The organism is Bradyrhizobium sp. AZCC 1719 (assembly GCF_036924525.1).
Lineage (GTDB): Bacteria > Pseudomonadota > Alphaproteobacteria > Rhizobiales > Xanthobacteraceae > Bradyrhizobium.
The window spans coordinates 1915094-1972165 of record NZ_JAZHRU010000001.1; the positions used below are offsets into that span (position 1 = coordinate 1915094).

Consider the following 57072-nt stretch of genomic DNA (forward strand, 5'->3'; position numbering starts at 1 on the left):
CTTGGCCACGATCAGGGCCACTACGAGGTCATCAACTCGCTGCTGTCCGAAGAGGCGGTGCTCGGCTTCGAGTACGGTTATTCGCTGGCCGAGCCGAAGGCGCTGGCGATGTGGGAAGCCCAGTTCGGCGACTTCGCCAACGGTGCGCAGGTGCTGTTCGACCAGTTCATCTCATCTGGCGAACGCAAATGGCTGCGCATGTCCGGTCTCGTCTGCCTGCTGCCACATGGCTATGAAGGGCAGGGACCGGAGCACTCCTCGGCGCGGCTCGAGCGTTTCCTGCAGATGTGCGCCGAAGACAACATGCAGGTGGTGTATCCGACCACGCCGGCGAATTACTTCCACGTGCTACGGCGCCAGTTACATCGCGAGATCCGCAAGCCGCTGATCGTGATGACGCCGAAGTCGCTGTTGCGCCACAAGCGCGCGGTTTCGCGGCTCGACGAACTCGGCAAGGACACGACCTTCCATCGCATTCTCTACGATGACGCGCAGATGCTGTCCGACGAGAAGATCAAGCTGGTGCCGGACGACAAGATCCGCCGCGTCGTGCTGTGCTCGGGCAAGGTCTATTACGATCTCTACGAGGAGCGCGAGAAGCGCGGCATCGACGACATCTACCTCCTGCGCGTCGAGCAGCTTTATCCGGTGCCGCTGAAGGCGTTGGTGCACGAGCTCGGCCGCTTCAAGAATGCCGAAGTGATCTGGTGCCAGGAAGAGCCGCGCAACATGGGTTCATGGCACTTCATCGAGCCCTATCTGGAATGGGTGCTGAACCAGATCCACGCGCCGAACCGGCGTCCGCGTTACGCCGGCCGTGCCGCCTCGGCGGCAACCGCCACCGGTTTGATGTCGAAGCATCTGGCGCAGCTCAAGGCCATGCTGGATGAGGCGCTGAACTAGCCTTCTTATCCTGTGTCATGCCCCGCGAAGGCGGGGCATCCAGTACCCGATGGCGCTCGAATTCGACTACGACCGTCCCGGCGTACTGGATCGCCCGCCTGCGCGGGCGATGACCACTTTGGAATTACATGACGCTTAAGGTTACTGAGGAAACCATACCATGACTGAAATTCGTGTTCCGACGCTCGGCGAGTCCGTGACGGAAGCCACCATCGGCCGCTGGTTCAAGAAGGCCGGTGACGCGGTGGCGGTGGATGAGCCGTTGGTCGAGCTCGAGACCGACAAGGTCACCATCGAAGTGCCGGCGCCATCCGCCGGCGTGCTCGGCGAGATCGCGGCCAAGGACGGCGAGACCGTCGCCGTCGGCGCGCTGCTCGGACAGATCAATGAAGGTGCCGCCGGCGCCGCCAAGCCGGCCGCGCCCGCCAAGGCCGCTGCCCCGGCTGCAGCGGCTGCAGCGCCCGCCGCCGCGCCTGCTGCGGCTCCGAAGGCTGCGGCAGTCGATGCGCCGCTGGCGCCGTCGGTCCGCAAACTCTCCGCCGAGAGCGGCATTGATGCCGCGACCGTGCCCGGCTCGGGCAAGGACGGCCGCGTCACCAAGGGCGACATGCTGGCCGCGATCGAGAAGGCGGCGTCGGCGCCGACCCCGGTCAATCAGCCGGCCGCGTCCGTGCAGGTGCGTGCGCCGTCGCCGGCCGACGATGCGGCACGCGAGGAGCGCGTGAAGATGACGCGGCTGCGCCAGACCATCGCGCGGCGGCTCAAGGACGTGCAGAACACGGCCGCGATGCTCACGACCTTCAACGAGGTCGACATGAGCCACATCATGGCGATGCGCGCGCAGTACAAGGACGTGTTCGAGAAGAAGCATGGCTCGAAGCTCGGCTTCATGGGCTTCTTCACCAAGGCGGTCGTGCAGGCGCTGAAGGACATTCCGGCCGTCAACGCCGAGATCGACGGCACCGATTTGATCTACAAGAACTATTACCACATCGGCGTCGCCGTCGGCACCGACAAGGGCCTTGTCGTGCCCGTGGTGCGCGACTGCGACCACAGGTCGATCTCCGACATCGAAAAGTCGATCGCTGATTTCGGCCGCCGCGCGCGCGACGGCCAGCTCAAGATCGACGAGATGCAGGGCGGCACCTTCACCATTACCAATGGCGGCATCTACGGTTCGCTGATGTCGACGCCGATCCTTAACGCCCCGCAATCCGGCATCTTGGGCATGCACAAGATCCAGGAGCGGCCGATGGTGGTCGGCGGCAAGATCGAGGTCCGCCCGATGATGTATCTGGCGCTGTCCTACGATCACCGCGTGATCGACGGCAAGGAAGCCGTGACGTTCCTGGTGCGCGTCAAGGAGAGCCTGGAAGACCCGGCGCGGCTCGTGCTGGATCTCTGACACAACATGCTTGCCGGCGTCGGCACTCACGCCTGCGTCGCAAGCCGTGGATCGATGCACGTTGATTTGTGGGGCCTGATGTGACGGACAAGGTTGTTGTGATCACCGGCGGCAGCCGCGGCATCGGCCGTGCTGCCGCCATCGCCGCCGCCGCGCGCGGTTTTCGCGTTGTGGTCGGCTACGCCAGCAATGAAGCCGCGGCCAAGGACGTCGTCGCGCTGATCGAGCGCAAGAACGGCAAGGCGATCGCCGTGAAATGCGACGTCGGCAGCGAGGCGGACATTCTCGCGCTGTTCAAGGCCGCCGACGCATTCGGAACGCTTGGTGCGCTCGTCAACAATGCCGGAATTGTTGGTCCGTCGATACGAGTCGAGGACATGTCGGCCGAGCGCATTCAGCGCATGATGGCGGTCAACGTCACCGGCAGCATTTTATGCGCGCGCGAAGCCGTGAAGCGGATGTCGACCCGCAACGGCGGCGCGGGCGGCGTCATCGTCAATCTTTCCTCGGTCGCGGCGAAACTCGGCTCGCCCAATACGTATGTCGATTATGCGGCGTCCAAGGGCGCAGTGGATTCCTTCACCATTGGCCTTGGCTATGAGGTTGCCGGCGAGGGCATTCGCGTCGCCGCGATCCGGCCTGGACTGATCGATACGGATATTCACGCGTCCGGCGGCGAGCCCGATCGCGCGCATCGGCTCGCGCATATGGTGCCGATGAAGCGCGTCGGCACTGCGGAAGAAATCGCCAATGCCATCGTCTGGCTGATCTCGGACGAGGCGTCCTACGTCACCAGCGCCATCCTTGATGTATCGGGCGGCCGGTAATACCTGACACCTTTCTTAAGCTAACAGGACTTCATCATGGCTTCCTACGATCTCGTCGTCATCGGCACTGGCCCGGGCGGATATGTCTGCGCGGTGCGCGCGGCGCAACTCGGCATGAAGGTGGCCGTCGTCGAGAAGAATCCAACGCTGGGCGGCACCTGCCTCAATGTCGGCTGCATGCCGTCGAAGGCGTTGCTGCATGCCTCCGAAATGTTCGAGGAGGCCGCGCATTCCTTTGCCAAGATGGGCGTCAGCATTTCCGCGCCAAAGCTCGATCTGCCGGCGATGATGAATTTCAAGCAGCAGGGCATCGACGGCAACGTCAAGGGCGTCGAGTTCCTGATGAAGAAGAACAAGATCGACGTCCTCTACGGCGCCGGCAAGATTCTCGGCGCCGGCAAGGTTGAAGTCAGCGCTAACGGCAAGTCGCAGACGGTCGAGACCAAGAACATCGTCATCGCCACCGGCTCCGACATCGCGCGGCTGAAGGGCATCGAGATCGACGAGAAGCGCATCGTGTCGTCGACCGGCGCGCTGTCGCTCGAGAAGGTGCCGGAGAGGCTTCTGATCATCGGCGCAGGCGTGATCGGGCTGGAGCTCGGCTCGGTCTGGAAACGGCTTGGTGCTGAGGTCATGGTCGTCGAATTCCTCGATCGCATTCTGCCCGGCATGGATGGGGAAGTCGGCAAGCAATTCCAGCGCATCCTCGAAAAGCAGGGCTTTGTGTTCAAGCTCGGCGCCAAGGTGACGGCGGTCGACGCGTCCGGCAAGACGTTGAAGGCAACGGTGGAGCCGGCGGCTGGCGGCACAGCGGAGACGATCGAGACTGACGTGGTGCTGGTCTGCATCGGCCGCGTGCCCTACACCGACGGGCTCGGCTGCAAGGAAGCCGGCATTGCACTCGATAACCGCGGCCGTGTGCAGATCGACGCGCATTTCGCTACCAGCCTGAAAGGCGTCTATGCGATCGGCGACGTGGTGGCGGGGCCGATGCTCGCGCACAAGGCCGAGGACGAAGGCGTCGCCTGCGCCGAAATCATCGCAGGGCAGGCGGGCCACGTGAACTACGATGTCATCCCTGGCGTCGTCTATACCACCCCGGAAGTGTCGTCGGTCGGCAAGACCGAGGAAGAGCTGAAGCAGGCCGGCGTCGCCTACACCTCAGGCAAATTCCCGTTCACCGCCAACGGCCGCTCCAAGGTCAACCAGACCACTGACGGCTTTGTGAAGGTCCTCGCAGATGCGAAGACCGATCGCGTGCTTGGCGTACACATTGTCGGCCGCGAAGCCGGCGAAATGATCCAGGAGGCCGCGGTTCTCATGGAGTTTGGCGGTTCTGCCGAGGATCTGGCGCGGACTTGTCATGCGCATCCGACCCGCTCGGAAGCGATCAAGGAAGCCGCGCTTGCGGTCGGCAAACGCGCCATTCATATGTGATCGACGCCCGGTACATGCTGGGTAAGAGCGATAAACCCTCATGGTGAGGAGCGCGAAGCGCGTCTCGAACCATGAGGCCCCGTCCGTGGCCTACATCCTTCGAGACGCCCTGCGGGCTCCTCAGGATGAGGGGGCACAGTAGAACTATCCCATTCCCGAAAACACCATGCTTTGAACATAGAGATCGAGCGGAGCGACCAATCAAGGACGTCATTTCGCTCTAGAGATCACGATCGATGATGCGCCGCCTGTTACAGCCGTTCTGGGTCCTGCTTGCGGTCATCTTCCTGATCGAAGCATGGCTGTGGGATCATCTCGAGCCGATCGTCGAGCGCATCGTTGCGCTGATTCCGCTTCGCGCCTTCAAGCGATGGCTGTCCGATCGGGTCGATGCGCTGTCGCCGGCGATGACGCTGATCGTCTTTGCCGTGCCGGTGATTCTGCTGTTTCCGCTCAAGCTGGTCGGCTTGTGGCTGCTGGCGAATGAATATTGGGTGAGCGCCGCCATCGTCATCGTATCAGGCAAATTCCTCGGCGTCGGCGTCACCGCGTTCATCTTCGACGTGACGCGGCCGAAGCTGCTGCAAATGGCGTGGTTCAAGAACATCTATGAATTCATCATGGCGATGCGCGCCAAGGCGGCCGCCCTGGTCGATCCAATCAAGCAGCGCATCCGGGAAATCTTGCGCGGCGACGGCAATAGCTGGTCATCGCGCATGCTGCGCACGATCGCGCGCTTCCGCAAGAGCATACACGAAGCGCGGTAGGGCCTTTCAATGCAAATGCAGCAGGTGCGGCGCGTAGAGGCCAAGCGCAGTAATTCCAATGCCTGCGATCGCCAATATGCCTGACACCCAGGCCAGCACGATCATGCCGGTGATGATGGTGGCGGACGCCAGCACGATGCCGATCTGGAAGGCGGCCGAGGCGATTTCGTAGTGGTGATACTTTGCCGTCGCGAGGTCGCGCTCGTGCTCGGCATGCTTGGCGCGTGCGGCGAGTTGTTCCGAACCCTCCCCGGTTTCCGGCTCCGAACGGTAACGCGCCGCGGTCTTGTTCCAGTCGTCGATCTGCTTCTGCAAGGCCGCTTTCGCAGCATCGTCGCCGATGGTGCCCAGGCTGAGCTTGGCGTGCTCCGCCGTGGCCTGAACCGTGGTGCGGCGAATGCTCTTGGCCTGGAAGAATGCCCAGAGATTCGAAGCCTCGACATTCTTGCTGATGGCTTCGGTCTGTGCGCCCTTGCCGAGCGTTTCCGACAGCGCCAGAAACAGGGCGATTACCGCGATCAGCAGCGCGATCTTCTTGTTCGAGCCCGAAGCGTGCTCGGCATGCTCCGCATGCTCCATGCTTTCATGTGCGCCCATTTATTCCCCTCCTGTCGGTTGGCGCGCGCACGATTGCCGGAACCGCAACATGAGCGCAAGAGGCAAGCTAAGAGGCCATCGATGTGACGGGAGTATGTCGGCGCCGAGCGCTGAAACTCATCGGCGCGGATGCGCGGTGCGGTACACTTCCAGGAGCCGCTCGCTGTCAATCCCGGTGTAGATCTGCGTGGTCGAGAGCGAGGCGTGGCCGAGCAACTCCTGGATCGCGCGCAGATCGCCGCCGCGGCTGAGCAGATGGGTGGCAAAGGAATGCCGCAGCGCGTGCGGGGTGGCGCTGTCGGGCAGGCCGAGTGCGCCGCGCAGCCGCTCCATGGTGAGCTGGATGATCCGTGGGGAAAGCGGCCCGCCGCGCGCGCCGACGAAGATCGGGCCGGCCGGTGGCAATGAATGCGGACACATCGCAACGTAATCGGCAATCAGCGCCAGCACGTTTTGCAGCACCGGCACCATGCGGGTCTTGTTGCCCTTGCCGGTGACGATAATGACGTCGCCTTCGCCGGGCCTTGGCACGTCCTGGCGCTTCAGTCCCAGCGCTTCGGAAATGCGCAGGCCTGATCCATAAAGCAGCGCCATCACCGCGGCGTCGCGCGCCAGAATCCAGGGATCACGTTCCTCGCCGGCGCGCTCGTCGGCATCGGCAAAGCGCTTGGCGGCGGCCATCTGGATCGGCTTCGGCAGGCTTTTTGCAATTTTGGGCGCGCGGATCGCGGACAGAGCTCCGACCTTACCTTTGCCCTCCCGTTCGAGGTAGCGGCCGAACGAACGCAGGCCAGCCAGCGCCCGCATCAGCGAGCGCCCGGCGATGTCGTCGGCACGGCGCATCGCCATGAAAGCCCTGACGTCGGTAGCTCCCAGCGCCGCAAATCGTTTCAGCGTGACCTTCTCACCCCAATGCTCGGCAAGGAAGGTGAGGCATTGGCGGAGGTCGCGGGCGTAGGCTTCGAGCGTCTTCGGCGAGAGCCGCCGCTCGGCGCGCAGATGCGTCAGCCAGCGCGTCATCTCCCGCGCGAAGCCCTCGTCGGCGCATTCGAGCTCGACCGCTTGCAGTGCCGGAACTTCCCTGGCCATCATCCTTGCCTTCGAAAGCCTGTCTTGAGAGCTTGCCTTGAGAACCTGCCTTGGAGACGGTGACTCAGCGCATTATATCGCACCTCTTTCGTTTACCGTTCGCTAACCGGCCGGAGCGGCGCTAGCTTCGCTCCGGATACCTCAAGCCTGATTCCCCTGATGGACCACGCCACCCGCCAAAGCAGCTCATCGGCCTCGTCGACCCGCGTCGTCGACGTGCTGGTGCCGGTCGCGCTCAATCAGAACTATTCCTACCGCGTGCCGCGCGGCCTGGAGCTGAAGGCGGGCGATGTCGTTTGCGTGCCGCTCGGGCCGCGGGAGGTGGTGGCGGTGGTGTGGGCGGAGAATGCCAATCCCGATCCGCGTCTGCACAACCGCCTGAAGGACGTCGGCGAAAAGCTCGACGTGCCGCCGCTCAAAGAGGAATTGCGCAGCCTTGTCGATTGGGTCGCCAACTACACGCTGTCCGCGCGCGGCATGGTGCTGCGCATGGCCTTGCGGATGGGCGAAAACCTCGGGCCCGAACGGATGCGCCTCGGCGTGCGGCTGGTAGGCCCAGCGCCGCAGCGCCTGACGCCGGCCCGGCGGCGGCTGATCGAGGTGCTGTCGGACGGCCTGCTGCACGGCAAGTCGGATGCGGCGCGGGAGGCGGGCGTCAGCTCAGGCGTGGTCGACGGCCTTGTCGATGAGGGAACCCTCGCCATAGAGGCGATGCCGCCGCCACTGGCGCCGCCTGCGCCCGATCCGTCCTTTGCCCAGCCGGAGTTTTCCCACCAGCAGCGCGCGGCGGTCGACATGATGCGCACGCTCGCCGCCAACGGCACGTTCCACGTCGCGCTGCTCGACGGCGTCACCGGATCGGGCAAGACGGAAGTCTATTTCGAGGCGATCGCGGAAGCTGTCCGGCGCGGCAAGCAGACGCTGATCCTGATGCCGGAGATCGCGCTGACCGGGCAATTCCTCGACCGCTTCGCCCAGCGTTTCGGCGTTCGTCCACTGGAATGGCACTCCGAACTGACGCCGCGCACACGGCAGCGCAATTGGGCGGCGATATCGGCGGGTGAAGCTCCGGTCGTGGTCGGCGCGCGCTCGGCGCTGTTTCTGCCCTATGCGGATCTCGGTCTCATCATTGTCGATGAGGAGCACGATCAGGCCTACAAGCAGGATGACGGCGCGCATTACCATGCCCGCGACATGGCAGTGGTGCGCGCGCATATCGCCAAGATCCCGATCGTGCTGGCGTCCGCGACGCCGTCGGTCGAGAGCGAGGTCAACGCGCGCAAGGGGCGCTATCAGCGCGTCGCGCTGCCGTCCCGCTTCGGCGGCCAACACATGCCGCATATCGAAGCGATCGATTTGCGCCGTGCTCCGCCGCCGCGAGGCCGCTTCATCTCGCCGCCGCTCGCCGAGCAAATTCGGTTCGCGATCGAGAAACGCGAACAGGCGCTGTTGTTCCTGAACCGCCGCGGCTACGCGCCGCTGACGCTATGCCGCGCCTGCGGCCATCGCTTTGCCTGCACGATCTGCGACGCCTGGCTGGTGGACCACCGGTTTCGCCAGCGCCTGGTCTGCCACCATTGCGGTTTCTCGATGCCGCGCCCGAATATCTGCCCGCATTGCCAGGCGGAGGAATCGCTGGTCGCGGTCGGTCCAGGCGTGGAGCGGCTGCAGGAGGAGGCGGCTGCGCTGTTTCCGCAAGCGCGCACCATGGTGCTGTCGAGCGATCTCATCACCTCGATCGAGACCATGCGCAGCGAGCTGAACGAAATCGCCGAAGGTCGCGTCGACATTATCATCGGCACGCAACTGGTCGCGAAGGGTCATAATTTCCCGCGGCTCAATCTGGTCGGCGTGGTCGATGCGGATCTGGGGCTCGGCAATGGTGATCCGCGCGCTGCCGAGCGCACGTTCCAACTCCTCAATCAGGTGATCGGGCGTGCGGGGCGCGATCAGGGCCGCGGCGTCGGGTACTTGCAGACCCATCAGCCCGAACATCCCGTGATGAAGGCCTTGGTCGCCAACGACCGTGAGGCGTTTTACGCCAGCGAAATCGACTCCCGCGAGCGCACCGGCTATCCGCCGTTCGGCCGGCTCGCCAGCCTGATCATTTCCGCAGGCGACCGGCCGACCGCGGAAGGCTTTGCGCGCCGCCTTGCGGCTGTGGCGCCGATCGACGAGCGCATCCAGGTGCTGGGACCCGCCGAAGCGCCGCTTGCAGTGATCAAGGGCCGCTACCGGTTCCGGATCCTCCTGAAGTCGCTGCGCAATGTCGACCTCTCGGAATATTTGCGCGAGTGGCTCGCCGCGGGTCCGAAGACCAAGGGTAATCTCAAACTCGAAGTCGACGTCGATCCGCAGAGCTTTTTGTAAGTTGGTGCTTCACCCTCCCCTGGAGGGGGAGGGTCGGCTCATGTTGAGCGTAGCGAAACGTGAGTCGGGGTGGGGTGATCTCTCAACACGGGCACTGTTCGAGAGGAGAGACCGTCACCCCACCCCGCCGCTCCTTCCAGGAGCGTCGACCCTCCCCCTCCAGGGGAGGGTAAAAAAAAGCCTGCCGTCATTTGCGACGGCAGGCCTTTGTTGCCGCGGAAAGTTCCGCAGGCAGTTACGCAACGCAACGCTTACGCGATCTGATGGACCGGAAAACTGCGCGCGATCGCGCGCCTTAGATGACCTCGGCGGTAACGTGGCCGACGCCGGCGCCGGTCAGGCCGATGGCCCGGGCAGCACCCGTGGAGAGGTCGAGCACGCGTCCCCTGATGAAGGGGCCACGGTCGTTGATCGTGACGATCACGCTCTGGCCGCGATGGGTGACGCGGAGCTTGGTGCCGAACGGCAGCGAGCGGTGGGCCGCGGTCATGGCGTTCTGGTTGAAGCGCTGACCGGATGCGGTCTTGCTGCCGGATTCATTGCCGTAAAAGGAGGCCTTTCCCGAGAAGCCGCGCCCGGTGCTCTGGGAGCCGATCGAGGCGTTGGCGTTCAGCCAGTTGCCGCCAGCCGTCTTGGCCTTGCTGGCGTGATGGTGGTGGTGATGGCGATGGTGCCTGGATTTTGCAGAAGCTTCGGTGACGGCGCCACCGACCAGGAGAGTTGCGGCGATCAAGGCGAGCGCCGTACGCGACCGGGTTTGAGTTCCCGGCACCACATTATTGGTATGCAACATTAAACTAGTCCCTCAGATAGTATTTGCCACATACGTGACAAATGGAACCCCCGTCCCAACTTCAGGGGGCCGTTTGATGAGGCAATGAGGCATGAATTGGGCAGTAAATCGGGAATGTATCGGGCGGACATATCTTGTTACCGCCGAATGATATTCCGTAATCTTGCAGGTTAATAGACTTTTAACCAATTCAATACTCATTATTACCTAACAATACAGTCATCACACATCGAGTAAAGATTTGCGCAAGTAATGATCAAATGGAGGCGAGCTGCCGGATTCGTTCCGAATGCTACCGGTCATAGCGGCCATGCAAATACGGATGGAACAAATCGGCTGGTCGGGGACCGCTCCAGATCGCCTGCAACCGCCGGAGTCAAAATTCCGGCGCGCTGATCCCCCATCAAGCTGCATTGACCGGGCCTGAAAATTGACGTGCGACAAGGCATCGCCCGCATGCGCCGTCATGTTGCACCTGCGCGCTTGCTATGTTAGCAAAGCCGCGATTTTAACGATCCCGGCACCTCTCGTGCCGGTCGAAAATCGAAGTCCCGCTTGAATTCCAAGGGCTTGGATCGCTAGGCGCCGCTACCCGTGGCGACGGTTTTTCCCTTGCGAGTTTGACATCTGAAAAGAGCGACTCTGTGGCTGCTGAAGATCCGTCCGTTTCGGGAGTGTCCGGCCGTTATGCTACGGCCTTGTTCGAGTTGGCGCGCGAGGAGAAATCCGTCGACGCGGTAAGAGCCGATCTCGATAAATTCGAGGCCATGCTGAACGAAAGCGCCGATCTCAAGCGCCTCGTCCGCAGTCCGGTCTTCTCGGCAGATGCGCAGGCCAGGGCGCTCAATGCTCTGCTCGACAAGGCCGGAATTACCGGCACCACCGCCAAATTCCTTAAAGTGTTGACCGCCAACCGCCGGCTGTTTGCCGTGGCCGATGTGATCCGCGCCTTCCGCGCGCTGGTGGCCAAGTTCAAGGGCGAGGCGACCGCCGACGTCACCGTCGCCGAACAGCTCAGTGACAAGAATCTCGACGCGCTGAAGACCGCACTGAAATCGGTGACGGGCAAGGACGTCGCGCTCAACGTGAAAGTCGATCCCTCCATCATTGGCGGCCTTGTGGTCAAGCTCGGCAGCCGCATGGTGGATAGCTCGCTTCGCACCAAACTCAATTCGATCAAGCACGCGATGAAAGAGGCAGGCTGATGGACATCCGCGCCGCGGAAATTTCCGCGATCCTCAAGGACCAGATCAAGAATTTCGGCCAGGAGGCTGAGGTTACCGAAGTCGGGCAGGTGCTGTCCGTCGGTGACGGTATCGCCCGCGTCTACGGTCTGGACAATGTCCAGGCCGGTGAAATGGTCGAGTTCGAGAACGGCACCCGCGGCATGGCGCTGAACCTCGAAACCGACAACGTCGGTATCGTGATCTTCGGCGCCGACCGCGAGATCAAGGAAGGCCAGACCGTCAAGCGTACCCGCGCCATCGTCGACACGCCGGTCGGCAAGGGGCTGCTCGGTCGCGTCGTCGACGCGCTCGGTAACCCGATCGACGGCAAGGGCCCGATCCAGGCCGCCGAACGCAAGCGCGTCGACGTCAAGGCGCCCGGCATCATTCCGCGCAAGTCGGTGAGCGAGCCGATGGCGACCGGCCTCAAGGCGATCGATGCGCTGATCCCGGTCGGCCGCGGCCAGCGCGAACTGATCATCGGCGACCGTCAGACCGGCAAGACCGCAATCGCGCTCGACACCATCCTGAACCAAAAGCCGCTCAACGCGCAGCCGGACGAGAACATCAAGCTGTATTGCGTCTACGTCGCGATCGGCCAGAAGCGCTCGACCGTTGCCCAGTTCGTCAAGGTGCTGGAAGAGCAGGGCGCGCTGGAATATTCGATCGTCGTCGCCGCCACCGCCTCCGACCCGGCGCCGATGCAGTACATCGCACCGTTCACCGGCTGCACGATGGGCGAGTACTTCCGCGACAACGGCATGCACGCGGTCATCATCTATGACGACTTGTCCAAGCAGGCCGTCGCCTACCGCCAGATGTCGCTGCTGCTGCGCCGCCCGCCGGGCCGCGAGGCCTATCCGGGCGACGTGTTCTACCTGCACTCCCGCCTGCTCGAGCGCGCGGCGAAGCTCAACAAGGACCAGGGCTCGGGCTCGCTGACGGCGCTGCCGGTCATCGAAACCCAGGCCAACGACGTGTCGGCCTACATTCCGACCAACGTGATTTCGATTACCGACGGTCAGATCTTCCTGGAAACCGACCTGTTCTTCCAAGGCATCCGTCCGGCGGTGAACGTCGGTCTGTCGGTGTCGCGCGTGGGCTCCTCGGCGCAGACCAAGGCGATGAAGAAGGTCGCCGGCAAGATCAAGGGTGAGCTGGCGCAGTACCGCGAAATGGCGGCGTTCGCGCAGTTCGGCTCCGACCTCGACGCCTCGACGCAACGCCTGCTCAACCGCGGCTCGCGCCTGACCGAACTGCTGAAGCAGCCGCAGTTCTCGCCGCTGAAGATGGAAGAGCAGGTCTGCGTGATCTGGGCCGGCACCAACGGCTATCTCGACCCGCTTCCGCTCAGCAAGGTGCGCGCCTTCGAGGACGGCCTGTTGTCGCTGCTGCGCGGCAAGAACGCCGATATCCTCAACGGCATCCGCGACAGCCGCGATCTTTCCGACGATCTCGCCGGCAAGCTGAAGAGCGTGGTCGAAGGTTTCGCCAAGACGTTTTCTTGATGATTTGCCGTTGCGGCCCGGCGGATAGTCGGGCCCGACGAAAGAGTGGCTTGCGGTCGGGTGCCAGACACCGGATCGCCGGGGTGAACTGAGAATGGCTTCACTTAAAGACATGCGGGTCCGCATCGCCTCGACCAAGGCGACGCAGAAGATCACCAAGGCCATGCAAATGGTCGCGGCGTCGAAGCTGCGGCGCGCGCAGAGCGCCGCCGAAGCGGCCCGGCCCTACGCCGAAAAGATGGATGCGGTGATTTCCAACATCGCCGCTGCTGCTGCCGCCTCGCCCGGCGCTCCGGCGCTGTTGGCCGGCACTGGCAGGGATCAGGTGCATCTGCTGCTCGTCTGCACCGGCGAACGCGGCCTGTGTGGCGCGTTCAATTCGGCGATCGTGCGTCTGGTTCGTGAGCGCGCGCTCTCCCTGATCAACCAGGGCAAGGACGTCAAAATTTTCTGCGTCGGCCGCAAAGGCTACGACCAGCTCCGCCGCACCTTCGAGAAGCAGATCGTCGAGCACGTCGATCTGCGCGGGGTTCGCCAGCTCGGCTTCGTCAACGCCGAGGATATCGCCAAGAAGATCCTGACACGGTTCGAAGCCGGAGAGTTTGACGTCTGCACGCTGTTCTATTCGCGCTTCAAGTCCGTCATCGCGCAGATCCCGACCGCCCAGCAGGTCATTCCGTTGGTGGTCGAAGAGCCGGCCGCCAATGCCGGTCCGTCGACCGCTTACGAATATGAGCCGGAAGAAGACGAGATTCTGGCGCGGCTGTTGCCGCGCAATCTTGCGGTGCAGATCTTCCGCGCGCTCCTGGAAAACAACGCCTCTTTCTACGGCGCGCAGATGAGCGCGATGGACAACGCCACCCGCAACGCCGGCGAAATGATCCGCAAGCAAACCCTGGTCTACAACCGAACCCGTCAAGCCCAGATCACCAAGGAGTTGATCGAGATCATCTCCGGCGCCGAGGCGGTCTAGCGCACGAACCAACCGACGGTCGTTCAAGTACAGAATTTCGAAGGAGAGCAATTCATGGCCACCGCAGCTAACCAGATCGGTCGTGTCACCCAAGTCATGGGCGCCGTTGTCGACGTGCAGTTCGAAGGTCACCTGCCGGCCATTCTCAATTCGCTCGAGACCAAGAACGGGGGCAACCGTCTGGTGCTGGAAGTCGCGCAGCACCTCGGTGAGTCCACCGTGCGAACGATTGCGATGGACGCTACCGAAGGTCTGGTGCGCGGTCAGGAAGTGACCGATACCGGCGAGCCCATCGCAATTCCGGTCGGTGATGGCACGCTCGGGCGCATCATGAACGTCATCGGCGAACCGATCGACGAAGCCGGTCCGATCAAGTCCGAAGGCAAGCGCGCCATCCATCAGGAAGCGCCGACCTACACTGACCAGTCCACCGAAGCTGAAATCCTTGTGACCGGCATCAAGGTCGTCGACCTGCTCGCGCCCTACGCCAAGGGCGGCAAGATCGGCCTGTTCGGCGGCGCCGGCGTCGGCAAGACCGTGCTGATTCAGGAATTGATCAACAACGTCGCCAAGGCGCATGGCGGTTACTCGGTGTTCGCCGGCGTCGGCGAGCGTACCCGCGAAGGCAACGACCTCTATCACGAGTTCATCGAGTCCAAGGTCAACGCCGATCCGCGCAATCCCGATCCGAGCGTGAAGTCAAAATGCGCGCTGGTGTTCGGCCAGATGAACGAACCGCCGGGCGCCCGCGCCCGCGTCGGCCTCACGGGTCTAACGGTCGCCGAGCACTTCCGCGACCAGGGCCAGGACGTGCTGTTCTTCGTCGATAACATCTTCCGCTTCACGCAGGCAGGCTCGGAAGTGTCGGCGCTGCTCGGCCGCATCCCCTCGGCGGTGGGCTATCAGCCGACGCTCGCCACCGACATGGGCGCGCTGCAGGAGCGCATCACGACCACGCACAAGGGCTCGATCACCTCGGTGCAGGCGATCTACGTGCCGGCCGACGACTTGACCGACCCGGCGCCCGCCACCTCGTTCGCCCATCTGGACGCGACCACGGTGCTGAGCCGCGCGATTTCGGAAAAGGGCATCTACCCGGCGGTGGACCCGCTCGACTCCACGTCGCGCATGCTCTCCCCGCTCGTCGTCGGAGAGGAGCACTATCAGACCGCGCGCATGGTTCAGCAGGTGCTGCAGAAGTACAAGTCGCTGCAGGACATCATCGCCATTCTCGGCATGGACGAACTGTCGGAAGAGGACAAGATCGCGGTGGCCCGCGCCCGCAAGATCGAGCGCTTTCTGTCGCAGCCGTTCCACGTCGCCGAAGTCTTCACCGGCTCGCCGGGTAAGTTCGTCGATCTCGCCGACACCATCAAGGGCTTCCGCGGCCTCTGCGAAGGCAAGTACGACCATCTGCCGGAAGCGGCGTTCTACATGGTCGGCACCATCGAGGAAGCCGTCGAGAAGGGCAAGAAGCTGGCTGCCGAGGCAGCTTAAGAGGCGAATGGCGAATGGGGAGTAGCGAATAGTTAAGCGCTACTTCCTGCACCATTCGCTACTCGCCATTCGCCACTCGCTATTCGCAGGTTCTCCATGGCTACCTTTCATTTCGATCTCGTCTCGCCCGAAAAGCTCGCCTTCTCCGGCGAGGTCGATCAGGTCGACGTTCCCGGCGTGGAAGGCGATTTCGGCGTGCTGGCCGGTCACGCGCCGGTCGTGGCGGCGATCCGCCCGGGTATCCTGACCGTCACGTCAGGCGGCGCGCATCAGAAGATCATCGTGCTCGGTGGGCTCGCCGAGATGTCGGAAAACGGACTGACCGTGCTGGCCGACGTCGCTACCTCGATGGCCGAGGTCGACCGCGCGCAGTTCGCCGAAACCATTGCCGAGATGGAAGCCAAGCTCGCCGAGAAGGAAGGCACCGAACTCGATCACGCCATCGAGCGGCTGGATCACTTCAAGAGCATCCAGATCGAGCTCAACGCCACCGCTATGCACTAGGCCCCGGGGCACCGCTCCGGGGCGCAATGAAGGCCCTGATAACGCCAGCGCTCGTCACCCCGTGACGGGCGCTGAGCTTTTTGGGCATCTGTCTTTTCATGCGGCACACTGCGCCGCCGCCATTCTCGTCACTGATTGACGATGGGGATGCGCTTGACGGCCGAACGGGCTTGTTCGGATTTCGGCAGCGTGATGGTCAAGACGCCGTCATGGAATTTGGCTTCGGCCTTGTCCTCGACGACGCCGTCGAGCGGGATCTGCCGCTCGAACGCACCGTAATAGCGCTCGGTGAAGTATTTTCCGCCATTGTCGGTTCGTTCGGATTTCTTCTCGCCGCGCAGCGTCAGAACGCCATTGGCGATCTCGACCTGAACGTCTTTCTCCGTCATCCCGGGCAACTCAGCCGAGACCTTCAGCTCCTTGTCGGTTTCGTTGAGCTCGATGCTTGGCCATCCGAAGCGACCTTCCATCAGCGGACTGCCGAAACGGGCAGGCGTCGGGAAGCCACGGAAAACGTCATCGAATAGCCGGTTCATCTCCCGGTGCAGGGTGAAGAAGGGATCGAAGCTGTCGCGCGTAGGCGCAAGCTCCTGGTTTCTCGACCAGGGAATCAGATTACGAAAAGCCATGGTGTCCTCCTTACAGAGATTGCTGATGTTGCTTGCATCGGCCCGCGCGCGGCCGGTTATCCACGCGCCGAGCCGGTATTGCCGAAGCGGCTCAAGCCGTCTTCTGCTCGATCTGGTGGGAAGCGCCGGCGTTGCGGATCGGGATGCGCCGCGGCTTCATCGCGTCAGGCACTTCGCGAACGAGATCGACGATCAAGAGACCATGCTTGAACGAGGCCTGCTCGACCTGCACAGGCTGGCATCCGGCACCGCTGTCCGCGGCAGAAATCGAATTAGAAAAAGGCAGAAAAGTTTCAAGTGGGGTTCAAGAATTTTTGGCTGGGCCCAACGGATTACCGAAGGCTTAATCGGGAGTGAAGCCGTCCAATGTTCGCCCGGCCGGCGCTGCTCGGACGTTCCGATCAGAACGAACGCCACCGATCGCCGATTCGCGGTTCTGGCCCAAACGGAGAGCTTGCTGGGCGCCCGGTCTCTGGCCGACCGACAGCAGCATGAAAAGGCTCCGATAACCCTGGTACCTGGCGGCCGGACGGGTGCGTTCGCGTCCGCTCATGATCACCCTGCCATTCTGGTCCTGCACGCGCCATTCCCAACTCCGGCGGCGCTTGGTCACGATCACGTCGTTCATGCGAGGCGAGACATCAGGCGTTGCTATCTATTCCAAAGCCAACTCGGCTGCAGCGGCAGTCGCTGTCAAGTGGGTAAGTCGCGCGACCGCCTGAAGTTGTTCAGCCGCGGACGCAATATCTTGGGCTATCGCAGGCAGCGACATGCGCTGAATGCTAGCGAGCGAATTCCGCGAACTGCTGCACCACCATCCGGTACACGTCGCGGCGGAACGGCACCACGAGGTCCGCGACACGGTCGAGCCGCTCCCAGCGCCAGGAATCGAATTCGGCCGGCTGGCCGTTGCGCTGCGTCAGCGGGTCGATCTCGTCGTCGCGGCCGGTGAACTGCAATGCGAACCATTTCTGCCGCTGGCCGCGGAATTTAGCCAAGCGATGGTCGACCGGCCCATCATACGGCGGAAATTCGTAATTCATCCAATCGGTCTCGCCGAGGTATTCGGCGCTGACCGCCCCGGTCTCTTCCCAGAGTTCGCGCATGACGGCATCGCGCGGATTCTCGTCGGCGTCGATGCCGCCCTGCGGCATCTGCCATTCCAGACCCGGCAAGATGATTTCCGGCCCGTCGTCACGGAAGCGGCGGCCGATCAGCACCTGACCCGAGGTGTTGAAGAGCGCGATTCCCACGTTGGGGCGATAGGGTTTGTCGGACATCTCGGTCGCCGTCATTCCGGGTTCATGCTTCGCAAGCCCGGAATGACGGAGCATCGCGTGGAAGACCCGCCACACTAAGCGCCCGCAAGGCTGGCGAATTCCTTGACCACGCGCTCATAGACCGGCCGCTTGAACGGAACGATCAGGTTCGGGAGATTCTTCATCGGCTCCCAGCGCCAGCTAACGAATTCGGCCTTGTGCCCGCCGCCGGGGCTGGCGACGTTGATCTCATTATCTTTGCCGGTGAAACGCACCGCGTACCATTTCTGCCGTTGCCCGCGATAACGGCCCTTCCAGGCGCGGCCGGCCACCGTGCGTGGGATGTCGTAGATCAGCCAATCCGGGACTTCGCCAAGCTTCTCCACCGAACGAACGCTGGTTTCCTCGTAAAGCTCGCGCTTGGCGGCCTCCCAAGTATCCTCGCCGGGATCGACCCCGCCCTGCGGCATCTGCCAGACGTGGGATTCGTCGACATGTTCGATGCCGCCAGCGCGCCGGCCAATGAAAACCAGCCCGGCTGCATTGATCAGCATCATGCCGACGCAGGTCCGGTAGGGCAGGTCCTCGTAGCGCGCCATTTCCGTCAGGACTCCTATAGCTGCAGCAAGTCACCCGCAAACCGGTCGGGGCGGCGCAATCCGAGGGAGCCCGGATTGCTGCCATCAGGTTGATCTCTAGCCTGATTTTGATTTCAGCATCGCCGTTGTCAATGGCACAAGCATGATGCCGCGGGCCTCGAGAGTCTTGATCCAGGCGGCAATCCGCTCGATCGAAACCGGCAGCGCCGAGGCGACGCCCACGGCCAGTCCGCGCTCCTTGGCGAGCGTCTCCAGTTTCACCAGCGTCCGGTCGATTTCGGCCGAGGTCGGCACGGCATCGATGGTGAAATCGGCCTTGGCGAAGGGCATCGATTGGGCTGCCGTCAGGGACGGCGCGGCGCTCCGCGGCGAGGAGCCGTCATCGAGATAGCCGAGGCCGCGCTTGGCTGCCTCCCGGATAATCGGCTGCATCACCGTGTCGGCGGCCGTGAAACGCGCCCCCATGAAATTGGCGATCCCGGCATAGCCCTGGAACCGGCTGAGGTGCCAGTACAGCCGGTCGATGTTCTGCTCTGACGTCAGCGTCGTGAGCAGGGTCTGCGGGCCGGGGTCGTTATCGGGATAATCGAACGGCTCCATTGGAACCTGCAGCAGGATCTCGTGGCGCTGCGCGCGGGCCCGCTCAGTCAACTTGGCGGGATCCGCCCCATAAGGCGTAAACGCCAGGGTCACGGCCGGCGGCAGTTTCATGATGGCATCGGTCGTCTTGGCAGCGCCGACGCCGAGGCCACCGATGACGATGGCGACCACTGGCATCTTCGCGGCCTTGGTGCGGTCGGCGTCGGCCGCGTAGACAGTGAAGGGTTTCAGACCGTCGGCCACCGCCGGGATCATGCCGTAGCGCGACTTTTCGAGGAGCCGCTGATCAATGCCGGCCATCGCGGTTGCCGGCGCGGAGTCCGAGCCGGACTTGTCGGCGGCATCGCTGCCGATCACGACGTCCTGGCGCTTGCCGCTGGAGCCATCGATGATGGTGACGGTCTTATTGTCACCCTTGTTGTCGCCGGCCGGGGCCTGCTGGGATGGACTTCTTGCGGCCCGTTCGGTGTGGCCGGAAGCCGCCGGCTGCTTGTCGTCCCCCGCAGGCCCGCGCAATGCGACGCGGGCGACGGGCTCGCCACCCAGCGGATTGTCGGTAAACAGAGCGATCGTCAGGAAGGCAACCAGGAACAGGCCGAGCAGCATGGCCAGCGCCTGCACCGCGGTGAACGGCAGCCGAAACCGCCGCTTCTGGCGCTCCGTCTTCTGTCCAAGCGGCGTGCTCAGTTCGTCGGCCGTTTCCGTCATAGACCTCCCCGAATCAACCTCGCCGACGATACCACGAGGAGTCGGCTTCGAGCGCTGTGCCGCGCGTAAAAGCCGCTTCGACGGGCCAGCGGACGAGCCAGAACCGCAACAAAAAGGCGGCCCGGAGGCCGCCTTTTCTTCACGGAAATTTACGGGGCTATGATCAGTTCGCCGCCTTGGCTGGTTTGTCGACTGCTGCCTTGTCGCCGGGCGCCGGTGCGCTGCTTGCCGTCGACTTGATGCCGTGCAGCAGGTCAGCAGCGGTCTTCAGCGCCTTGTCGTCCTTGGCGTCCGGCGGCACGTAGGACTGCGAGCCGGTCTTCTCGTCGCCGTCGGTCTTCAGATGGCCACGCAGCGAGGCCTCGCCCTTGGTGTCGGTGCGCGCCTTCAATTCGTCCGGCACGTCCTGCAGCACCTCGATATCGGGCACGATGCCCTTGGCCTGGATCGACTTGCCTGACGGCGTGAAGTAGCGCGCGGTCGTGAGGCGCAGCGCGCCGTTGCCGCTGCCGAGCGGGATGATGGTCTGCACCGAGCCCTTGCCGAATGAGCGCGTGCCGACAAGCGTCGCGCGCTTGTGGTCCTGCAGCGCGCCGGCGACGATTTCGGAAGCCGAAGCCGAGCCGCCGTTGACCAGCACGATGATCGGCTTGCCCTTGGTCAGATCGCCCGAATGGGCGGCGCGGCGCTGGGTCTCCTCGGCATTGCGGCCGCGGGTCGAGACGATCTCACCGCGCTCGAGGAAGGAGTCGGAAACGGTGACCGCTTCCTCCAGCAAGCCGCCGGGATTATTGCGCAGGTCGATGATGTAGCCCTTCAGCTTGTCGCCGATCTGGTTCGAGAGGTTGCCGATCTCGCGCTTCAGCCCTTCGGTGGTCTGCTCGTTGAAGGTGGTGACGCGGATATAGGCGATGTCGTCCTGTTCGACCCGCGCACGGACGGAGCGGACGCGGATGTTGTCGCGCACCAGCGTCACCTCGATCGGATTTTCCTGGCCCTTGCGGATGATCTTGAGACGGATCTTGGTGTTGACCGGTCCGCGCATCTTCTCGACTGCCTGGTTGAGGGTGAGACCCTGCACAGCTTCGTCGTCGAGATTGGTGATGATGTCGTTGGCCATGACGCCGGCCTTCGACGCCGGCGTGTCGTCGATCGGCGAGACGACCTTGATCAGCCCGTCTTCCATCGTGACCTCGATGCCGAGCCCGCCGAATTCACCGCGGGTCTGCACCTGCATGTCACGGAAACTCTTGGCATCCATGTAGCTGGAATGCGGATCGAGGCCGGTCAGCATGCCCGAGATCGCCGATTCGACCAGCTTGGAGTCGTCGGGCTTCTCGACATAGTCGCTGCGTACACGCTCGAACACGTCGCCGAACAGATTAAGCTGGCGGTAGGTGTCCGACGTCGCGGCACGCGCACTCGATCCCATCAGCACGGAACGAGGCTGCGTGACGAAGAGCGTCAAAGCCGCACCGGTGGCGGCGCTGAGAAGAATTACAGAAGTCTTGCGCATCATCCGCGAACCTTTTCGCCTTCACTTGCGGCCCACCATGGGCCTGAGTCGATCGGAGTGCCGTCTTTGCGGAACTCGACATAGAGCACCGGCTGGCTCGCGGTCGTCGCGAGAATGGATGCGACTTGGGACGTCGTTCCCATGGTCGCGACCGGCTCTCCCGTAAGTACAAACTGGCCGATGTTTACCGAAATGCGCTCCATCCCGGCGATCAGGACATGATACCCGCCCCCGGCATTGAGGATCAAGAGTTGTCCGTAGCTGCGGAAGGGTCCGGCGTAAACAACCCAGCCGTCACACGGTGTTGTGACCTGAGCCCCGGCGCGCGTCGCCAAAGAAATGCCTTTTTCCACGCCACCCGCGCCGTCGGAACCGCCAAAATTGCGAATCTTGCGGCCATTGACCGGAAAGGCGAACAGCCCCTTGGCGGAGGCAAAGGCGATCGCCGGGCTCAGCCGGGCGGGATCTTTCAATGCTCCCAGATTGGGCTTGCCGCCCGGGGTAGCCGGGGCGCCCTGCAGGCTGGCGGTCGCGGCCGCCTTGGCGGCGCTCTTCAAGTCTTGTTCCATTTTCCCGATCAGACCCTGCAGGCTGTCAACCTGCCTGGACAGGTTGATGGCGCGTGCGCCTTCGGCCTCCATGTCCTTTTCGATCGCGCTCTGCTTGCGCTGTCGTTCTTCCACCAGCGCCGCCAGTCGGATGGAATCGTCCTTCAGCCTGTCGCGGTCCCGCGCAAGTATGTCGCGCTCGGTGGCGATGTTCTTGCGCAGGGTCACGAGCTCGCCGAGATCGGCGGCAAGCTTCTCCGCGCGGCCGCGCAGTTCGGGGACGACCGCGCCGAGCAGCATGGCGGTGCGCAGCGATTGCAGCGCGTCCTCAGGCCGGACCAGCAGCGCCGGCGGCGTGCGCCGGCCGGCGCGCTGCAGGGCCGCCAGCACCTCGATGATTTCAGCGCGGCGTGAATCGAGCGAGGCGCGGGCCTGCTGCTCGCGCGCGTCCAGCGGGCGCAGCCGCCCCTCGGTCTCGCCGATGCGGGTTTCGATGCTGCGCACCTGGGTAGCGATGTCGATCAATTGCTGGTTGAGCTTGGATCGGTCCTGCCCGATCGCAGCGATGTCGGCCTTTAGCTTCTGTTGCAATTCGGCCGCCTTGCGCTGCTCCTCGCGCGTGGCCTCCAGTTCCTGCTCGCGCTGCTTGATAGCATCGGGGGAAACGGCGGTCGCTTGCTGCGCGGTCGCCGAGGATTGCGCGACCGCCGGCGAAAGCGACGTCACGGCAAGGCTTGCGGACAGCAGGATCAGGGGAAGCGAGACGGCTGACATCAGCGCGCTGCGCTCGGCGGTGTCAGGGTACGAATGAATGTGCTGCGTTGAATGCATCCGGCCTATTCAGCGTTCTCTGTATTCACGTCACCGTGCCTTACGCGCGGTGGTAGGGGTGGCCGGCCAGAATGGTGGCGGCCCGATAAATCTGTTCAAGAAGCATGACGCGAACCATTTGATGCGGCCAGGTCGCCGAGCCGAACGCAATGCGTAATTTAGCCTTGCGCTGCAAATCGGGCGAAAGTCCGTCCGCGCCACCGATGGCGAAAATTGTATTGGCAATCCCTTCATCCCGCCAATCGCCGAGCTGCCGGGCGAAGGTCGCGCTATCGATGTTCTTGCCGTGCTCGTCCAGCGCCACCAGCATGGATTTCTCCGGTATCGCCGCCGAAATCGCGGCGGCCTCCTCCGATATCCGGGTCGCAGTGTCGCGTGCGCGGCTTTCGGGAATTTCATGGATCGAAAGCCCGCGAAAACCGAGCTTGCGGCCGATGTCCTCGAAGCGCTCGCGGTAGCGCTCGGCCAGCTCCTGCTCCGGGCCCCGCTTCAGCCGGCCTATTGAAACCACGACGAGGCGCATGAATGCTGTTTCTGGCGTGCACTTTCCGGCACGCGCGCTTTTCGCGCGCGCTGGCAAACTACATGCGCCTTAGCCGATTCGCATCGGCCGAGGTTTCAGATCGCTGCCGCCGCCGGGTTTTGCGTCCACAACCTTTCAAGATTGTAGAATTCGCGCACCTCGGGTCTGAACACGTGCACGACCACATCGCCGGAATCGATCAGCACCCAGTCGCAATTGGGCAAGCCCTCGACATGGATGTTCTTGATGCCGGTTTCCTTCAGGGCTTTCGTGACGTTTTCCGCGATCGCGCCGACATGCCGGTTGGCCCGGCCTGACGTAACGATCATGTAGTCGGAAAAGGCGGATTTGCCGCGAAGGTCGATGGTGATCGTTTCTTCCGCCTTCATATCGTCGAGGCGGGAGAGGATCATATTCAGCGTCTTGTCGGCGTCGGGTTGCGCCTTCAAGGCCGCAGCTTGTGTCGATGTTTTACCCGCGGTCTTGGCGGACTTGCCAGAAGTCTTGCTAGTTGCCTTGGGTAAAACAGACTTGGACTTGGACAATACAGATGTGGCCAGGGACCATTCCTTTCACTGTATCGCGAACGCCGAATCCTTAACGTCCGCGGACCATATTAGGCATGTGGGGTTAATGGTTTCAATATTCCAGTGACCCCACCCGCCGGTTCAGACCGAACTGTCACTTCTTTTTTGCCTTCCAGCTCCCGTCGGAGTTCCGCAGGCCCGTCGACGACAGGTTCAATTTCATGCCGGTGAGGAAAACCCAGGCCGGCGCCTGCTGATCGGCCAGCCGGGCCGCCTGATTCTCGGGCAACCTATACCGCGCCAGCGCCTGGGCAGCCGGCGCAGCGAGCGCCCGGAAACTCTGCGGCGGACGATCGATCACGGCGAGCGGTACCTCGGCAGCGATGCGCCGCCAATCCTTCCAGCGATGGAACTGCGCGAGATTGTCGGCGCCCATGATCCAGACGAAGCGCACGCCGGAAACGCGGCGGCGCAAATGAATGATCGTGTCGACAGTGTACCTGGTGCCGATGACAGCTTCGAGACAACTGATATCGATGCGCGGATCGTCGGCGACGTCGCGCGCGGCACGCGCCCGTTCGCCAAGGCCGTGCAACCGGCCGGTATCCTTGAGCGGATTACCGGGGGTCAGCAGCCACCACACGCGATCGAGCTTCAAGCGCTTCAGCGCAAACAGGCTGATGGCGCGATGCGCCGCGTGCGGCGGATTGAATGAGCCGCCGAGCAGGCCGACGCGCATGCCATTGGTATGGAAGGGAATGGCTTGCGCAGCGGATTGCAATTTCATCGGGCGGGTCACCGCGGGCGCGGGCTTGCGTTCACGGCCGCGTCTGCCCGGTGCCGTGAACGCGGTATTTGAAGCTGGTCAGTTGCTCGGCTCCGACCGGCCCGCGGGCGTGGAATTTGCCGGTGGCAATCCCGATCTCCGCGCCGAAGCCGAACTCGCCGCCGTCGGCGAACTGCGTCGAAGCGTTATGCAGCACGATCGCCGAATCGACCTCTCTGAGGAATTTCTCGGCCGCTTTGGCATCCTCGGCCACGATCGCATCGGTGTGGCGCGAGCCGTGATTCCGGATGTGCGTGACGGCCCCGTCAACGCCGTCGACGACACGCGCGGCGATGATGGCGTCGAGATATTCGGTATCCCAGTCATCGTCGGATGCCGGCTTCACCCGCGCGTCGACCTTCTGCACGGCGTCGTCGCCGCGCACCTCGCAGCCCGATTCGATCAGCATCTCGATCAGCGGCTTCAGATTGGCGGCGGCGCCCGCGCGATCGACCAGCAGCGTCTCGGCGGCGCCGCAGACGCCGGTCCGGCGCATCTTGGCGTTCAGCACGATCGACCTCGCCATATCGAGCTTGGCGGTGCGGTCGACATAGACGTGGTTGACGCCTTCGAGATGCGCAAACACCGGCACGCGCGCTTCCGCTTCAACCCGCGCCACCAGGCTCTTGCCGCCGCGCGGCACGATGACGTCGATGCCGCCGTTGAGGCCTGACAGCATCAGCCCGACCGCCGCGCGGTCCCGCGTCGGCACCAGCGTGATCGCGGCTTCCGGCAGGCCGGCCTCGCGCAGGCCCTGTACCAGGGCCTCGTGAATCGCCCGGCAGGAGCGGAAGCTGTCGGAGCCGCCGCGCAGGATCACCGCATTGCCGGACTTCAGGCACAGCACGCCGGCGTCGGCCGCGACATTGGGGCGGCTCTCGAAGATCACGCCGATCACGCCGAGCGGCACGCGCACGCGCTCGATGGTCATGCCGTTCGGCCGCTGCCAGCGTTCGGTGACGGCGCCGACCGGATCGGGGATGCCGCGCACGGTCGCAACGCCATCGGCCATCGCGTCGATGCGCGCAGGTGTTAGCGTCAGGCGGTCGATGAAGGCGGAGGTCGCGCCTGTAGCGCGGACGTCTGCGACGTCCTCGGCATTGGCCGCGAGGATCTTTGCCGCGTTGGCTCGAATCGCCCGCTCGATCGCCTCCAGCGCCCGGTCCTTCTGCTCCGGCGGCGCCAGCGCCAGCATCCGCGCGGCTTCGCGCGCATGGGAGGCGAGGTCGGTCATCAAAGCGGGCAGATCGGCGTTACCGTCGATAGCCTTGAGAGGGGCAGTCATCGGAGGTCTCGGGGTCAAGAGTAAGGTCATGTGCTAGCACGAAAATCCCGCTCTTGCGAGGTCCGGAACCGGCATGGCTGGCTGCCGGTACCGGCAAACGGCCACTCGGCCAATGGCCTACTTGGCCGGAATTGCCCCGGCCGGGCCCACCACCAGATCATCGCGGTGGATCATCTCCGCGCGGCCGCTGATGCCAAGGATTGCCATCACATCCGGTGAAGAACGGCCCTTGATCTTCTCCGCATCCTCGGCGTCGTAGGCGACGAGGCCGCGGCCGATCTCGTGGGTATCAGGGCCGCGCACCACCACCGCATCGCCGCGGGCGAACTGGCCGTCGATCCGGATCACGCCGGCAGGCAGCAAACTCTTTCCCGCACGCAAGGCGGCGACCGCGCCGGCGTCGATGGTCAGCGTGCCCTTCGGCTCCAGCGAGCCCGCGATCCAGCGTTTTCGCGCGGTGATGGGATTGGCTGACGTCAGGAACCAGGTGCAGCGGCCGCCATCTGATATCGCCTGCAACGGATGCTCGATCTTGCCCGACGCGATCAGCATATGCGTGCCTGATGTCGTCGCGATTTTCGCCGCCTCGATCTTGGTGAACATGCCGCCGCGCGACAGTTCGGATTCGGCGGCGCCCGCCATGCCCTCGATCTCCGAGGTGACGGACTCGACGATCGGAATCAGCTTTGCGTTGGGATTGGCGCCGGGCGGCGCGTCATAGAGCCCGTCGATATCGGACAACAGAATCAGCAGATCGGCGCTCGTCATGGTGGCGACGCGCGCGGCAAGACGGTCATTATCGCCGTAGCGGATCTCATTGGTGGCGACCGTGTCGTTCTCGTTGATCACGGGTACTGCACGCCACTCCAGCAGTTTGGCGATGGTGGAGCGTGCGTTCAGATAACGGCGGCGCTCCTCGGTGTCCTGCAGCGTTACCAGGATCTGCCCGGCGCCGATGCCATGAGCGCCGAGCACTTCCGACCAGATCCGCGCCAGCGCGATCTGCCCGACGGCGGCAGCGCCCTGGCTTTCTTCCAGCTTCAGCGGGCCACGCGGCAGTTTCAACCGGCTGCGTCCGAGCGCGATCGAGCCTGACGAGACGACGAGAACATCGCGGCCCTCGCCGTGCAGCTTGGCGATATCGGCGGCCAGCGCCGACAGCCATGCCGAACGGACTTCGCCAGCATTGGAGTCGATCAGCAGCGAGGAGCCGACCTTGACGACGATGCGGCGGAAGTTTTTGAGCGCGGGACGTTTCATGATGCGGTCGGGTGATGCGGATGGTCGGAAGCAATACGCGCCAGTCCCCTGATTTGGAAGTGGCGCGGCCGCGGGAAGGCTAACTTTGTATCAGCCCTGCGGCGGTGGGACCGGCGCCCACGGGTCCTGACCGCCCTTGGCCTTCAGCGAAACCGGGGCCTCGCCGATGACTTCGACCAGCGCATTGAGCGCTTCCGGAACCCCGTCGCCGGTGGCGGCGGAGAGCAACAGCGGCGTCTTCTTCGCCGCGCGTTTCAGCCGGTCCTTCTGCTTCTTCAGTTCATCCGGCGCGACGGCGTCGATCTTGTTGAGCGCGACGATCTCGATCTTCTCGGCGAGATGCCCCTCATAAGCCTCGAGCTCGGTCCGCACCGTCTTGTAGGCCTTGCCGGCGTGTTCGCAGGTCGCGTCGATCAAATGCAGCAGCACGCGGCAGCGCTCGACATGGCCGAGGAAGCGGTCGCCGAGGCCGGCGCCTTCATGCGCGCCCTCGATCAGGCCGGGAATATCGGCGAGCACGAATTCGCGGCCCTGCGCGTTCACGACGCCGAGCTGCGGATGCAGCGTAGTGAAGGGATAGTCGGCGATCTTCGGCTTGGCCGCGCTGACGACGGAAAGGAAGGTCGACTTGCCGGCATTGGGCAGGCCGACGAGGCCGGCGTCCGCAATCAGTTTCAGCCGCAGCCATATCCAGCGTTCCTCGCCTTCCTGGCCGGGATTGGCGTTGCGCGGGGCACGGTTGGTGGAGGACTTGAAATGCGCGTTCCCAAAACCGCCATTGCCGCCCTCGGCGAGCACGAATTTTTCGCCGAGCTCGGTGAAGTCGTGGATCAGCGTCTCGCGATCCTCGTCGAATATCTGCGTGCCGACCGGCACCTTGAGCACGATCGGTTTGCCGTTGGCGCCATGGCGGTCCTTGCCCATGCCATTGGTGCCCTTCTGCGCCTTGAAGTGCTGCTGGTAGCGATAGTCGATCAGCGTGTTCAGCCCATCGACCACCTCGACGATGACATCGCCGCCGCGGCCGCCATTGCCGCCGGAGGGCCCGCCGAACTCGATGAACTTCTCGCGGCGGAACGCCACGCAGCCGTTACCGCCGTCGCCGGAGCGAATATAGACCTTTGCCTCGTCAAGGAATTTCATGATTTGTACTAGTTAGGGCAGGGGGCCCCGTGCGGCAACCCTCAAGGCTCGCAACATCGGCGAAAAGCCTTAATTTTCGGGCCTTTTTCGGAACCGGAAGCCACAGCCTCCTATGAGGCCGGACGCCGCCGAACCAGGAATTTCTGCATTCCTTCCAGCACGAGCTCCTTGCGCTGGTTGTGCACCGTTGAGCGCAGCGTCACGACGCCGGTGGTGCGGCCGGGGACGAGATCGGTCACTTCGAGCGCGGGGTAGATGGTGTCGCCGGCGTAGACCGGTTTCAGGAACTTGCTCGATTGCTCAAGGAAGCCGACCAGCGATTCCTCGACGAGATAGGGAAAACAGGCCTGCACCCGGCGCGGTGTGAACCAGGGTTTGGAAGCCATGCGCGAGCAGGTCCGGCATGCCGCGGGCGCGGCAATATTCGACATCATAGTGGATCGGATGGGTATCGCCGCTCGCGGTCTGGAACGCTGCGAACACCGCCGAGGTTTGCGTCCGGCTCGGAATCACGAAGCGTTCGCCGAGCACAAAATCCTCGAACCAACGCTGTTCGCTCACCATGCGATGCTGGGCGGGGTCGAACTCGGTCATCTCGGTTTCCTGCCGATTTTGGAGTGATACCGGTATCGCAGCGCTGTGGCTGCGGCAATCGAGCCGTCTCAATTGGTCATACCCGGGCAATAGCGCGAAGCGCGTCTTCGCGCTAAAGGTCCCCGGGCATCCACGTCTCCACAACGTGGCTAGCACAAAAAGTGGATGGCCGGGACGCGCTGGCCATGACGAAGAGCAACAAGCAGGAAACGTCATGAGCCTGTTCGGCAAAATCTCGACCTATGACGAGCGCTCCGCGCGCCTGGCCGGCATTGGATTGATGCTGCTGTCAATCTTCATGTTCTCGTTCGGCGATGCGCTTGGGAAATTCATGGTCGCGACCTATTCGGTCGGGCAGTTGCTGTGGCTGCGCGCCTGCGCGGCGCTGCTGGTGCTGTTGCCGGTGATCTGGAAGCAGCGCGCCGAGTTCTCGCGCCTCGAGCGGCCGTGGCTGCAGCTACTGCGCGTGACGCTCTCGACGCTCGAAGTCGCGGCGTTCTTTCTCGCCACCGTCTATCTGCCGCTTGCCGACGTCATCACCTATTATCTGGCCTCGCCGATTTTCGTCACCGCGCTTTCCGGCATCGTGCTCGGCGAACGGGTCGGCTGGCGGCGCTGGACCGCGATCCTGGTCGGATTCTGCGGCGTCCTGATTGCGCTGCGCCCGTCCACGCAAACAGTAAGCTGGCCGGCGATGATCGCGCTCGGCGGCAGCCTGTCGTTCGCGTTCCTGATGCTGATCACGCGCTCGTTGCGGGAGACGCCGGATATCGTCCTGACGACCACGCAGTTCGGCGGCACGTTCCTGCTCGGCGCGCTGATGTCGCCGATCGGCTGGGTGACGCCGAGCGCCGGCAGTCTCGGCCTGTTTGCCGCGGCGGGTGTGGTTTCCGTCGTTGCACTCTTGTGCATCAACCGGTCGCTGAAACTTGCGCCGGCCAGCGTCGTGGTGCCGTATCAATATTCGATGATCGTATGGGCGGTGATCTTCGGCTTCGTCGTGTTCGGCGACGTGCCGTCAATCTCGACCCTCATCGGCGCTGCCATCATCATCGGTGCGGGGTTCTATATCTTCCTGCGCGAGCAGAAGTTGGGCCACGAGGAAGCGGTGGTGAATCCGCCGGCGTGATTCTTTCTTACCCTCCCCTGGAGGGGGAGGGTCGGCTCGCATGAGCGCAGCGAAATGCGAGACGGGGTGGGGTGATCTCTCCACTCGGGCACTGCTGGATGTGGAGAGACCGTCACCCCACCCCGCCGCTCATTTCATGAGCGTCGACCCACGAGCGAGCTTCGCTCGTCTCGGACCCCTCCAGGGGAGGGTAAAAGATTCACCGCTCCCTTCGCGTCGAGCTTCCCCAGTTCTTCAGCGATGCCCACACGCTGCGCGTCAGGCGGAAGCGGTCGACCGGGGTCGAGCATCCCAGCGCTTCGAAGCGGTGCAACTCGACGCCGTTCCACTGGAAGCCGCATTTCTCCAGGATGTTTCGCGAGCCCGGGTTGGCGACGCGGGCACCCGAAATCAGATGTTCGGCATCGAACTCCTCGAAGAAAAAATCGATCACGGCGCGTGCGGCTTCGGTGCCGAAACCCTGGCCCCAATGCGCGACGCCAAGCCAGTAGCCGAGTTCCGGTGTATCCGGGTCAGTGCGGTCGATGCCGACCATGCCGATCGGCGAATAGTTGTGTTCGATCAGAAACACCGTCTCGCTGTTGTCGGTGGCATTCGCCCGCACGAACTCGACCGCGTGGTCCGGCAGGTAGGGATGCGGCAGGCGGCGGGTGTTTTCCGCAATGCGGCGATCATTGGCGAGATGCGCAATCGCTTTTACGTCCGCGAGCGTCGGCCGGCGCAGTGTCAGCCGTTCGGTCTCGAGGACGCAGCTACTCGTCTGACGCAGCGTCGGGGTCTGGATCGGGATGTCCTGCAACATGTCGGGCTCCTGATTGCGAATATGCGCAAATTAAAAGGGGAGGCCGGTTTCCCGCCTCCCCTGGAGCCCATTTCGACTCCGCCGGTTCAACAGGATCCGGCAGACTCGAATTTTGTCCACCGTCTACTCGGCCGCCTCCGTCATCGGAACTACCGATACGAAGGTGCGGCCATTGGCTTTTGCACGGAATTCGACATGACCTTCGACTTTGGCAAAGAGAGTATGGTCGGTGCCCATGCCGACATTAAGGCCGGGATGCCAGGTGGTGCCGCGTTGACGCGCGATAATGTTGCCGGGAATCACGTGTTCGCCGCCATACGCCTTGATGCCAAGGCGCTTGCCCGCTGAATCGCGTCCGTTTCGCGATGAACCGCCTGCTTTTTTGTGAGCCATGGCCCGTCTCCGATTTCTCGAATATCTCTAGATCAATTCCTTGACGGAATCATTTCACTTTTTCTCACGCCTCAACTTTCGTCGAGGCGCATCACTTCTGGTCGCTAGCCGTTCGCGCGGCGTCTTGGCCGGAGCCTTAACTTCTTGGCCGTCTTCGGCGCCTAGTCGTCCTTGGCAGCCGGTGCGGCGACCTTTTCCCTCTTCGGCCGCGGGCCGATCGAAGGTTTGGCGCTATCGGTCAATATCTCGGTGATGCGAAGCACCGTGATCTCGTCGCGATAGCCGCGCTTGCGCCGCGAATTCTTGCGGCGACGCTTCTTGAACGCGATCACCTTGGGGCCGCGCTTGTGGTCCAGCACTTCGGCTGCAACGGAAGCGCCTGCCACCGTCGGCGCGCCCAGCACCGGCGTATCACCGCCGACCACCAGAACTTCACCAAGCTGCACGATCGTGCCGACTTCGCCGGCGATCTTGCCTATCTCGAGCACATCATCCGGAACGACGCGGTACTGCCGGCCGCCGGTTTTGATGACTGCGAACATCGTTTTTTTCCTTCGTGTTCGATCCCGGCCTCGGACGTATTCCCGAAAGGGCTGTCCGGGTCGGCTTTTTGGTCAGTCGTTATGGGTACGATTTTCGCGCGGCCGGGGAGCAAACCCCTTAAGATTTCGCGCAAAAACAAGCGGCGCGAGAAATCCCGCGCCGGATGCGGGGACTTATAGCCCGAGAATGCCCTGAGTCAAGGCAAAAGGGTCTGAAAACCCTCCAAAAATGAAGGATTTGGCCGGGAAAAGGCGAATGGCAAGTGGCGAATAGCGAGTAAAGGGGGCCTTATTTGCCGCCTCCATTCGCTATTTGCCACTCGCCATTCGCTCCTTGTGAAACCAACGGGTTCCCCGTCCGTTGTCGCCAGCGAGATCCGGCAGGGCGAAGGCAATGGCAGAAGACGTCGTTACGAATACCGGCATCGCGCACCACGGCGCCACCCGCCTGCCGTCAGTCGAGGTCGATAGTTTCAATGTCGAACTGAAGGACGACGAAGGCTTTCTCGGGGACCGCGCCAGCAAGGGGGCCTTCCGCAAGATACTGGACGACTTACGCAGGCCGCTGAAGAAAAACGGCGACGATCCCTTGGGCAAGAAATCCGCCGACGAGATCGCCAAGGGCGAACTCGACGAGGCGCTGGTCGGCGACGATGTCGGTGCCGCCGCGCTGGTGCACGGCGCGATCGAGGAGTTCGCGCAGGAATTGGCCTATGTGACGCGCCGCTTCCTCAAGACCAAGGCCTGGGCCGATACCGAGCGCATCGTGGTCGGCGGCGGCTTCCGGCAGAGCCGGGTCGGCGAGATAGCCATCGCCCGCACCGACCTCATCCTCAAGGGCGAAGAATTCGAAGTCGATCTGTTGCCGATCCGCTTTCATCCCGATGACGCCGGCCTGATCGGCACGCTGCATCTGGCGCCGTCCTGGATCTTCGAGGGACACGACAGCATCCTTGCCGTCGATATCGGCGGCACCAACATCCGCTGCGGCATCGTGGAGACGCGCTGGAAGCAGGCGCCGGACCTCTCCAAGGCGGACGTCTGGAGGTCCGAGCTGTGGCGGCATGCCGACGATGAGCCGACGCGCGAAGGCGCGGTAAAACGGCTGGTGAAGATGCTGAAGGACCTGATTGCCGCGGCAGAAGTGGAAGGCCTGAAACTTGCGCCCTTTATCGGGATCGCGTGCCCTGGCGTCATTGACGAGGACGGCTCGATCGAGAAGGGCGCGCAGAACCTGCCGGGCAATTGGGAAAGCAGCAAGTTCAATCTGCCGGCAAGCCTGGTGGAGGCGATTCCCAAGATCGGTACGCACGACACCGCCGTGCTGATGCACAACGACGGCGTGGTGCAGGGCCTTTCCGAAGTTCCCTTCATGCAGGATGTCGAGCGCTGGGGCGTGTTGACCATCGGTACCGGGCTCGGCAATGCGCGCTTCACGAACAGGCGGAAGGACGACGGCAAGGACGAGAAGAAGGCGAAAAAAGGCCGGTAGTGATCGTTTTCGCCGGAGGTAAGGTTGACTGGTTAGGTTAAAAACGGGATCGCGTTGCCGTTTCCGCAGCCGTTGCTACCGTCATTTTGTCGCTCCGGCTGACCGGCGAAGCCGCACTTCCCGGCCAGGATTTCAAAGCAGCGGCACGGGACCGCCAGTTTTTTGTCGCGTCTGGCGGTCCCACCTCTTTTCCAAAAAGCCGCCTGGCCCGCTTTTGGCGAATTTCTCCGCCGCGCGCCTTGTCTGCCCCGGCTTCCTCGCCTAGAACACGGCCCGACCGCAGGGCCGAATCCGGCCCGCCTTGGCGCCTGGAGAGGTGGCAGAGTGGTTGAATGCACCGCACTCGAAATGCGGCATAGGTGCAAGCCTATCGGGGGTTCGAATCCCTCCCTCTCCGCCAATCTCACGAACAGCTACCAGACTTCTAGCTTTGCTTATCGGCTCGACCGCGTGCGAAGCCGGCGAAGCTCAAGCCTGGCGCAAATTGATCTCCAGTAGCAGCGCAAAAAAATAAGTCTCTGAATGTGAACTAGCTCACCCAGGAGTTGCCAACAGCAGGCCTATTCTGCAGGGGCGGTAGTGTCGGTGGTTCGAGTGAGGAAGTTCGAATGTCCACCAGGGAACCGCTACCTGGCTTCGATGATCGGGCGCCGCGTGATCGCTATTGCGATCTGATTCTCACCGGCGGCGTCACGAGTTCGATTGCCTATCCGGCAGCCGTTTTCGCGCTGGCGACCGCCTACCGTTTCAACAGCATCGGCGGAGCATCGTCCGGTGCCGGCGTCGCAGCGTTGGCGGCCGCCGCCGAATACCGGCGCCGGCACGGTTCGTCGCACGGATTCCGGATCATGCTGGAGCACACTGCGGCTGTCGCCGACGGCGTGGACGGCAAGACTCGTCTCGCGTGGCTTTTCCAGCCCGAGGAAGAGAACAGCCGTCTGTTCGATGCGCTGTTGCCCGGCTTCGCCAAGCCAACCGGCAAACTAAAGGCATTGGCAGGCGGGCTGCTGCGCGCTTACGCAAAATCGCCGATCCTCGCCATCGCGATCATCCCCCTCATCGCGCTCGTGAGGGCCGCACAGGGAGACATCGACTGGTGTTCCGCCGTCCTGATCGGAACGCTCTCCTTCGTTGGGATACTTATCGCGGGGCTCGTGCTGGTCGCACGCGACGTCGGACGCTTGGTGCAGCACGACTACGGCCTGTGCAGCGGGAGTCGCTGGGGGGAGGCACTACTCCCGCCACTCACAGATTGGCTGCACAGCCTCATCCAGGACATTGCCGGGCGCAAAGCAGGCGACCGGCCGTTGACCTTCGCGGACCTGGCGGCCGCGCCGGGCTCGCCGCGGGAAACGCTGAACGACCCCTGCCCAATGGGGGCCGCTTCGATCAACCTGCAGATGTTCACCGCCAACGTGACCCACGGGCGACCGTACATCTTTCCGCAGAATGAAGGCGAAGAGGATGACCTTCCGCTCTACTTTCGCTCGAGCGAAATGAAACGGCTGTTCCCTCCCGATGTGGTCAAGGACATGGAGGTCGACCCAGTCACTGGCCAATCAAATAAGTATCAGGGAAACGCCAAGCCGGCGCCGGCGCGGGCGAGAGCCGTCCCGGCCGGCCGGCGCCGTTTGCGTGCGACCGGTTGGTTGTTGTCGCTCATCATAGGTAAACCGCCGGTCGTTGGGAGCGAGGAGGAGCCGATGTATCGGCTGCCAACAAAGCACCTGCCGATCGTGGTGGCTGCGCGCATGAGCGTCAGCTTTCCGGTCCTGTTCAGCGCGGTGCCGCTCTGGATCCTCGATAAGCGGGACGAGCACAAGCATGTGTTCAGGCGTTGTCTATTCTGCGACGGTGGCATCTGTTCGAACTTTCCGATCCATCTCTTCGACAGCCCGATCCCTTCCTGGCCCACTTTCGGCATCTCGCTGTACGAAATTCCCCCGAGCAAGCAAGCGTCGGCGCGCGCGCGGTTGCCTTGGTGGAGCTGGTTTTCATGGTGGCGGTTTTGGCGGAGGAGGTTGGCGTGGATCTGGCTGGCGAGGCGGTGGTGGTCGGGGACGCCGTGGACCGGCCTTCCGAGGAGATACGGAGTGGTGCGGCTGCCACGAGACCATCTCGAAGGCAGTGAGGACCAATGGAACGAGTTCGAGACTGAGCCTGAGTCTGTCGAAAGGCTGTCCGGCTTCTTCAGCGCACTTGCTTCGACGACGATCAACTGGAACGACGCCACGCTGGCTCGCCTGCCTGGGGTCCGCGAACGCGTCGCGCGGGTGGGGCTGCGTAGCGGGATCGGCGGTCTGAACATCCTGATGACCAAAAAGGAGATCGAGGGGTTGGCCGACCCTGGGGCGCGTGGCGGCGCTCAAGCTGCTCAAGCGTTATGCCTTTCCCGTCGCGTGGCCTTCCGGCGAACTGTCCGACGGCTGGAACGAGCATCGCTGGGTGCGACTCAACGTGCTGCGGGACAGCCTTGCAACGAGCCTGGCCGGACTGACTTGGGCGGCGTCACAGCCCGGTCAAGGCAAGCCGCTTCGCAACCTGATCCGTCAGGCGATCGACGAACCGGTGTTGAAGAAGCGTAACGATGAATCCGTGGTGAAGAAGGAAAACGATGAACCCGTACGGGATAAGGGAAACGATGAAACCGTGCGGAAGGACAACGATTCGCAACTGCTTGCGGCCCAGGCGGCCGCACTGGAGGGAGCGCTAGACGCGCTGATGCAGGCGGAGCGCGCGCTGAACATGCCGACAGTCGGGCAGCCTTATAGGCCGTCGCCAAGGCCGGTCATGCGGGTGCGGCCGCCACTCTAGTGAACTCAATTGCAAGGGTCAGGGAACGAGGGGAACCGCCATGCAGATTGATGTACAGAGCAAATCGAAGAGCCTCTTGGGTGTCACGGACCTCACCCTGGCTGCGACGATCAAGCCCGGACTCATCCCGGCACTGGACTCGCGCAGCTACGAAAGCCGGCTGCGACTGCTGTTGAGGACGCTGAATACCCTGCGCGTTTCGTCGCTGGAGGCGGAGCCAACTCCACTGATCGCCGACGCGGTCGACCGAATCCGGGCGATTCACTCCTTCCGCCTTGCGATTGTCGGAGAGGAGCCGCCAAGGCGGCTCCTCCTTTCTGTCGCGTTCGACGGCGGATGGGAGCCCTACATGCGCCGCATATGGCGCGATCTGGGGCCGCTTCTGGACGTCATTTTCTGTAACTGCGAAGGTTACCTGGACGCCCACAGCCACAACTACCCGGCGTATGCGGGTTGGGTCCGATCGGCGCAGGTCGAAACCCAGTTCTTCTACAACGCGAGTTCGCTGACCGTGAATGATCTGCACTATCTTCGCGACAGGGTCGCGACCGACCTGCGTCAACTGAACAATGAGCAACAGTGCATCGGTACCGTCGCGGGACAGGAAGCCGACCGGGCGGAAACTTTCAAGCAGGCGGTGTCGGCCGTGACTGCGCTGTACCGGCTGGTCGACATGCATCTGCCGCTTGCAAGTGCGACCGCCGGCGACTTTTTGCTGCGCGCCGCAAGGCATCTGTTGAAGGATCCCGCCCGTAGTCTAATCGAGAAAGCCCGAGAGAAACGGCTCGAGGCGACGGAACGAGCGGCCCTGACCTGGTTCGACAATTACGAGGCCAGCTTTCTCAAGCAGGCGCTACCGGCCATGACCGCGTTGTACCGGCTGGCCGACATGTATCCGCCGCTTGCAGGTACCAACGACGGCGGGTTTCTGCTGCGCGCCGCAAGGCATCTGTTGGGAGACCCCGCCCATTCTTGCATCGCGGAAGCCCAGCAAGAAGAGCTCAACCCGACCCAACGAGCGGCGCTGAGTTGGTTTGCTAATTGTAAGTACAAGGCACTCGATGACCGAGTGCCCGCAAAACCTGAATGGGATCCGCTCAAGGTCCAAGGTGGCATCATCGAGACCTACAAGGGGGCTACGCATGCTTGCCTGCTGCTGGTCGAACTCAAGAACGCCGCAGCGGCGCGAGACATGCTCGAGTATCTCGAACCGGCAATCAAGCGAACCAGCGCCACCGCACGGAAAGAAGCGACTGAAGAGCCGTTCGTTAACATTGGATTCACCTTCCAGGGACTCACGCTCGCGGGCATGCCGTCGGGCACTTTCAACCTGCTGCCATATGAGTTTCGCGAGGGTATGGTGGCGCGCGCCAGCATCCTCGGTGACGTGCGCTGCAACCACCCGATCAACTGGTCTCTCCCGGAGCGCAACTGGCCGCCGGAGCCGCCACAGGAAGAGCGGGGCCGCGTGGAGCTATCGTCAGTCCATGCGATTGTCCAATACACCTGCAAGGGACCTTCAGACGGATGGCAGGAGTTCACCAGCGACAAGCATCCGCTGCGGAAGGCGATCGCACAGTTCAACGAAAAGCTAGTCAACAAGGGCGTGCGAATCCTTTCGGTGCAGTCCATGCGGCGCTTCCTCGATCCTGTCAGCGGGCTTCCGCGGGGCCACTTCGACTTCGTGGATGGCATCAGTCAGCCGAAGTTGGAAGCGTCTCAGCATAAGTCGGCCTACTCCGATGAGGTCGTGCTTGGCGACCTGCTGCTAGGTTACGAGAACTCCCATGGCGACCCACCGCTGACCGGCAGGCTGTGGGATGACAGCACCTTCCTGGTGGTGCGCAAGCTCAAGCAGGACGTCAAGGCGCTGAACGCTGTGCTGGCAGAGAGCGGAGACGTAAAGGACACAAAGACGAAGTTCATGGGTCGCACGGGTGACGGCGAAGTCTCGATCGGCGACAAGATGATCACGGGCAACGACTTCGACTATTTGAAAGACGCGGAGGGAAAGGGGTGCCCGTTCCAAGCCCATATCCGACGCGCCAATCCACGTGGCACCCGAGATGACATCCGCACCGTGCCCCGCATTATGCGACGAGGCATGTCCTATGGCCCACCCTTCGACGAGAAGAACCCGGATGCTGAAGAACGCGGCCTGTTTTTCATGGCGTACAACGCATCGATCGCAGAGCAGTTCGAGGTCATCCAGGCGTGGCTGAGCGGCGGCAACAGCAGCGACCAGCATACGTACTCGGTCTTGCGCGATCCGTTCCTCGGTGTGCCACATGACAGCGACCCGCACAGCTTCGTTTTTTACGATAAGAACGGCGAAGAGAAGGTGGTGGAGCTGCCGCCGGACAAACCAATCGTCAAGCTGGAATGGGGTCTCTACGCATTTGTACCGTCGATCAAGGCGATCGACGAACTCAAGGAGCTCGCGAAGGCGGCTGCAAGCATCGAATCCGTTGAGGACAAGGATGATCCGAAGAAGAAAGATCGGCGTGACGAGAAGCTCGCCATGCGGGTCCAGAAGGGCGCCGTGATCATAGCCAAACTGAGACAAGCCGAGCAGCTATTTGGCTTCGAGTCGGTGGCGGACCAATGGAAGATTGCGCTCGAGGATATAACCGCACGCATGTTCGGCATCAGCGAGGCAGTGTGGGCGGCGATACGGGAGTTGCACGGCGGTGCGCTCCGAACACCATATGGCGTGTTGGTGTGCAGCAAAAAGTTAGTCAACGAGGTTTTCCATAACAACGGAGGAGGGAAGCCGCGCTACACGGTGACGGGCTATGCCGAGCGCATGCGCACGTCCTTCGGCGAGATCTATCTGGGCAAAGACGATGACGAGCTGCCCACTTCGAAGTACCGCGCCGAGGCTTGCCCGGCCAACAAAGCGATAATGTCTGTCAGCCGCGAGGCGGCGTTCAAAAGTTCCTTTCACCACACGCAGGAAGCGCTGATATCCCTCGTCCCGGGCGACCGCGGGAGAAGGTTGCAGGTGAAGGACATCGTCGACGACGTCCTGGCGCGCATCGGTAATGAGTGGTTTGGCGTGCCCGACGGCACGCATGTGGTGCGGGGCGGCTGGCATTGGGATCGGAAACCCGACGACCCTCCGACCTGCCCGGGCCACTTCCACTCGCCGTCACGCTATATATTCCAGCCCAACCCCGGCCCGGAGGCGACCCTGTTTGGCCAGCAGCACGGCAAGGCACTATCCGCTGCAGTCGGTCAGCTCCTCGAGGCGCAACGCAAGGCGGAGAGGAAGCTGGGGATACAACGCAAGGCCGAGAGGAAGCTGGGGATACTCGGAAACGCGTTGTTCAACGCATACTCCAAGGACCAGGCGCAACTGACGAGCACGCTGATTGGCGTAATGATGGGCTTCCTTCCTACCGTCGATGGCAACATCCGCGGGACGCTATACGAATGGGTCAACAACCGCTCACTGTGGGACCATCAGCTCGCCTATCTGGCAGATGAAACCAAAGACCGCTTGGAGAAAGCCTGTAAGGTCCTGATGCGGCCGTTGAAGAAAACGCTGCTGTTGCGCCCCGTTCCGGAGCTGGTGTGGCGCACTGCGCTTGAGCGACATTCTCTGGGGCACGTTGAGGTCCATCCGGGCGACCGGATCGTGGTGAGCATTGTCTCGGCGACGCAAGAATGCCTGATCGACGATGATGACGACGACGGACTATACTTCATCTTCGGTGGTAACCGCAGCGAGAAGGGGCGCCCCACGCACGCTTGTCCGGGCTACAAGATGGCCATGGGTGTGATGCTCGGCATGCTGGCCGGATTGCTGGAATCGACGAGGCTGCGGCCGACTCTGTCGCCAATGGAACTTGATGTGAGCCTACGTGAGGGCCTGTGTGAAGGTCTTCGCGAGGGCGACTGACACAGGGGTGAGGCACCCGTGCGAGTGCCGCGCAAATGCTCCCGTTTCGCGGTCACTTCGGCGCTCGCACGCATGGGCGGGAAGGTATAAGATCGTGGCACCCAACTTTTCGACGAGCCGGTTCGAAAGACATGATGCCCTGCGACTACTGACAATTACCGTCGCGCAGAGAGCAGTCGTAGCGGACACGAATACGGAACTTAGTTAGGTCCTGACGAGAAGCGGAAGCTGCGCGCTCTAGCTGCCGAGGTGATGAGTTCGGAAACGGCCGTCCCAAAGGAAGCCTCACTGCGCGGCAATAGTGAGCGACATGACCAGTCGAAGACAGGAAGAAACAAGATCACAGCGCAGATATCTTGCAATCCTCTTTTCGGATTTGTCAGATTCTGCTCGCCTCGCTGCCAGTATGGAAGCCGAAGATTTTTCGGATCTGCTGGGCCACCTCCGCCGCGCCTATGAAGACATCATCCCAAGGCATGGTGGAACAATTGTTCAGATCCGGGGAGACGGCTTGCTGGCGAGCTTCGGCTATCCGGAAACACATGAGGACGATGGACGCCGAGCGACCGAGGCCGCACTTGATCTTCACGAATTCGTTCGAAGAATTCCACCTGACCACTCGCCCCGCGCCTTGCCGCCTTTGCATCTGCATACAGGAGTTCACTCAGGCCTGGTACTCCTTGCCGGCGGGGATGATCTTCACGGAAGACTTGATCTGTTAGGCAACACTGTAAATGTTGCAGCGCGGCTTTCCGATGTTGCGCAAAGCGACGAAATCTTAGTGAGCGAAGAAACGCTAGGCGCTGAAAGCCATTTCTATGAGACCACGCCCAGGCGATCCCTCAACCTTCAAGGGATAATCCAGCCGATCGCCGTCTACGGAATCCTCGGTCGTGCTGCCGTCGGCACACGATTCCAAGCCAGATCGATGCGGGGGCTAACATCATTCATCGGCCGCCAAACCGAACTCCAGGCTTTGAAGGGGAGTCTCTACGACATAATAAAAGGGAAGCCGCAATATGTCGCAATCGTCGCACCTGCGGGAATGGGAAAGACCCGACTCGTCGAGGAGTTTCTCCGCGGCCCGGCAAATTCCGATTGCCAGATACTGCGAGGGTACTGCGAAAGTTATCTAAGCGCCGAGCCCTTGCAACCATTCCTCCAGATTCTCCGGTCGTTGTTGGGCCTGGACCATGCAATGACGACTGCGCGCGCCGCTGAGGTTCTTGAGAAAGCACTCTCAGAGATCGATCCAGATCTTCTCAAGTATCGGCTTGAGTTCCTGCGCGCCCTGTCGCTGGATCCCGTGAACAGTCAATTGGAATCGCGTAACGTTTCTCCGGAAAACACAATTGCCGCAATATGCAAGCTTTTCGATGTCTTGGTCGCCTCGAAACCTGTGGTGCTGTTCATCGACGATTGGCAGTGGGCAGATATCGCGTCGTGTCAGGTGCTCGAAGCAATAAGGCGCGGTGATAATCGGACATTGTTCGTGCTCGTCGCAAGCCGCGAGCTTGGGGATGGCAATGTGGCAGTCGTTGGCGCGACCATCTTGACTCTTGCGCCTTTCAGCGCCGACGAAGCAGAGGAAATCATTCGTCAATTGCTTCCTGGAAGCAATCCTTTCACCGTTACAAGGATCAGGGAGCTCTCTGGTGGCAATCCGTTATTTATCGAGGAGTTATGCCACTCCGTTGCTCACGACAGTCCGGATCACAACCGCATTGGCCGCATCCATGGCGGCGAGGCATGGTTGGACAAACTCATAGAATCCCGTGTCGAACGATTGAAGCCCGAGCAGATTGATCTGGTTCGCACGGCAGCCGTTATTGGCAATGTCATTCCCATTTGGCTGCTCGAAAAGCTCACTGGCTGTGGCGAAAGTCATCCGCTTATCGCGACGCTCGCTGCACAAGATCTCATTTTTCCTGGCGAGCAACCGGGAACCCTTCGATTCAAGCACGGCATTGCGCGCGACGTGATTTACGACTCCGTCGGTCTGCGCCAGCGCAACGCGCTGCACAAGCGTATCGCTGACACGCTGAGAGAACACGGGCCGTCTGGCACGCAAGAGGAAGCCTGGGAACTGCTTGCTTATCACTACGGCGCATGCGGGCAGGTGGTCGAGGCCGCTCAGTACGCCGAGGCCGCGGGAGATAAAGCCGCCGCAGCCTCAGCTTTGGACCGTGCCCAAATACAATACGGCGCTGCTCTTACCGCTCTGGATCCGGATGCATCCCAGGGAAACTACGAACGCTGGATGTCTATAGTGCAACGCCTGGCTTTAGCGTGCGTGTTTGATCCGTCGAGGGATCAACTTGAGTTTCTGCGACGTGCTGTTGTCCTTGCGACGGCTCATAGTGATCAGCGCGCGCTTGCGCGGGCTGAGTATTGGGTAGGATATATCAATTACGCGCTAGGGGAGCTGGCTCGTGCCACACGCCACCTGGAAGCTGCGCTTGCACATGCTACGGTCGTCGGCGACGAGCCACTTGCTGTGCAAATTCGAGCGGTACTGGGGCAGGCCTGCGCGGCAGCAGGGGAATACGACAAGTCCCTCGTGTTGCTTGACGAGGCAATCTCGATAAAGCGCCAATTCCGAAAACGCGGCCGGCTCCCCGTTGCTCTCGCTTTTTCGTTGGCTTGCAAAGCATCGGTGCTTGGTGACCGCGGGCTGTTCGAACAGGCGCATGCATGTTTCGAGGAAGCGCTGGACGCAGTTCAAAGCTCAGGCCATGAGGTTGAGGGTTCGATTCTATGTTTGCAAAGCGCCGTCAACTTGTGGCAGGGCCGTTGGGAGGACGCGCGAGCATCTGCGATTAAGGGCCAATATGTCGCGGAGCGAGTGAAGAGCCTGTATTTGTATGCACAGAGCCTTTCATTGGGCGGATATGCGAGTTGGATGACGCAACGATCCCAAAAATCATTGCAGGCGATCGTAGATGCCACGTCATGGCTGGAGAACCGCAATCGAGGGCTGTTTGTCTCACTGAATCATGGTTGGTTGGCAGATTGTTTGGTTGAAAGCGAACGATGGCAGCAGGCGAGGCGCCACGCGGCGCGCGCGCTGTTGCGTAGTCGGCGGCATGACCCGCTGGGCGAAGCCATGGCCTACCGCGCGATGGCTCGCGCCTCGGCTGTCGGACATGGCCGGACTTCGCCGGAAGTATATCTTGCTCTGGCGATGAAGAACGCACTTGCCAGAGGAGCGCGCCACGAGATTGCAGTCACGCAGCTCTGCGATGCCGAGATACGCGTTGCTTGCGGAGAACACGCGCACGTAGCCGAACTGCTAGACCAGGCAGAGAGCCTGTTTCAGGCGATGGGGATGTCCTGGCACTTCGAAGCGGCCCGCAACTTGCGTCGACGGTATTAGCCAACTCGCTCCATCAAACCAGCGATGGTACCCAGCAAGACTCCCGTTGCCGCGTCGTTACCGCGACAAGCATGTGTTGGGTGAGGTCGCATTTTGATGTCGTCCTGGAAGCGAAATTGGATGTGCAACGACCCAATAGCGGGCGCGGCATCAGGAGAGGAACTGAGAATCCCTCTGTCTGCTCCCTTCCTTCGCTTGCTCTTCGGCGCGGCGAGCCACGCTGAAGCTGACAGCGCCATAGCGGCGGAGCCACGGCGGCGGGCAGCTTCCGACTAGCTCACCGCCCCACAAGCCACCTCGCCGCCACACCGTTCGGTAATCTCCGCGATCTTGCCGTCGACGACGTGGATGCGGCGGTCATGCGTCACCGCGACCCATCATCACGGACCGAGAGTTCTCAGTCGCTTCGGAAGCATGCGCTGCCTCGAAACCGCCGTAAGGCCGACACTCGCGGTCAAAGTGGTTGCCGAGAACGCTGGACGCATTCATCGAGAGCGGGTCCTTGCGTGAGCAAATCCGGCACGTGACGTTCGGTTTTGCGACACGCAGAGCTATCCGCAGATGGCGGATCGGTTGATTGTTAGTTCTTTACGCTGACAATAACTCAAGCAGACGGCCAATTGCCGTACCGGCGTTTGTAAGGATTGCAGAGAAGTGGGCCGTCGCGAGCCATTGAGGTGACCAGATCAACCGCGCAGCCTATGGCTCCAGAGGAATGACGGAGTATAGCGCGTTTCGTAGCGCGAGGTCGCGTGGGTCTCCTGTGAGCGATGTTCCCATTCGGCTGGTGACATATGCATAGCCGATGCCGGCCTTCGGGTCGGCAAAGCCCATGGCGCCGCCGGCGCCGGGTGCCCCGAACGAGAGGTCGCTTCCGAAAGCCAGGAAAGGACTAGGTTTCATGAAACCCAGTGAGAAGCGGACCTCGCTCCTGAAGCATTCATCGTAGAATCCATGAGTCGGAGGAATGGCCGGCGCCGAAAGCGCCTCCAAGGTCTCCGCGCGCAACCCCAGTTCCCGACCGTCGGTCGCGAACACGCCATAAGCCCGCGCGATTGCGCGCGCGGTGCCGACGCCGCCCCCGGATGGTACCTCGAGATTGCGCGCGTAGATGTGCTTCTCGTCCTCGCATATCGCGGCGCCTGGATTCACGATAAGCGCGCGATGGATGCTCGAGCGGGGGTTCAAGGAGTCGAGCGTCAGCCGGATCGGAAAGCCAAAGAGTCTCGCCAAGGAGCTTGGGCTTGCAAGTGTCGCGAGCCTGGCGTTCGGAATGGTCTCGGGCAGTCGGATGTAGGCCTCAAGTCCCAGCGGAGCGGCGATTTCGTCCTGAAAGAAATGCCCCAGGCTGCGATGCTGCGGATCGATTCGACGTAGCAACTCGCCTTCATAAAAGCCGAGCGTGAGCGCATGATAGGCTTGCCGCGTGCCCGGCTCCCAGGCCGGTCGCTGTCGAGCGAGGACGATCGCGAGCCGATCAAGGTCGGCGACCACGCTTTTGTCCACCGGCTCGTTGAAGGCAAACAGGCCGGCTTGGTGAGCCAGAAGTTGTCGGACGGTAATTGCCTCCTTGCCTTGCTGCGCAAACTCCGGCCAGTAGGTGCAGACCCGCTCCTCGTAGTCGAGCCAACCGCGGGAGTGGGCGAGCGCTAGCGTCATCGCCGCCAATCCCTTTGTCGCCGACCAGATCAGCACCATGGTGTCTTGCTGCCATGGCTCGCCGGTCGACTTGTTGCGCACACCGCCCCAGAGGTCGACGACCTTCTCACCATGGCGGTAGACGCAGCAGGCGCCGCCCAGCTCGTGTCGCCGAGAGAAATTCTCGATGAACGCGTCCCGCACCGCCTCAAAGCCGCGGGTCACGCATCCCTGTACGATTGATTGATCTGATTTAGGCACGGACACGCCCCAACCTCCCGATGCCAACGTTGGCTGCGCGCAGCCACGACGCGCCAGCCGCCGGGTCACGCTGCGCTCGGTAACGACTATCGATGTATTGGTACCGGTGATCTCGATAGGCGCCCTTGACCGGGGTCAAATCGAGGGGCACCCAATGTGAGCGAGCTAGCTGACGGCATGTTGCGTAACCTCGCATCCTCCCTCTCTGCCAGCTTCTGATTCGTCCAGCCCGAAGATCGGGCAGTAACGAACCCTTCCTTCCCGCTTCAGATCATCAGCCCACACGCCTGACGGATGGCGATCTGAACCGGCGATGGCGGCAACGCCGGATCAAACTCGGCTTTCGGCAGCAACGGCGGCTGGGCCATGAAGCGCGGTCGTTCTCCGCGATGAGGTTGCGCGGCATGAACTAGGAATGGGTGGCACAGGTAGACGGTGCCTGCCGCACCGGTCGCCAGTTCAACTTCGCAATCTTCTGTAGAGGCGTAGCCATGGGCAGAGAGCTGCCTGAGCGTCGCGCCCGCGTCGCCATAGGGCAGCAATTCCCGCGCAATGGTGGCATGCGAACCCTTCCGTATCTTCGTGGGCGCATCATCCGAGCCAACATCCGAGAGTAGAAACAACATCAGCAATAGCCGTCCGCTGCTCTTCACATTGGCCCGCCACTCCATGAAGTCAGGACTATCTCCAAAACTCATGTCCACATGCCAGCCATCGTCACCGGGGGATTCTGACGAGGGGAAGCGGATGGGGAAAGTTCCGAGGCCTTTGGGCGCAAACCAGCGGTCCACGCCGACGAGTTGATCGTAAGCCTTGTGCAGTTGCGGCGTGTTGCCGGCTTCAACGAATGGAGGCGAAGACTTGGACGCTACTCGAATGACGGGTCGAATCCAGCCTTCAGGCTTGTCTGGCGATAGGCCAATATCAGTCCATAGCTCGTCCCTACATTGCTTTGCGAGATCGGTGCTGAAGGCGTTTTCGATTTTGACGAAGCCGTCGTCAATGAAGCTCTGAACCTGACGGGAGGTCAGGCCGATGTGATCGGCTTTGGGCATTACACATTCCCCGTTCGGCCACCGCGTCAGCGGAGCCATGTTGATCTGATCGGCGCGGATGCACCACGAATTGGGTCGTTCAGATCAGCGGGAAGAATGTGGACATGAACATCATGGGAAGAACGTATGCTCTGTGGCAGAGGAGATCAAGGATGCGCGACGAAGCACCTCCGAAGCCATATCATATGAATGGCAGCAATACGCAATCCCGTCATGGAAGATAGCTGTCCACCAGCTTCTGGCTTAGTTTGCCATCTCCTTCACCAGCTCGCCGTCACCCCGTTCGGTAATCTCCGCGATCTTGCCGTCGACGATGTGGATGCGGCGGTCGGCGCGGGCGGCGAGCGCTGGATCGTGGGTTACCACGACCACGGTCTGGCCCTGGTCGGCGATGTCGCGAAGGATCGAAAACACCTGTTCCGTCGATGCTGTGTCGAGGGCGCCTGTCGGCTCGTCGGCGACGATGATCTCGGGGCGGTTGGCAAGCGCGCGGGCGATGGCGACGCGCTGGCGCTGGCCGCCGGAGAGCTGGTTGGGACGCTTGTTGGCGTGCTCGCCAAGCCCAAGCGAGCCAAGCAGCGCAAGGCCGCGCTCGCGCATCTCGCCTTCGGTCATCCTGCCGGCTGCGCGCATCGGCAGCAGCACATTGTCGAGCGAGGTGAACTCCGGCAGCAGGAAATGAAACTGGAACACAAAACCGCATTTGGTCAGGCGAACGTCGGCTCGCTCCGTCTCCGACAATTTCGAGGTCGGCTGGCCGCAGATCATGATCTCGCCTTCGCTGGGAGCATCGAGCAGGCCCAGGAGATAGAGCAGCGACGATTTGCCCGATCCCGAAGGCCCGGTAATGGCGACGAATTCGCCCTTGTTCACTGCAAGATCAATGCCGTTGACGAGGGTGTGCGAAACGACGCCTTCGATGCGGCGAACCAGTTCGACTGCTTGCAAAGCGACTTCGGTCATGATGCCCCCCGGATGATGTCGACTGGATGCACGCGCGTTGCCTTGCGTGCCGGGAAATAGGCCGCACCTGCGCAGCAGAGCAGCGAAATGCCGCCGGCGACCACATAGTGCATCGCAGAGTAATAGATCTGCAGCGGAACGGTCGTGCCGGTCAGCGGATTGAAGATCGTGATCTTCGACCAGCCGTAGCAGAGCAGGTAACCGAGGATCCACCCGAACAGGATGCCGACTACGCCGATAATGATGGATTCGATGATGAAGATCCGCCGCACCGCATATTCGCGCATGCCCAGCGATTTCATGATCGCGATGTCCTGACGCTTCTCGTGTGTGATCGTCGAGATGATGTTATAGGTGGCAAAGGACGATGTCAGCAGCATCGCGCCCATCACCGTGAGCACGATGAAATCGCGCACGGTAAAGGTCGACAGCAAGTCAGCATTGGCTTCCTGCCAGGACACCGACCTATAACCGGTCTGCGCTTCGACTTGCGCGGCAACCTTTTGCGCCGACATCGGATCGTTCAGCCGCAGGCGTAACTGGTTGACGACCCCGCTTTGCCCCATCATGAGCTGCGCTGTCCCGGCCAGCGAATAGATCTGGCTCTCATCGACGCGTTTCAAGCCGGAGCGAAACAGCCCGGCCACCGTTGAATTCAGTCGGGTGCCCTGGCCGCCGACCAGGAGGACGGTGTTGCCGGTTTTCACGCCGAGTTTTTCGGCGAGCGCCTCGCCGACGATGATGCCGTTCGGCGCGCGTGAAAGATCGTCGAGCTTTCCCTCGCGCATTTGCGAGCCGAGTTTCGAGACCTGAACCTCACGGCGGGGATCGATGCCGGTCAAGGTGATGCCGATGCGGGCGCCGCCATGATCGATGATCGCACTGGTCCCCACCGAGGGAGCCACGTCGCCGGGTATCCAGGAGCGCAGCGAGCTCATCACCGATTCCGGATATTTGATGCCGGGACGCTTGCCGACATTGGCGATGTCGGCCATTTGGACCGCCGCATATTCCTGCTCGGCGGGTTGCGTCGGCACGGAGCGCCGTTCATCATCGACCGTGATGTGCGGCATGGTGTCGACGAGCTGGCGCAGGAAATCAATCTGCGAGCCCTGCATCAGGCCGGCCATCATGATGGTGAAGCCGACGCCCATGGCGACGCCGGCCATACCCACCAGAGTCTGGCGTACCCGGGCGCTGACATGGGTCCATGCGATGTTGAACAGAAGCTTCACGGCACTTACCGGCTGTTGCTAATGAGGTTGCGACGGGCGTCGTTGACGACGGAATCGATGTGGGCGGTCATGGCTGCCGAAATCACCGCATCATCGGGATCCGAAGGCGCTGTGGTGGCCGAGGCGACCGCGATAGATTCGGGTGTCGCGGTTGGCTGGTCGGTCGGTTCACTCGTGGCCGCCGGCTCCACAACTTTGGCTGGACTGCTGTCGATGCGAATCCTGGCGCCGTCGGCAAGGTCCGTGCGAGCGGGCGAAAGCACAGGTGTGCCCTTGGATATGTCGCCGAGGATCTCGATGTTGCGGTTGCCGCGGACGCCGACCGTCACCGGCACACGTTTGATGCGGCCGTCATCGACCATCTGAACCGAACCGGCTGCGACGGCCTCTGCCGGCACGACGATGGCCGCCTGCTTCTCGCGGAAGATGATGTTGACCTCTGCCGACATGCCAATTCGCAGCGGCGTATCCTCTGGCAGCCGCAGATAGACGCGGAAGGTCTTGCGGGTCGGGTCGCCCTTCGGCGTGATCTGGGAGACCGTGGCCCGCAGGGCCCTTCCGGGGAAAGCCTCGCTTCGCAGAAAAGCCTTCTGGCCGGTTGCGATTCGGTTGATCTCCTCCTCATTGATTTCGGCGACGACTTGCATCGGCGCAGGCGGTCCGACCCAGAACAAGACGTCGGTGGGGCCGGCGATCTCGCCAACCTCGCCGTCGCGCCGCAGGACCATGCCGTCGAGCGGAGCTCTCAGCAGCAGCGAATCGAGCCGTACCTTCTGCGCGGCGATCCGCGATTTCGTTTCCTCGAGCTTGGTCCAGCGCTGCTCGTAATCGGTGCGCGCGGCGTCGCTCTTGTCGCGATCCTTCTCGGCGCGCGCCAGATCGCGTTCGAGCTGGCCGCGATTGATTTCCATCTGATCCAGCGCGCTGCGCTCCTCGGCGTCGTCCTGGCGACCGAGGACCTGGCCGGCCTTCACCACCTGTCCCTCGCATCTGCAAAGCTCGACCAGCCGGCGGCGCTGCAGCGGCACCACTTTGGCCCAGCGCTCGGGCTCGACGGTGCCGGTTCCGTAAACCGCTTCGGAAACCGGCGCGAGGCCCGCAATGCTGGTGGTCACCAACGGTGCACGAAGCAAATGGGGATAGGCGTAATAGCCAGCCCCTGCGGTGGCGACGGCCAGAATGCCGGTTGCGATCAGATGCTGCAATTTCATGGCGCGTCCCCTGACTCAGAAGCCAAACCGTTTGCGCAGGCCCGATGGAACCTGGTCGAGCAGATCACGAACATCTTCTTTCCTTGCATTCTTCATTGGAGCTGCCGACGTGGTCTTGGGAGATGCCTGCAACACCGTGGTGTTGGATGGCGCCAGCTGCGGGGTAGCAGGCGACGGCGTGGCGGCTGGCGCTGGCTGCACGGCGGCGGGTGCAGGTGGGGGCGCAGCCGGCGCGGGTTGGTCCGGGCTGTCCAGTGCTCTTTCGATTTTCGAAGCCTTGTCGGAAGCCTTGACGGAGTCCTTTGGCGCGCCGGCAACCCGAACGGCGCGCCATTCTCTTGCGGCCACCACGGCACGGCCGATCTCGTCGCTCGTCATCTTCTTCATGAGAAGGGACATCAGTTGTCGCGCACCGTTGCGGTCCTCGTCGAGCTTGCTAGCGGAAGCGACGATGTGGGCCCAGGAATAGGCCTTCACATTATCCTTCGCTACGCCGCGCCCGCTCGCGTAGAGGCCGGCGACGATCAGCATGGCGTGGGCATGCCCCTGATCGGCCGCGCGCAAGAACCAGCGAAATGCCTCCTGGTCGCTGCGCGGACGACCGACGCCTGACGAATGGAGCGCCCCGAGATAGAACTGGGCCTCATCATCGCCCGCCTGCGCCGCCTGCTCGTAGCGAGTGGCCATGTCCCGATCGGACGCTGCGTCGGCAAGAGCGGCATGGGGGGCCGTCAGCACAGCGAGGCAGCAAGCCATAACGGCGACGGCTCGCTTCATGGGCCCCGAAATCGCGTCACGAACGCCCGGCCGACATGAGCGGGTTGAGACTGGATTGATCGATGAGAAATTCAGAATGCGCCACATTGCGTACACGCCTTCAGCTTGTGTCTTTCGCCCCAGAAGCGTCTAAGCCGCGCTTGGCCACAGCACCTCTCGCGAACAAAAGCCTAGCTCATTCGTGCGCTGACAAATGTGCGACCCATCACATATCCAGCTCGCTGCTGCTGGAACCGGCGTGGCCTGTCGTGAATGCATCTGGGGCAACTGCGGCCAAGATGGTCGACTTCAGGACGCAGTATTGGCAGGATTGCTCCTGGAGCTGCCACCATGCCCATCGGCGAACTCTTCATTCTCGGCTTCTTCGGCAAGATCGTTCCCAATTGGCTGAAGGAATTTGCAGCCCGCTACGGTCTCGGCGGGGTGATCCTGTTCGATTATTCCTGCCGGACGCGAGAATACGACAACAACATTGAATCGCCTGAACAGGTGCAACGCCTCTGCGCGGAGATTTCCGCGTTGCCGTCGGGGCCGATGGTGTTCATCGACCAGGAAGGTGGATTGGTGCGGCGGCTGAAGCAAAGCCGCGGGTTTGCGCCGCTTCCCAGTGCGAGGGAATTCAATCTGCTGGCACCGGATCAAAAGCACGCGATCCTCACCACGAGCTTTGCCGAGATGCGGCGGCTCGGCATCCACTATGATTTCGCGCCGGTCATCGACGTCGACTACAATCCCGACAACCCCAATATCGGGAAGATCGAACGTTCCTACTCCGCCGACATCGCCGAGGTGGAAGCCAATGCGTTGCTGGCAAGCGAGGTGGCGCGGGCGCAGCGCATCGGCCTGTGCCTGAAGCATTTCCCCGGCATCGGCGGCGCGGTGGTGGATTCGCATCAGGAATTCATGGATATCTCCAAAACCCTTCGCGGTGAGCAGGAAGAGCTATTCTATTCGCTTGCGCCAACAATGTTCGGCGATGCGGTGCTGGTCAGCCACGCCATTGTCAGACAATGGGACGACCATTGCCCGATGACGCTGTCCGCGGCGGGGCTTGGCCGCTTGCGCAAGCGCCTTCCGGATACGCTCTTGATCACCGACGACATGCAGATGCAGGGATTGCAGAAGGCGTTGGGCACGCGGGAAGCCAGCCTGCAATCGCTCAAAGCCGGCATGGACATGCTCTGCATCGGCAACAATTTGTTCGACCAGGAACACGAGATGGCCGGGATTGCCGAATACATCGCAGACAGCCTGCGCGAGGGAACCTTGTCCGGTTCGGCGATCGAGAAATCGATCGCGCGTGTCGGCAAGCGAAAGGCGCTCCTGACGGCCTGACGCGGTGGACCCCAAAATCCGAAGCACATCAGGCGGACAATGTGTTGCGTTGCCAGGCCGTTGAGACTACAAGCGCTTTTTCAGCGGAAAGACCGACGATGGCCCATAATTTCGCGATCAACGACGACGTCCATCACCAGCAGCAGGGGCCGCAGGGCCGCGCCGTGGCGAAGGAACGAAGCGTCTACACCATCGTATCCTGCCTGCCGATCGAAGCTGACGGCCGCCCGCGCTATCGCATCAGGAGCAAATCCGAGAATGTCGAACGCGTCGTGACCGAGGAGCAGATCTCCAGGCTCGGCTGACCTCAAGCCTACTGCGCCTTCTCGTGCGCTGCGGTGCCGATCGCCTTGTAATCGTAGGTCGGATAGAACTCGGTGCGGTAGCTGCCCCAGGCCGTGTTCTCGAGGATGCGGTTGACCTCGCGCAATCGGGACGCCGGCAGCCGCAGCGTGACCACCTGTCCGATCCCCATCATGACATACCAGCTCACGACTTCGACGCCGTCAGGCGGGAAAGCCTTGTAATATCCCTGCCGCTGAAGCTGCGCGTTGAGTTCACTCAGGGGCCGCGACTGGTCATGTTTGAGGAATACGGTGAGCATCACCGCGTTGTCGGCCGTCGGCGGGGCGTTCTCCGCCGCCGGTGCGGTTTGCGCCGCCACGCCCGAGCTGAACGTCAGGACGCCGGCCAGCACTGCCATCGCTATCCATGATCCCTTTGCCTGCGACATCGCTGTCTCCTTTTTTGGATTCGTTGCGGGATGATTTGGGCCTCGATCATTGCGGGACTGCCGGCGCATGTAATCAGGGCGATGCCGCGAGCAAGCCGTCGCGCGGAACGGGCGTCGGGGGGAAGGGACACTCCGGATTAGGGCGCCGACGGGAAACACATCGAGAACCGGTTGAGATCTATTAACAAAGCAAATGCCATCACCGTTAAAGTACGGGGCTGGCGCGCCACGGCTCTTATGTTCGGATCACGTATTTCGGCCGAAAACATCCAATTTCGAGTGAATTCGGCTCGATCTAGTCCGGCGGCGTGACGCGCCGGCGCATTTCTCCGTATTCTTACCGGTTAAGAAATTAACCATGAAAGAGGGTGGAGCCGATAAAAATAGTTATATGTCGGGACAAGATCATCGCGCCGCTGATTCGCACTTCACGAAGTGGATGGAAAACGTCACACCTCTCGAAGAGAATCCTGAGATCGTCCAGCTATCCGCTGCGCGCTCGCGTGCCGCGGAAGAGGCGGGAGCGGCGATTGCCCGGCAGTTGAACGGACCGCTGACAGCGCTGCTGCTCTACATGAATGAGATCAAGCAGCACAGCCACCAGCTTTCGCAAGGATCCGGCAACCGGCTCTACCTGCAACAGGTGGTGGAGAACGCGCTTCAGCAAACTGAGCGCGTCTGCGCTCTGGTAAAGCAGATGTCGGACAATCACCCGGCGTCCGACGCCGTTCGCAAGCAGGCGAGCGAGGCCCACGCCGGCCGCCCCGCGGATGGCGCCCGCAGGCCGGGCCTGATGTTGGCCCCGGGGGCAGGCCAGAAGCCGCTGACCAGGCGCGAGCGCGAGGTGCTGAGCCTGATCAGCGAAGGTTGCTCCAACAAGCAAGGCGCCTTGCGGATGAATATCAGCCCGAGGACATTCGAGAGCCACCGCGCCGAAGCCATGCGCAAGCTTGGCGCCCGCAATACCGCGGATCTGGTTCGCAAGGCGCTGCTGCAGCCCGCCTGATTTTTCCCGAAGCGATGCCTGCAATGCGCGGCTGATCGGCGCGGCTTCGCTCTGCCAGAAGGCGCCTAGGTTGTGGTAGCGGGCTCAAGCTCGACATGGCCAAGCAGGCATGAACGCAGGGTTTCGATCTCGGGACAATCCGTCGTGCCGAGCGGGCCGATCAGAAAACCACTCCCTAAAGGTTCGCACCTATAGCCTGGATACCGCCGCAACCTTTCCGCGATCACCACATCGACCTTGCCCTCGATCAGTTCGTCCAGGCCCGCCGGCTGGCTGAGGCGAATGGCTACCTGGGGCTCGGCCTGGCGGAACTGCGCCAGGCGCGTCCGCAACCCATCAACGTTGAAACCTGCATGTACCCCGATATGCAGCAGACTTGTGACGCCCTCAGGCCTGAGTTCGGCCGTGGCGTCAGCGAGGCAGCGAAACGCCTGACGTACCCGCGTCAGATAGGTTTCCCCGGCAGAAGTCAGGATCACCTGCCGCGTTCGCCGCTCGAATAGTTGCACACCTAGCCGCTCCTCCAGCAGGCGGACTTGCTGGCTGATGGCACCGGCAGTGACGTGCAGCTCGTGGGCGGCCTGCTTGAAGCTGAGATGGCGGGCGGCGGCCTCAAAGGCGCGCAGGGCATTGAGTGGCGGCAGCAGATACGTCATGGCCGAGTCCGAACTATGCGACAGGGCCGCAGGGTGCATGAGTTTCGCTGGTTCTACAAAGGAGAAATCCTGCTTTGTCGCGGGTGAAGGCGGGCCGTACCTATGGCCGACTTGGACGCAAGCCTCGAGGAAACCTGCCATCGTGCCGCCTGAAATGCCGTCGATCGAGACTTCATATTCCTGGACTCGCCTCGTCGTCTCCATCACCCTCAGCACACTGGGCTGCGTGGGCATGTGGTCTCTCGTCGTGGCGCTGCCGGCAGTGCAAACCGATTTCAACGCGCCTCGCGCCGACGCGACGCTGCCCTATACACTCACTACCATCGGCTTCATGATCGGCGGCATCATTGTCGGCCGATTGGCAGATCGATTCGGCATCTTGCCGCCCCTCGCCGGGGGCACGATCCTGATGAGTCTCGGCTACGTCCTCACTGCGTCCGCTCCGAGCCTGCTCGTCTTCGCGGTTGTCTCCGGCCTTACGATCGGCCTCGGCGGCGCAGCGAGCTTCGCGCCCTTGGTGGCCGACGCCTCGCTTTGGTTCGATAGGCACCGCGGCCTTGCCATTTCCCTGGCTACCATCGGCAGCTCCCTTGCCGGCGTGGTCTGGCCACCAATCATCCAACACTTCATCGCTGCGGTCGGCTGGCGGCAGACCCATATCGGCATCGGCCTATTCTGCCTGGCGACGATGCTGCCGCTCTCGCTGGTTCTGCTGCGGCGGCCTGTATTCCATAAGGCTACGCTCGAAGCGACGAGCACCGGCAGTACCTACCAAGCCATAGGCTTGGCTCCGAGCGTTACCCAAGGTTTGCTGGCCTTCGCCGGCCTGTGCTGCTGCGTCGCCATGTCGATGCCGCAGGTCCACTTGGTCGCCTACTGCGGCGATCTGGGATACGGCCCTGCGCGCGGCGCCGAGATGCTCGCGGTCATGCTCGGCTTTGGTGTGGCGAGCCGTCTGATCTTCGGCTGGGTGTTGAACTTTATCGGCGGGCTGCCGACCTTGCTGCTGGGCTCGGCGATGCAGGCCATCGCACTCGCGCTTTATCTGCCGTTCGACGGGCTGGTCTCGCTCTATGTCATTTCCGCCATTTTCGGCTTGGCGCAGGGTGGCATCATCCCGAGTTATGCGGTGATCATTCGCGAGCTGTTCCCGGCGCAAGAGGCCGGTCTTCGCGTCAGCCTCGCCATCTCGGTCACTCTCGCTGGCATGGCGCTAGGCGGCTGGCTGGCCGGTGCGATCTACGACTGGACCGGTTCCTATGCAGCGGCGCTGGTCAATGGCATCGCCTGGAACATCATGAACATGGCGATCGCAGCCTGGCTGCTACACCAGCGCACCCTGCCGAGGCGATTGGCGGCATGTCGACAAAAGGTATTGTCGGCTTGACGCGGCGGCTTTCAAAAAACCGAGCGTTCGGCAACTCCCCAGCCTACGCCGTCGCAGGGCGTCTCCTTACGCACGATTAGTAAGCCAGATGGATAACTATTATTGACAGCCCTTCGGCGCGCAAATATAGTTAGCCGTATGGATAACTTATCATCAAGTCTCGACCTTGTGTTCGGCGCGCTTGCGGACCCAACCAGAAGAGCGCTCCTTGAGCGTCTGGGCGAGGGCGAGGCCTCGATCGGGGAGCTCGCCGAACCATTCGACATGGCGCTGCCCAGCCTTATGAAGCACGTCCGGGTGCTTGAGGCCGTCGGTCTCGTGGAGTCTCAGAAGAGTGGGCGCGTTCGCACCTGCCGGTTGAAGCCGGCCGCCATGACCGATGCTGAACGTTGGCTGGCTGAGCAGCGTGCGGTTTGGGAGGCACGCCTGGATCGGCTCGAGGCCTATGTGAAGACAATTGAGAAGAATGAGAAGAAGTCCCGGAAGCGAAGGCTGAAACAATTGAGCTCCGCAAACGGCGGGCGCCCCTCGCTGCGGCCACGATCTCCGGGAGTTCGAAAGCGTCGTTGACACCACCGTCCCATGCCCATCCCAATCAAAGGATTTGATCATGACCTCGTCCACCAACGCCGCGCTTTCGCAATGGGCGCTCGATCGCGAAATCGTTCTCTCGCGGGTGATAGATGCTCGGCGCGACATTGTGTTTTCTGCCTGGACCGATCCGAAACATCTGCCGAGCTGGTTCGGGCCAACCGGCTATAAAATCGAGACCAAGGAGATCGACATATGTGTCGGCGGTCTGTGGCGCTTCGACATGATCGCACCTGATGGTCAGCTCTTCCCCAGCCGGATGCAATTTCGTCGTATCGAACGACCGACACTGATCGAGTTCGATCACGGAGCGGATAGCGATGACGATCCGGGGCGTTTCCGGACAACCATCACGTTCGACGAACAGGGCGATGGCAAGACCGTGATCACATTGCGTCAGTTGCACCCAACCAAGGCGCAGCGCGACGCGGGCATCGGCTTCGGTGCAGTCGAATATGGCTACCAGACGCTCGAAAAGCTCGCGCGCCATGTCGATGCCCTGAAGGGCTGAAGCAGAGGAGAGACGCAATGCGACGTTTGGTGGTTTGGAACGTGATGACGCTCGACGGTTATTTCGAGGGCAAGAGCCCGTGGGACCTCGGCTTCCTTGAGACGATCTGGGGAGACGAGTTGGAGGCGTTCTCGCTCGAGCAGGGCAGGGAGATCGGCACGCTACTTTTCGGACGGCGGACCTATGAGGGTATGGCCAGCCACTGGGCCACAGCGACCGGGGCGGTGGCCGACATGATGAACTCGGTCGAAAAGGCGGTAGCGACCCGCACGCTCGACAAGGCAACGTGGAACAACACGCGGCTCCTGAAGGGCGATGCGGTCGAGGCGGTCAGGGGTCTCAAGGCGGAGGACGGCAAGGACATCTACGTGTTCGGCAGCGCGGATCTGCTCGCCTCGCTCCTTTCCGCCAGGCTCGTCGACGGATACCGCGTTTGCGTCTCCCCGGTGGTGCTGGGCGGAGGCAATCCCCTCTTCAAGCCGCAGGACCAGCAGGTCAAGATGCGCCTCGAAAGCGC

At 62.4% G+C, this 57072-nt stretch carries 52 protein-coding genes, 1 tRNA gene and 1 pseudogene (2 of these 54 only partly in view); 25 read left to right on the forward strand and 29 right to left on the reverse strand.

Annotated elements, in window-relative coordinates; all coding sequences use genetic code 11:
- The 5 genes from V1292_RS09170 to V1292_RS09190 all read left to right on the forward strand — a co-directional run.
- On the forward strand, window positions 1–903 hold the final stretch of the coding sequence (locus V1292_RS09170) for a 2-oxoglutarate dehydrogenase E1 component (protein ID WP_334371965.1). The gene continues 2055 nt to the left of window position 1, outside the view; 903 of the gene's 2958 nt are visible here — the last part of the coding sequence; its start codon lies beyond the left edge, outside the window; its stop codon occupies window positions 901–903.
- Window positions 904–1063: 160 nt separating this feature from the next.
- Window positions 1064–2308, forward strand: a complete 1245-nt coding sequence (gene odhB / locus V1292_RS09175) for a 2-oxoglutarate dehydrogenase complex dihydrolipoyllysine-residue succinyltransferase (RefSeq protein ID WP_334371966.1) — start codon at window positions 1064–1066, stop codon at window positions 2306–2308.
- Between the two features lie 80 nt (window positions 2309–2388).
- Window positions 2389–3135, forward strand: coding sequence for an SDR family oxidoreductase (locus V1292_RS09180; RefSeq protein ID WP_334371969.1), 747 nt, complete (start codon window positions 2389–2391; stop codon window positions 3133–3135).
- A 36-nt stretch (window positions 3136–3171) separates the two neighbouring features.
- Window positions 3172–4572 carry a dihydrolipoyl dehydrogenase gene (gene lpdA, locus V1292_RS09185; protein ID WP_334371970.1) on the forward strand — a complete coding sequence of 467 codons (1401 nt, stop codon included), beginning with the start codon at window positions 3172–3174 and terminating at the stop codon, window positions 4570–4572.
- 236 nt (window positions 4573–4808) lie between these two features.
- On the forward strand, window positions 4809–5339 hold the full coding sequence (locus V1292_RS09190; protein WP_334371972.1) for a hypothetical protein: 531 nt from the start codon (window positions 4809–4811) through the stop codon (window positions 5337–5339).
- 6 nt (window positions 5340–5345) lie between these two features.
- On the opposite strand, the gene V1292_RS09195 is transcribed toward V1292_RS09190, so the two are convergent.
- Together V1292_RS09195 and V1292_RS09200 are read right to left on the reverse strand one after the other, a co-directional pair.
- Window positions 5346–5936: a DUF4337 domain-containing protein gene (locus V1292_RS09195; protein WP_334371973.1), complete on the reverse strand. Its 591-nt coding sequence runs from the start codon at window positions 5934–5936 to the stop codon at window positions 5346–5348.
- A gap of 117 nt (window positions 5937–6053) precedes the next feature.
- Window positions 6054–7025, reverse strand: coding sequence for a tyrosine recombinase XerC (locus tag V1292_RS09200; protein WP_334376977.1), 972 nt, complete (start codon window positions 7023–7025; stop codon window positions 6054–6056).
- A gap of 159 nt (window positions 7026–7184) precedes the next feature.
- Here V1292_RS09200 and V1292_RS09205 point away from each other — a divergent pair, with 159 nt between their 5' ends.
- A complete protein-coding gene (locus V1292_RS09205; RefSeq protein ID WP_334371975.1) occupies window positions 7185–9395 on the forward strand; it encodes a primosomal protein N' in 2211 nt (736 codons plus the stop codon).
- 295 nt (window positions 9396–9690) lie between these two features.
- Here the strand turns inward: V1292_RS09205 and V1292_RS09210 are convergent, their stop codons facing one another.
- Window positions 9691–10188, reverse strand: a complete 498-nt coding sequence (locus tag V1292_RS09210; protein WP_334371977.1) for a septal ring lytic transglycosylase RlpA family protein — start codon at window positions 10186–10188, stop codon at window positions 9691–9693.
- Window positions 10189–10832: 644 nt separating this feature from the next.
- Here V1292_RS09210 and V1292_RS09215 point away from each other — a divergent pair.
- The 5 genes from V1292_RS09215 to V1292_RS09235 all read left to right on the forward strand — a co-directional run bounded on the left by V1292_RS09215 (window position 10833) and on the right by V1292_RS09235 (window position 15896).
- Window positions 10833–11393 carry a F0F1 ATP synthase subunit delta gene (locus tag V1292_RS09215; RefSeq protein ID WP_334371979.1) on the forward strand — a complete coding sequence of 187 codons (561 nt, stop codon included), beginning with the start codon at window positions 10833–10835 and terminating at the stop codon, window positions 11391–11393.
- On the forward strand, window positions 11393–12922 hold the full coding sequence (gene atpA, locus V1292_RS09220) for a F0F1 ATP synthase subunit alpha (RefSeq protein WP_334371981.1): 1530 nt from the start codon (window positions 11393–11395) through the stop codon (window positions 12920–12922). The genes V1292_RS09215 and atpA overlap by 1 nt, the downstream gene beginning before the upstream one ends.
- Before the next feature lie 94 nt (window positions 12923–13016).
- Window positions 13017–13895: a F0F1 ATP synthase subunit gamma gene (locus V1292_RS09225; RefSeq protein WP_334371982.1), complete on the forward strand. Its 879-nt coding sequence runs from the start codon at window positions 13017–13019 to the stop codon at window positions 13893–13895.
- A 54-nt stretch (window positions 13896–13949) separates the two neighbouring features.
- Window positions 13950–15392, forward strand: a complete 1443-nt coding sequence (gene atpD, locus V1292_RS09230; RefSeq protein WP_028348512.1) for a F0F1 ATP synthase subunit beta — start codon at window positions 13950–13952, stop codon at window positions 15390–15392.
- A 96-nt stretch (window positions 15393–15488) separates the two neighbouring features.
- A complete protein-coding gene (locus V1292_RS09235) occupies window positions 15489–15896 on the forward strand; it encodes a F0F1 ATP synthase subunit epsilon (RefSeq protein WP_334371984.1) in 408 nt (135 codons plus the stop codon).
- A gap of 128 nt (window positions 15897–16024) precedes the next feature.
- On the opposite strand, the gene V1292_RS09240 is transcribed toward V1292_RS09235, so the two are convergent.
- The 15 genes and pseudogenes from V1292_RS09240 to V1292_RS09310 all read right to left on the reverse strand — a co-directional run bounded on the left by V1292_RS09240 (window position 16025) and on the right by V1292_RS09310 (window position 28744).
- Window positions 16025–16525: an Hsp20/alpha crystallin family protein gene (locus V1292_RS09240; RefSeq protein WP_334371985.1), complete on the reverse strand. Its 501-nt coding sequence runs from the start codon at window positions 16523–16525 to the stop codon at window positions 16025–16027.
- A 91-nt stretch (window positions 16526–16616) separates the two neighbouring features.
- Complete coding sequence (locus V1292_RS09245) at window positions 16617–16757, reverse strand: hypothetical protein (protein WP_442895505.1); 141 nt, start codon at window positions 16755–16757, stop codon at window positions 16617–16619.
- Between the two features lie 111 nt (window positions 16758–16868).
- Window positions 16869–17153: a hypothetical protein gene (locus V1292_RS09250; RefSeq protein ID WP_334371988.1), complete on the reverse strand. Its 285-nt coding sequence runs from the start codon at window positions 17151–17153 to the stop codon at window positions 16869–16871.
- 154 nt (window positions 17154–17307) lie between these two features.
- Entirely contained in the window at window positions 17308–17820 is a 513-nt protein-coding gene (locus V1292_RS09255) for an RNA pyrophosphohydrolase (RefSeq protein ID WP_334371989.1), read from the reverse strand.
- A gap of 59 nt (window positions 17821–17879) precedes the next feature.
- Window positions 17880–18383, reverse strand: a complete 504-nt coding sequence (locus V1292_RS09260; RefSeq protein ID WP_334371991.1) for an RNA pyrophosphohydrolase — start codon at window positions 18381–18383, stop codon at window positions 17880–17882.
- A 96-nt stretch (window positions 18384–18479) separates the two neighbouring features.
- The gene (locus V1292_RS09265) at window positions 18480–19691 is read right to left on the reverse strand and encodes a divergent polysaccharide deacetylase family protein (RefSeq protein WP_334371993.1); all 1212 of its coding nucleotides are present in this window, start codon (window positions 19689–19691) and stop codon (window positions 18480–18482) included.
- A 163-nt stretch (window positions 19692–19854) separates the two neighbouring features.
- Entirely contained in the window at window positions 19855–21210 is a 1356-nt protein-coding gene (locus tag V1292_RS09270) for a S41 family peptidase (RefSeq protein ID WP_334371995.1), read from the reverse strand.
- The gene (locus V1292_RS09275; protein ID WP_334376978.1) at window positions 21207–22529 is read right to left on the reverse strand and encodes a murein hydrolase activator EnvC family protein; all 1323 of its coding nucleotides are present in this window, start codon (window positions 22527–22529) and stop codon (window positions 21207–21209) included. Before V1292_RS09275 ends, V1292_RS09270 begins: the two co-directional genes overlap by 4 nt.
- 97 nt (window positions 22530–22626) lie before the next feature.
- Complete coding sequence (rlmH, locus tag V1292_RS09280) at window positions 22627–23109, reverse strand: 23S rRNA (pseudouridine(1915)-N(3))-methyltransferase RlmH (protein WP_334371998.1); 483 nt, start codon at window positions 23107–23109, stop codon at window positions 22627–22629.
- A gap of 95 nt (window positions 23110–23204) precedes the next feature.
- Window positions 23205–23558, reverse strand: a complete 354-nt coding sequence (rsfS, locus tag V1292_RS09285) for a ribosome silencing factor (RefSeq protein WP_057842615.1) — start codon at window positions 23556–23558, stop codon at window positions 23205–23207.
- A gap of 232 nt (window positions 23559–23790) precedes the next feature.
- Complete coding sequence (locus V1292_RS09290; RefSeq protein WP_334371999.1) at window positions 23791–24423, reverse strand: nicotinate-nucleotide adenylyltransferase; 633 nt, start codon at window positions 24421–24423, stop codon at window positions 23791–23793.
- Window positions 24424–24454: 31 nt separating this feature from the next.
- Complete coding sequence (locus V1292_RS09295; RefSeq protein WP_334372001.1) at window positions 24455–25747, reverse strand: glutamate-5-semialdehyde dehydrogenase; 1293 nt, start codon at window positions 25745–25747, stop codon at window positions 24455–24457.
- 117 nt (window positions 25748–25864) lie between these two features.
- Window positions 25865–27007 carry a glutamate 5-kinase gene (gene proB / locus V1292_RS09300; RefSeq protein ID WP_334372002.1) on the reverse strand — a complete coding sequence of 381 codons (1143 nt, stop codon included), beginning with the start codon at window positions 27005–27007 and terminating at the stop codon, window positions 25865–25867.
- 90 nt (window positions 27008–27097) lie between these two features.
- Window positions 27098–28150 (reverse strand): GTPase ObgE, encoded by a 1053-nt coding sequence (obgE, locus tag V1292_RS09305; protein ID WP_334372003.1) that lies wholly within the window; start codon window positions 28148–28150, stop codon window positions 27098–27100.
- A 110-nt stretch (window positions 28151–28260) separates the two neighbouring features.
- Window positions 28261–28744 (reverse strand): annotated as a pseudogene (locus V1292_RS09310) (MaoC family dehydratase).
- A gap of 214 nt (window positions 28745–28958) precedes the next feature.
- Between V1292_RS09310 and V1292_RS09315 the strand changes: the two are divergent.
- Window positions 28959–29873, forward strand: a complete 915-nt coding sequence (locus tag V1292_RS09315) for a DMT family transporter (RefSeq protein WP_334372004.1) — start codon at window positions 28959–28961, stop codon at window positions 29871–29873.
- Between the two features lie 199 nt (window positions 29874–30072).
- Here V1292_RS09315 and V1292_RS09320 read toward each other — a convergent pair whose 3' ends face one another.
- The 3 genes from V1292_RS09320 to rplU form a co-directional block, all read right to left on the reverse strand.
- Window positions 30073–30675: a GNAT family N-acetyltransferase gene (locus tag V1292_RS09320; protein WP_334372006.1), complete on the reverse strand. Its 603-nt coding sequence runs from the start codon at window positions 30673–30675 to the stop codon at window positions 30073–30075.
- A gap of 123 nt (window positions 30676–30798) precedes the next feature.
- The gene (rpmA, locus tag V1292_RS09325) at window positions 30799–31068 is read right to left on the reverse strand and encodes a 50S ribosomal protein L27 (protein WP_028348532.1); all 270 of its coding nucleotides are present in this window, start codon (window positions 31066–31068) and stop codon (window positions 30799–30801) included.
- A 161-nt stretch (window positions 31069–31229) separates the two neighbouring features.
- Window positions 31230–31610, reverse strand: a complete 381-nt coding sequence (gene rplU / locus V1292_RS09330) for a 50S ribosomal protein L21 (protein WP_334372008.1) — start codon at window positions 31608–31610, stop codon at window positions 31230–31232.
- 394 nt (window positions 31611–32004) lie between these two features.
- On the opposite strand from rplU, the gene V1292_RS09335 reads away from it, so the two are divergent.
- The 6 genes from V1292_RS09335 (at window position 32005) to V1292_RS09360 (ending at window position 43196) form a co-directional block, all read left to right on the forward strand.
- The gene (locus V1292_RS09335; RefSeq protein WP_334372010.1) at window positions 32005–33102 is read left to right on the forward strand and encodes an ROK family protein; all 1098 of its coding nucleotides are present in this window, start codon (window positions 32005–32007) and stop codon (window positions 33100–33102) included.
- A gap of 310 nt (window positions 33103–33412) precedes the next feature.
- Window positions 33413–33502, forward strand: a tRNA-Ser gene (locus tag V1292_RS09340).
- Window positions 33503–33710: 208 nt separating this feature from the next.
- Entirely contained in the window at window positions 33711–35687 is a 1977-nt protein-coding gene (locus V1292_RS09345; RefSeq protein WP_334372011.1) for a hypothetical protein, read from the forward strand.
- Complete coding sequence (locus V1292_RS09350; protein WP_334372012.1) at window positions 35674–35916, forward strand: hypothetical protein; 243 nt, start codon at window positions 35674–35676, stop codon at window positions 35914–35916. Before V1292_RS09345 ends, V1292_RS09350 begins: the two co-directional genes overlap by 14 nt.
- A 40-nt stretch (window positions 35917–35956) precedes the next feature.
- Window positions 35957–39820, forward strand: a complete 3864-nt coding sequence (locus V1292_RS09355) for a Dyp-type peroxidase (RefSeq protein ID WP_334372013.1) — start codon at window positions 35957–35959, stop codon at window positions 39818–39820.
- A 310-nt stretch (window positions 39821–40130) separates the two neighbouring features.
- The gene (locus V1292_RS09360) at window positions 40131–43196 is read left to right on the forward strand and encodes an ATP-binding protein (RefSeq protein ID WP_334376979.1); all 3066 of its coding nucleotides are present in this window, start codon (window positions 40131–40133) and stop codon (window positions 43194–43196) included.
- 699 nt (window positions 43197–43895) lie between these two features.
- On the opposite strand, the gene V1292_RS09365 is transcribed toward V1292_RS09360, so the two are convergent.
- The 6 genes from V1292_RS09365 to V1292_RS09390 all read right to left on the reverse strand — a co-directional run bounded on the left by V1292_RS09365 (window position 43896) and on the right by V1292_RS09390 (window position 50246).
- Window positions 43896–45164: a serine hydrolase domain-containing protein gene (locus V1292_RS09365; RefSeq protein ID WP_334372015.1), complete on the reverse strand. Its 1269-nt coding sequence runs from the start codon at window positions 45162–45164 to the stop codon at window positions 43896–43898.
- 197 nt (window positions 45165–45361) lie between these two features.
- The gene (locus V1292_RS09370; protein WP_334372017.1) at window positions 45362–46150 is read right to left on the reverse strand and encodes a phytanoyl-CoA dioxygenase family protein; all 789 of its coding nucleotides are present in this window, start codon (window positions 46148–46150) and stop codon (window positions 45362–45364) included.
- A gap of 243 nt (window positions 46151–46393) precedes the next feature.
- Window positions 46394–47113, reverse strand: a complete 720-nt coding sequence (locus tag V1292_RS09375) for an ABC transporter ATP-binding protein (RefSeq protein WP_334372019.1) — start codon at window positions 47111–47113, stop codon at window positions 46394–46396.
- On the reverse strand, window positions 47110–48348 hold the full coding sequence (locus V1292_RS09380; RefSeq protein ID WP_213289932.1) for an ABC transporter permease: 1239 nt from the start codon (window positions 48346–48348) through the stop codon (window positions 47110–47112). The genes V1292_RS09375 and V1292_RS09380 overlap by 4 nt, the downstream gene beginning before the upstream one ends.
- A 5-nt stretch (window positions 48349–48353) precedes the next feature.
- Window positions 48354–49559 (reverse strand): efflux RND transporter periplasmic adaptor subunit, encoded by a 1206-nt coding sequence (locus tag V1292_RS09385; protein ID WP_334372021.1) that lies wholly within the window; start codon window positions 49557–49559, stop codon window positions 48354–48356.
- A 15-nt stretch (window positions 49560–49574) separates the two neighbouring features.
- Window positions 49575–50246, reverse strand: a complete 672-nt coding sequence (locus V1292_RS09390) for a tetratricopeptide repeat protein (protein WP_334372023.1) — start codon at window positions 50244–50246, stop codon at window positions 49575–49577.
- 420 nt (window positions 50247–50666) lie between these two features.
- Between V1292_RS09390 and V1292_RS09395 the strand changes: the two genes are divergently transcribed.
- Both V1292_RS09395 and V1292_RS09400 read left to right on the forward strand, forming a co-directional pair.
- Complete coding sequence (locus tag V1292_RS09395) at window positions 50667–51671, forward strand: glycoside hydrolase family 3 N-terminal domain-containing protein (RefSeq protein WP_334372025.1); 1005 nt, start codon at window positions 50667–50669, stop codon at window positions 51669–51671.
- Between the two features lie 98 nt (window positions 51672–51769).
- Window positions 51770–51976, forward strand: a complete 207-nt coding sequence (locus V1292_RS09400) for a hypothetical protein (protein WP_028348539.1) — start codon at window positions 51770–51772, stop codon at window positions 51974–51976.
- A gap of 8 nt (window positions 51977–51984) precedes the next feature.
- Here V1292_RS09400 and V1292_RS09405 read toward each other — a convergent pair whose 3' ends face one another.
- On the reverse strand, window positions 51985–52374 hold the full coding sequence (locus V1292_RS09405; protein WP_442895604.1) for a hypothetical protein: 390 nt from the start codon (window positions 52372–52374) through the stop codon (window positions 51985–51987).
- A gap of 469 nt (window positions 52375–52843) precedes the next feature.
- On the opposite strand from V1292_RS09405, the gene V1292_RS09410 reads away from it, so the two are divergent.
- Window positions 52844–53410, forward strand: coding sequence for a response regulator transcription factor (locus V1292_RS09410; protein WP_442895506.1), 567 nt, complete (start codon window positions 52844–52846; stop codon window positions 53408–53410).
- 65 nt (window positions 53411–53475) lie between these two features.
- Here V1292_RS09410 and V1292_RS09415 read toward each other — a convergent pair whose 3' ends face one another.
- Window positions 53476–54066, reverse strand: coding sequence for a LysR family transcriptional regulator (locus V1292_RS09415; protein WP_442895507.1), 591 nt, complete (start codon window positions 54064–54066; stop codon window positions 53476–53478).
- Window positions 54067–54220: 154 nt separating this feature from the next.
- On the opposite strand from V1292_RS09415, the gene V1292_RS09420 reads away from it, so the two are divergent.
- The 4 genes from V1292_RS09420 to V1292_RS09435 form a co-directional block, all read left to right on the forward strand.
- Window positions 54221–55453, forward strand: a complete 1233-nt coding sequence (locus tag V1292_RS09420; RefSeq protein ID WP_334376981.1) for an MFS transporter — start codon at window positions 54221–54223, stop codon at window positions 55451–55453.
- A 138-nt stretch (window positions 55454–55591) separates the two neighbouring features.
- On the forward strand, window positions 55592–56023 hold the full coding sequence (locus tag V1292_RS09425) for an ArsR/SmtB family transcription factor (protein WP_334372029.1): 432 nt from the start codon (window positions 55592–55594) through the stop codon (window positions 56021–56023).
- A gap of 40 nt (window positions 56024–56063) precedes the next feature.
- Complete coding sequence (locus V1292_RS09430; RefSeq protein WP_334372030.1) at window positions 56064–56555, forward strand: SRPBCC family protein; 492 nt, start codon at window positions 56064–56066, stop codon at window positions 56553–56555.
- Window positions 56556–56572: 17 nt separating this feature from the next.
- Window positions 56573–57072 carry the 5' portion of a dihydrofolate reductase family protein gene (locus V1292_RS09435; protein ID WP_334372031.1) on the forward strand. The gene runs 52 nt beyond the window's last position, so only the first 500 of its 552 coding nucleotides appear in the window; the start codon lies at window positions 56573–56575; its stop codon lies off the right edge, out of view.

Bases quoted from the DNA above. Each gene is read 5' to 3' on its own strand.
- odhB (WP_334371966.1), top strand. From the start codon at position 1,064: ATGACTGAAATTCGTGTTCCGACGCTCGGCGAGTCCGTGACGGAAGCC.
- lpdA (WP_334371970.1), top strand. From the start codon at position 3,172: ATGGCTTCCTACGATCTCGTCGTCATCGGCACTGGCCCGGGCGGATAT.
- V1292_RS09190 (WP_334371972.1), top strand. From the start codon at position 4,809: ATGATGCGCCGCCTGTTACAGCCGTTCTGGGTCCTGCTTGCGGTCATC.
- V1292_RS09195 (WP_334371973.1), bottom strand. From the start codon at position 5,936: ATGGGCGCACATGAAAGCATGGAGCATGCGGAGCATGCCGAGCACGCT.
- V1292_RS09200 (WP_334376977.1), bottom strand. From the start codon at position 7,025: ATGGCCAGGGAAGTTCCGGCACTGCAAGCGGTCGAGCTCGAATGCGCC.
- V1292_RS09205 (WP_334371975.1), top strand. From the start codon at position 7,185: ATGGACCACGCCACCCGCCAAAGCAGCTCATCGGCCTCGTCGACCCGC.
- V1292_RS09210 (WP_334371977.1), bottom strand. From the start codon at position 10,188: ATGTTGCATACCAATAATGTGGTGCCGGGAACTCAAACCCGGTCGCGT.
- atpA (WP_334371981.1), top strand. From the start codon at position 11,393: ATGGACATCCGCGCCGCGGAAATTTCCGCGATCCTCAAGGACCAGATC.
- V1292_RS09225 (WP_334371982.1), top strand. From the start codon at position 13,017: ATGGCTTCACTTAAAGACATGCGGGTCCGCATCGCCTCGACCAAGGCG.
- atpD (WP_028348512.1), top strand. From the start codon at position 13,950: ATGGCCACCGCAGCTAACCAGATCGGTCGTGTCACCCAAGTCATGGGC.
- V1292_RS09235 (WP_334371984.1), top strand. From the start codon at position 15,489: ATGGCTACCTTTCATTTCGATCTCGTCTCGCCCGAAAAGCTCGCCTTC.
- V1292_RS09240 (WP_334371985.1), bottom strand. From the start codon at position 16,525: ATGGCTTTTCGTAATCTGATTCCCTGGTCGAGAAACCAGGAGCTTGCG.
- V1292_RS09250 (WP_334371988.1), bottom strand. From the start codon at position 17,153: ATGAACGACGTGATCGTGACCAAGCGCCGCCGGAGTTGGGAATGGCGC.
- V1292_RS09255 (WP_334371989.1), bottom strand. From the start codon at position 17,820: ATGACGGCGACCGAGATGTCCGACAAACCCTATCGCCCCAACGTGGGA.
- V1292_RS09260 (WP_334371991.1), bottom strand. From the start codon at position 18,383: ATGGCGCGCTACGAGGACCTGCCCTACCGGACCTGCGTCGGCATGATG.
- V1292_RS09265 (WP_334371993.1), bottom strand. From the start codon at position 19,691: ATGACGGAAACGGCCGACGAACTGAGCACGCCGCTTGGACAGAAGACG.
- V1292_RS09270 (WP_334371995.1), bottom strand. From the start codon at position 21,210: ATGATGCGCAAGACTTCTGTAATTCTTCTCAGCGCCGCCACCGGTGCG.
- V1292_RS09275 (WP_334376978.1), bottom strand. From the start codon at position 22,529: ATGTCAGCCGTCTCGCTTCCCCTGATCCTGCTGTCCGCAAGCCTTGCC.
- rlmH (WP_334371998.1), bottom strand. From the start codon at position 23,109: ATGCGCCTCGTCGTGGTTTCAATAGGCCGGCTGAAGCGGGGCCCGGAG.
- V1292_RS09290 (WP_334371999.1), bottom strand. From the start codon at position 24,423: ATGAAATTGCAATCCGCTGCGCAAGCCATTCCCTTCCATACCAATGGC.
- V1292_RS09295 (WP_334372001.1), bottom strand. From the start codon at position 25,747: ATGACTGCCCCTCTCAAGGCTATCGACGGTAACGCCGATCTGCCCGCT.
- proB (WP_334372002.1), bottom strand. From the start codon at position 27,007: ATGAAACGTCCCGCGCTCAAAAACTTCCGCCGCATCGTCGTCAAGGTC.
- obgE (WP_334372003.1), bottom strand. From the start codon at position 28,150: ATGAAATTCCTTGACGAGGCAAAGGTCTATATTCGCTCCGGCGACGGC.
- V1292_RS09315 (WP_334372004.1), top strand. From the start codon at position 28,959: ATGAGCCTGTTCGGCAAAATCTCGACCTATGACGAGCGCTCCGCGCGC.
- V1292_RS09320 (WP_334372006.1), bottom strand. From the start codon at position 30,675: ATGTTGCAGGACATCCCGATCCAGACCCCGACGCTGCGTCAGACGAGT.
- rpmA (WP_028348532.1), bottom strand. From the start codon at position 31,068: ATGGCTCACAAAAAAGCAGGCGGTTCATCGCGAAACGGACGCGATTCA.
- rplU (WP_334372008.1), bottom strand. From the start codon at position 31,610: ATGTTCGCAGTCATCAAAACCGGCGGCCGGCAGTACCGCGTCGTTCCG.
- V1292_RS09335 (WP_334372010.1), top strand. From the start codon at position 32,005: ATGGCAGAAGACGTCGTTACGAATACCGGCATCGCGCACCACGGCGCC.
- V1292_RS09345 (WP_334372011.1), top strand. From the start codon at position 33,711: ATGTCCACCAGGGAACCGCTACCTGGCTTCGATGATCGGGCGCCGCGT.
- V1292_RS09355 (WP_334372013.1), top strand. From the start codon at position 35,957: ATGCAGATTGATGTACAGAGCAAATCGAAGAGCCTCTTGGGTGTCACG.
- V1292_RS09360 (WP_334376979.1), top strand. From the start codon at position 40,131: ATGACCAGTCGAAGACAGGAAGAAACAAGATCACAGCGCAGATATCTT.
- V1292_RS09370 (WP_334372017.1), bottom strand. From the start codon at position 46,150: ATGCCCAAAGCCGATCACATCGGCCTGACCTCCCGTCAGGTTCAGAGC.
- V1292_RS09375 (WP_334372019.1), bottom strand. From the start codon at position 47,113: ATGACCGAAGTCGCTTTGCAAGCAGTCGAACTGGTTCGCCGCATCGAA.
- V1292_RS09385 (WP_334372021.1), bottom strand. From the start codon at position 49,559: ATGAAATTGCAGCATCTGATCGCAACCGGCATTCTGGCCGTCGCCACC.
- V1292_RS09390 (WP_334372023.1), bottom strand. From the start codon at position 50,246: ATGGCCACTCGCTACGAGCAGGCGGCGCAGGCGGGCGATGATGAGGCC.
- V1292_RS09395 (WP_334372025.1), top strand. From the start codon at position 50,667: ATGCCCATCGGCGAACTCTTCATTCTCGGCTTCTTCGGCAAGATCGTT.
- V1292_RS09400 (WP_028348539.1), top strand. From the start codon at position 51,770: ATGGCCCATAATTTCGCGATCAACGACGACGTCCATCACCAGCAGCAG.
- V1292_RS09405 (WP_442895604.1), bottom strand. From the start codon at position 52,374: ATGGCAGTGCTGGCCGGCGTCCTGACGTTCAGCTCGGGCGTGGCGGCG.
- V1292_RS09410 (WP_442895506.1), top strand. From the start codon at position 52,844: ATGGAAAACGTCACACCTCTCGAAGAGAATCCTGAGATCGTCCAGCTA.
- V1292_RS09415 (WP_442895507.1), bottom strand. From the start codon at position 54,066: ATGACGTATCTGCTGCCGCCACTCAATGCCCTGCGCGCCTTTGAGGCC.
- V1292_RS09420 (WP_334376981.1), top strand. From the start codon at position 54,221: ATGCCGTCGATCGAGACTTCATATTCCTGGACTCGCCTCGTCGTCTCC.
- V1292_RS09425 (WP_334372029.1), top strand. From the start codon at position 55,592: ATGGATAACTTATCATCAAGTCTCGACCTTGTGTTCGGCGCGCTTGCG.
- V1292_RS09430 (WP_334372030.1), top strand. From the start codon at position 56,064: ATGACCTCGTCCACCAACGCCGCGCTTTCGCAATGGGCGCTCGATCGC.